At 68.0% G+C, this 57671-nt stretch carries 42 protein-coding genes and 1 pseudogene (2 of these 43 cut by a window edge); 27 read left to right on the forward strand and 16 right to left on the reverse strand.

The features are described from left to right. The 3 genes from AC07SQ_RS27655 to AC07SQ_RS27665 form a co-directional block, all read left to right on the forward strand. A protein-coding gene (locus AC07SQ_RS27655) for an ABC transporter permease (RefSeq protein ID WP_495273555.1) crosses the window boundary here: on the forward strand, window positions 1–523 show its end. 971 nt of this gene lie to the left of the window's left edge; 523 of the gene's 1494 nt are visible here — the last part of the coding sequence; its start codon lies off the left edge, out of view; the stop codon is at window positions 521–523. A 223-nt stretch (window positions 524–746) separates the two neighbouring features. Beyond that, the gene (gene xth, locus AC07SQ_RS27660) at window positions 747–1532 is read left to right on the forward strand and encodes an exodeoxyribonuclease III (protein WP_095744475.1); all 786 of its coding nucleotides are present in this window, start codon (window positions 747–749) and stop codon (window positions 1530–1532) included. A gap of 5 nt (window positions 1533–1537) precedes the next feature. Next, window positions 1538–2068, forward strand: a complete 531-nt coding sequence (locus AC07SQ_RS27665) for a hypothetical protein (protein WP_159277719.1) — start codon at window positions 1538–1540, stop codon at window positions 2066–2068. Between the two features lie 26 nt (window positions 2069–2094). On the opposite strand, the gene ntrC is transcribed toward AC07SQ_RS27665, so the two are convergent. From ntrC to AC07SQ_RS27725, 12 genes are all read right to left on the reverse strand, one after another. Next, a complete protein-coding gene (gene ntrC / locus AC07SQ_RS27670) occupies window positions 2095–3615 on the reverse strand; it encodes a nitrogen regulation protein NR(I) (RefSeq protein ID WP_062470913.1) in 1521 nt (506 codons plus the stop codon). 26 nt (window positions 3616–3641) lie between these two features. Further along, window positions 3642–4721 carry a nitrogen regulation protein NR(II) gene (gene glnL, locus AC07SQ_RS27675; protein ID WP_062470910.1) on the reverse strand — a complete coding sequence of 360 codons (1080 nt, stop codon included), beginning with the start codon at window positions 4719–4721 and terminating at the stop codon, window positions 3642–3644. Between the two features lie 14 nt (window positions 4722–4735). After that, a complete protein-coding gene (locus AC07SQ_RS27680) occupies window positions 4736–5263 on the reverse strand; it encodes a hypothetical protein (RefSeq protein WP_495273556.1) in 528 nt (175 codons plus the stop codon). A gap of 146 nt (window positions 5264–5409) precedes the next feature. Continuing rightward, window positions 5410–6825 carry a type I glutamate--ammonia ligase gene (glnA, locus tag AC07SQ_RS27685; protein ID WP_062470904.1) on the reverse strand — a complete coding sequence of 472 codons (1416 nt, stop codon included), beginning with the start codon at window positions 6823–6825 and terminating at the stop codon, window positions 5410–5412. Between the two features lie 147 nt (window positions 6826–6972). Beyond that, the gene (locus AC07SQ_RS27690) at window positions 6973–7773 is read right to left on the reverse strand and encodes a competence/damage-inducible protein A (RefSeq protein WP_495273557.1); all 801 of its coding nucleotides are present in this window, start codon (window positions 7771–7773) and stop codon (window positions 6973–6975) included. Continuing rightward, window positions 7770–8672 carry an EI24 domain-containing protein gene (locus tag AC07SQ_RS27695; protein ID WP_139703609.1) on the reverse strand — a complete coding sequence of 301 codons (903 nt, stop codon included), beginning with the start codon at window positions 8670–8672 and terminating at the stop codon, window positions 7770–7772. Before AC07SQ_RS27695 ends, AC07SQ_RS27690 begins: the two co-directional genes overlap by 4 nt. 56 nt (window positions 8673–8728) lie before the next feature. Then, on the reverse strand, window positions 8729–9703 hold the full coding sequence (locus AC07SQ_RS27700; protein WP_495273558.1) for a sterol desaturase family protein: 975 nt from the start codon (window positions 9701–9703) through the stop codon (window positions 8729–8731). Between the two features lie 16 nt (window positions 9704–9719). Next, window positions 9720–10550 (reverse strand): polysaccharide deacetylase family protein, encoded by an 831-nt coding sequence (locus AC07SQ_RS27705; RefSeq protein WP_495273559.1) that lies wholly within the window; start codon window positions 10548–10550, stop codon window positions 9720–9722. Beyond that, the gene (locus tag AC07SQ_RS27710) at window positions 10534–11547 is read right to left on the reverse strand and encodes a YncE family protein (protein ID WP_062470897.1); all 1014 of its coding nucleotides are present in this window, start codon (window positions 11545–11547) and stop codon (window positions 10534–10536) included. The genes AC07SQ_RS27705 and AC07SQ_RS27710 overlap by 17 nt, the downstream gene beginning before the upstream one ends. Before the next feature lie 105 nt (window positions 11548–11652). Beyond that, window positions 11653–12393 (reverse strand): pseudouridine synthase, encoded by a 741-nt coding sequence (locus AC07SQ_RS27715; RefSeq protein WP_307694364.1) that lies wholly within the window; start codon window positions 12391–12393, stop codon window positions 11653–11655. Between the two features lie 61 nt (window positions 12394–12454). Then, a complete protein-coding gene (ggt, locus tag AC07SQ_RS27720; RefSeq protein ID WP_070059809.1) occupies window positions 12455–14191 on the reverse strand; it encodes a gamma-glutamyltransferase in 1737 nt (578 codons plus the stop codon). A 61-nt stretch (window positions 14192–14252) separates the two neighbouring features. After that, window positions 14253–15848: a class I SAM-dependent methyltransferase gene (locus AC07SQ_RS27725; RefSeq protein WP_495273560.1), complete on the reverse strand. Its 1596-nt coding sequence runs from the start codon at window positions 15846–15848 to the stop codon at window positions 14253–14255. Window positions 15849–15993: 145 nt separating this feature from the next. On the opposite strand from AC07SQ_RS27725, the gene AC07SQ_RS27730 reads away from it, so the two are divergent. After that, a complete protein-coding gene (locus AC07SQ_RS27730) occupies window positions 15994–16200 on the forward strand; it encodes a hypothetical protein (protein WP_062470893.1) in 207 nt (68 codons plus the stop codon). A gap of 150 nt (window positions 16201–16350) precedes the next feature. On the opposite strand, the gene AC07SQ_RS27735 is transcribed toward AC07SQ_RS27730, so the two are convergent. Both AC07SQ_RS27735 and AC07SQ_RS27740 read right to left on the reverse strand, forming a co-directional pair. Continuing rightward, on the reverse strand, window positions 16351–16713 hold the full coding sequence (locus AC07SQ_RS27735; RefSeq protein WP_495273561.1) for a hypothetical protein: 363 nt from the start codon (window positions 16711–16713) through the stop codon (window positions 16351–16353). A 140-nt stretch (window positions 16714–16853) separates the two neighbouring features. After that, window positions 16854–17411 carry an ureidoglycolate lyase gene (locus AC07SQ_RS27740; RefSeq protein ID WP_495273599.1) on the reverse strand — a complete coding sequence of 186 codons (558 nt, stop codon included), beginning with the start codon at window positions 17409–17411 and terminating at the stop codon, window positions 16854–16856. 187 nt (window positions 17412–17598) lie between these two features. Between AC07SQ_RS27740 and AC07SQ_RS27745 the strand changes: the two genes are divergently transcribed. Beyond that, a complete protein-coding gene (locus tag AC07SQ_RS27745) occupies window positions 17599–18924 on the forward strand; it encodes an MFS transporter (protein ID WP_495260485.1) in 1326 nt (441 codons plus the stop codon). 73 nt (window positions 18925–18997) lie between these two features. Then, on the forward strand, window positions 18998–19705 hold the full coding sequence (locus tag AC07SQ_RS27750; RefSeq protein ID WP_495273562.1) for a FadR/GntR family transcriptional regulator: 708 nt from the start codon (window positions 18998–19000) through the stop codon (window positions 19703–19705). A gap of 4 nt (window positions 19706–19709) precedes the next feature. Here the strand turns inward: AC07SQ_RS27750 and AC07SQ_RS27755 are convergent, their stop codons facing one another. Together AC07SQ_RS27755 and AC07SQ_RS27760 are read right to left on the reverse strand one after the other, a co-directional pair. Continuing rightward, window positions 19710–20027 carry an antibiotic biosynthesis monooxygenase family protein gene (locus tag AC07SQ_RS27755; RefSeq protein WP_495273563.1) on the reverse strand — a complete coding sequence of 106 codons (318 nt, stop codon included), beginning with the start codon at window positions 20025–20027 and terminating at the stop codon, window positions 19710–19712. After that, a complete protein-coding gene (locus AC07SQ_RS27760; RefSeq protein WP_495273564.1) occupies window positions 20024–20977 on the reverse strand; it encodes an alpha/beta fold hydrolase in 954 nt (317 codons plus the stop codon). Before AC07SQ_RS27760 ends, AC07SQ_RS27755 begins: the two co-directional genes overlap by 4 nt. A 354-nt stretch (window positions 20978–21331) precedes the next feature. Between AC07SQ_RS27760 and AC07SQ_RS27765 the strand changes: the two genes are divergently transcribed. From AC07SQ_RS27765 to AC07SQ_RS27865, 21 genes and pseudogenes are all read left to right on the forward strand, one after another. Next, on the forward strand, window positions 21332–22165 hold the full coding sequence (locus AC07SQ_RS27765) for a DUF6502 family protein (protein ID WP_354347824.1): 834 nt from the start codon (window positions 21332–21334) through the stop codon (window positions 22163–22165). Continuing rightward, the gene (locus AC07SQ_RS27770) at window positions 22162–23508 is read left to right on the forward strand and encodes a DUF5666 domain-containing protein (protein ID WP_495273565.1); all 1347 of its coding nucleotides are present in this window, start codon (window positions 22162–22164) and stop codon (window positions 23506–23508) included. The genes AC07SQ_RS27765 and AC07SQ_RS27770 overlap by 4 nt, the downstream gene beginning before the upstream one ends. 378 nt (window positions 23509–23886) lie before the next feature. Beyond that, window positions 23887–24357, forward strand: coding sequence for a hypothetical protein (locus AC07SQ_RS27775; RefSeq protein WP_062470870.1), 471 nt, complete (start codon window positions 23887–23889; stop codon window positions 24355–24357). Between the two features lie 374 nt (window positions 24358–24731). Beyond that, complete coding sequence (locus tag AC07SQ_RS27780) at window positions 24732–26414, forward strand: sensor histidine kinase (protein ID WP_095950011.1); 1683 nt, start codon at window positions 24732–24734, stop codon at window positions 26412–26414. A gap of 37 nt (window positions 26415–26451) precedes the next feature. After that, the gene (locus tag AC07SQ_RS27785) at window positions 26452–27138 is read left to right on the forward strand and encodes a response regulator (RefSeq protein ID WP_095950012.1); all 687 of its coding nucleotides are present in this window, start codon (window positions 26452–26454) and stop codon (window positions 27136–27138) included. A gap of 856 nt (window positions 27139–27994) precedes the next feature. Continuing rightward, the gene (locus AC07SQ_RS27790) at window positions 27995–28768 is read left to right on the forward strand and encodes a LuxR C-terminal-related transcriptional regulator (RefSeq protein WP_095744458.1); all 774 of its coding nucleotides are present in this window, start codon (window positions 27995–27997) and stop codon (window positions 28766–28768) included. A 14-nt stretch (window positions 28769–28782) separates the two neighbouring features. Then, window positions 28783–29229, forward strand: a complete 447-nt coding sequence (locus AC07SQ_RS27795; RefSeq protein WP_495273566.1) for a hypothetical protein — start codon at window positions 28783–28785, stop codon at window positions 29227–29229. A gap of 496 nt (window positions 29230–29725) precedes the next feature. After that, window positions 29726–40720 (forward strand): peroxidase family protein, encoded by a 10995-nt coding sequence (locus tag AC07SQ_RS27800; protein ID WP_495273567.1) that lies wholly within the window; start codon window positions 29726–29728, stop codon window positions 40718–40720. Window positions 40721–40761: 41 nt separating this feature from the next. Continuing rightward, the gene (locus AC07SQ_RS27805; protein ID WP_143599160.1) at window positions 40762–41031 is read left to right on the forward strand and encodes a hypothetical protein; all 270 of its coding nucleotides are present in this window, start codon (window positions 40762–40764) and stop codon (window positions 41029–41031) included. Window positions 41032–41062: 31 nt separating this feature from the next. Next, window positions 41063–42745 (forward strand): type I secretion system permease/ATPase, encoded by a 1683-nt coding sequence (locus tag AC07SQ_RS27810; protein WP_495273568.1) that lies wholly within the window; start codon window positions 41063–41065, stop codon window positions 42743–42745. A 36-nt stretch (window positions 42746–42781) separates the two neighbouring features. Beyond that, window positions 42782–44119 (forward strand): HlyD family type I secretion periplasmic adaptor subunit, encoded by a 1338-nt coding sequence (locus AC07SQ_RS27815; RefSeq protein ID WP_070059823.1) that lies wholly within the window; start codon window positions 42782–42784, stop codon window positions 44117–44119. 34 nt (window positions 44120–44153) lie between these two features. Next, a complete protein-coding gene (locus AC07SQ_RS27820) occupies window positions 44154–45938 on the forward strand; it encodes a multicopper oxidase family protein (RefSeq protein WP_495273569.1) in 1785 nt (594 codons plus the stop codon). 29 nt (window positions 45939–45967) lie between these two features. Continuing rightward, the gene (locus AC07SQ_RS27825; protein ID WP_070059880.1) at window positions 45968–46621 is read left to right on the forward strand and encodes an SCO family protein; all 654 of its coding nucleotides are present in this window, start codon (window positions 45968–45970) and stop codon (window positions 46619–46621) included. An 86-nt stretch (window positions 46622–46707) separates the two neighbouring features. Continuing rightward, window positions 46708–48069, forward strand: coding sequence for a TolC family outer membrane protein (locus AC07SQ_RS27830; RefSeq protein ID WP_495273570.1), 1362 nt, complete (start codon window positions 46708–46710; stop codon window positions 48067–48069). Window positions 48070–48147: 78 nt separating this feature from the next. Continuing rightward, window positions 48148–48804, forward strand: a complete 657-nt coding sequence (locus tag AC07SQ_RS27835; RefSeq protein ID WP_495273571.1) for a winged helix-turn-helix domain-containing protein — start codon at window positions 48148–48150, stop codon at window positions 48802–48804. A gap of 216 nt (window positions 48805–49020) precedes the next feature. Beyond that, on the forward strand, window positions 49021–51732 hold the full coding sequence (locus tag AC07SQ_RS27840) for an FAD-dependent oxidoreductase (protein ID WP_495273572.1): 2712 nt from the start codon (window positions 49021–49023) through the stop codon (window positions 51730–51732). 14 nt (window positions 51733–51746) lie between these two features. Beyond that, a pseudogene (locus AC07SQ_RS27845) lies at window positions 51747–51901 on the forward strand (acyl-CoA dehydrogenase family protein); the annotation flags it as partial. Between the two features lie 245 nt (window positions 51902–52146). Beyond that, window positions 52147–53130: a Bug family tripartite tricarboxylate transporter substrate binding protein gene (locus AC07SQ_RS27850; RefSeq protein WP_495273573.1), complete on the forward strand. Its 984-nt coding sequence runs from the start codon at window positions 52147–52149 to the stop codon at window positions 53128–53130. A gap of 57 nt (window positions 53131–53187) precedes the next feature. After that, window positions 53188–55548 carry an arylsulfatase gene (locus AC07SQ_RS27855; RefSeq protein ID WP_495273574.1) on the forward strand — a complete coding sequence of 787 codons (2361 nt, stop codon included), beginning with the start codon at window positions 53188–53190 and terminating at the stop codon, window positions 55546–55548. Then, window positions 55545–56876: a DUF1254 domain-containing protein gene (locus AC07SQ_RS27860; protein WP_495273575.1), complete on the forward strand. Its 1332-nt coding sequence runs from the start codon at window positions 55545–55547 to the stop codon at window positions 56874–56876. Before AC07SQ_RS27855 ends, AC07SQ_RS27860 begins: the two co-directional genes overlap by 4 nt. Before the next feature lie 43 nt (window positions 56877–56919). Continuing rightward, window positions 56920–57671: the 5' portion of a Bug family tripartite tricarboxylate transporter substrate binding protein gene (locus AC07SQ_RS27865; RefSeq protein ID WP_495273576.1), read on the forward strand. Its footprint extends 244 nt past the window's final position; only the first 752 of its 996 coding nucleotides appear in the window; it begins with the start codon at window positions 56920–56922; its stop codon lies off the right edge, out of view.

The raw sequence follows: 57671 nt of genomic DNA on the forward strand, positions 1-57671 counted from the left end.
CGAAGGCCGCCTGCCGCGCGCGGCCATGCTGTTCCAGCGCCCGTTCCTGCTGAGCCTCTCGGTGTGGCGCAACGTGTGGGTGGGCCTGTGGCTGGCGGGCGTGCCGGCCGCCGAGCGCAGCGAGCGTTGCGGCCTGGCTCTGGCGCGCGTGGGCCTGCTCGAACATGCCGAGCGCTCGGCGCGCTCGCTGTCGGGCGGCCAGCAGCAGCGCCTGGGCCTGGCGCGCGCCTGGGCGCTGCAGCCCGACATCCTGTTCCTGGACGAGCCCACGGCCAGCCTGGACCCCGGCGCCAAGAACGAGATCGAGGCCCTCATCGAAGAGGTCGCCCATAGTGGCGTGACGATCGTGATGAGCACGCACAACCTCGGGCAGGCCAAGCGCCTGGCCACGCGCGTGGCCTACCTGCACGCCGGGCACATCGTGGTCGAGCGGCCCGTGGCGAGCTTCTTCGACTCGGGCGATCTGCCGCCCGAGGCCGCCCAGTTCCTGCAGGGCGAGCTGGGCTGGTACCTTCAGCCCTAGCGCCGGCGGGCTGGTCGGCGGTTCCGCGCCCCTCGCCTTCGCTTACACGGCATCCCGATCCAGCGAGGCAAAATACCGCGATGGAAATCACTGTCGCGGTCTCGCTGCCGACACGCCTTCCTTCCGGGTCTGGGCGCGGCCACTTCCTTCGCCTGCACAGAGACCTCACCGACCGGCTGCGAACGCACGACCGCCCCCCGATAACCGAATACGCAGAGCCCTCATGAAAATAGCCACCTGGAACGTCAACTCCCTCACCGCGCGCCTGCAGCATGTGCTCGACTGGCTCATCGCCAACCCGGTCGATGTGCTGTGCCTGCAGGAGCTCAAGATGACCGACGACAAGTTTCCGCTCGAGGTGCTGAAGTCGGCCGGCTACGAAGCGGCGGTGTTCGGGCAGAAGACCTACAACGGCGTCGCCATCCTCAGCCTGGCGCCGGTGCGCGACGTGGTGAAGAACATCGAGAACTTCGCCGACGAGCAGTCGCGCGTGATCGCCGCCACCATCGAGACGCCCTCGGGCCCCCTGCGCGTGATCAACGGCTACTTCGTGAACGGCCAGGAACCGGGCAGCGAGAAGTTCGCCTACAAGATGAAGTGGCTCGACGCGCTGCACGCCTACATCGCGCGTGAACTCGCTGCGCACCCGAACCTCGTGCTGCTGGGCGACTTCAACGTCACGCCCGAAGACCGCGACAGCTTCGACCCGGTGGGCCTGAAGGAAACGATCCACCACACGACCGAAGAGCGCGACCACTTCAAGGCGCTGCTCGGCCTGGGCCTGACGGACAGCTTCCGCATGTTCGAGCAGCCCGAAAAGAGCTTCTCGTGGTGGGACTACCGCATGCTGGGCTACCAGAAGAACCGCGGCCTGCGCATCGACCACATCCTCGTGAGCGAGCCGCTGCGGCCGCTGGTGAAGGGTTGCGTCATCGACCGCGTGCCACGCAAGTGGGAAAAGCCGAGCGACCACGCCCCGGTGGTGCTCGAACTCGGCGCGGGCGCCTGACGGCCATGACGACGCCGATCGCCGCACGCCTTGCCCGCTCCGCCGCGATCGCCGCCGCGGCGCTCGCGCTGGCCGCCTGCTCGGTGCTCAAGCCGGGCGGCGGATCGGAAAGCGGCACGGGCAGCACATCGCCCGGCGGCGCAACCGCCACCGAAGGCAGCCGCGACGTGCCGACCGTGCGGCTCATCACCGCGCAGACGCCCGCGATCCGCACCTACCGCAAGACCGGTGCACGCCACATCTACAAGGCGTATGCCAGCCGCATCTACAAGGGCAAGATCCCGCCGCTGGTGTACGCCGTGGTGGTGGTCGAGACGGAGATCGATGCGAACGGCAAGGTCACCAACGTCACCTTCAGCCGCGTGCCCAGCCATGCGCCCGAAGTGCCGCCGATGATCGCGGAGCTGGTCAAGGCGACCTCGCCCTTGCCGAGCCCCGGCAAGCTGGGCGGCCACACGTACGTCGACACCTGGCTCTGGGACAAGAGCGGCAATTTCCAGCTGGACTCGCTGACTTTGGGCCAACGCAGCCGGTAATACAAAAAGGCCCTGAGAGGGCCTTTTCATTCGATACCGAGTTCCTGGATTTTCCGGGTGATGGTGTTGCGCCCGATGCCCAGCTTCTGGGCCGCCTCGATGCGCCGGCCGCGCGTGTTGGCCAGCGCGGTGAGGATGAGCCGCGATTCGAAGCGGCGCGTGAGCACGTCCCACACGTCGGTGCGGCCTGCGGCCAGCAGCGCCTGAGCCTCGGCTTCGAGGCCACTCTCCCAGGCGCTGGGGCCCGTCGGTGCACCTGGCACCGCCTCGGGGGCCGCAACCACCGGTGCGGACGCGTCGCGCTCGACGGCCAACGGCGCTGCAGCCTGCACGGGCGCCGCCACCTCGGCCACCGCCACATGCACGTCCGCCCCGCTGCCCGCCATCACTTCGGGCGGCAGGTCTTTCGACTCGATCAGCTGCGCGGGCGCCATCACGGTCAGCCAGTGGCAGATGTTCTCGAGCTGGCGCACGTTGCCCGGGAAGTTGAAGGCCGCAAGCCTGGCCAGCGCCGCATCGGAGATGCGCTTGGGCTCGACGCCCAGCTGGCGCGCGCTCTGCTGCAAAAAGTGACGCGTGAGCGCGGGCACGTCTTCGCCGCGTTCGCGCAGCGCGGGCAGGCGCAGGCGGATCACGTTGAGGCGGTGGAACAGGTCTTCGCGGAAACCGCCGAGCTTCACGCGCTGCTCGAGGTCCTGATGCGTGGCGGCGATGACGCGCACATTGGCCTTGACCGAGTTGTGGCCGCCCACGCGGTAGAAGTGGCCGTCGCTGAGCACGCGCAACAGGCGCGTCTGCAGGTCGAAGGGCATGTCGCCGATTTCGTCGAGAAACAGCGTGCCGCCCTCGGCCTGCTCGAAGCGGCCGCGGCGCATGGTCTGCGCGCCGGTGAAGGCGCCGCGCTCGTGGCCGAAGAGTTCGCTCTCGAGCAGGTCCTTCGGAATGGCGGCGGTGTTGATCGCCACGAAGGGGCCGTTGGCGCGCGGCGAGTGCTTGTGCAGCGCGCGCGCCACGAGTTCCTTGCCCGAGCCCGATTCGCCGGTGATGAGCACCGTGACGTTGCTCTGCGACAGCCGGCCGATGGCACGGAACACGTCCTGCATCGCGGGCGCCTGGCCGAGCATTTCGGGGGCGGCGACCATGCGTTCTTCGGACACCTCTTCGCGCTGGCTTTCGTCGACGGCGCGGCGGATGAGTTCGACGGCGCGCGGCAGGTCGAAGGGCTTGGGCAGGTACTCGAAGGCGCCGCCCTGGAAGGCCGAGACCGCGCTGTCCAGGTCGGAGAACGCGGTCATGATGATGACCGGCAGGCCGGGGTGCTTGGCCTTGATCTTGTCGAGCAGGTCGAGCCCCGAGCCGCCCGGCATGCGGATGTCGCTCACCAGGACCTGCGGGCCCTGCTGCTCGTCGCCTTCGGCCTGTTCGAGCGCGGCCAGCACTTCGCGTGTGTTCGTGAAGCTGCGCGTGGGCAGGTCTTCGCGCAGCAGTGCCTTCTCGAGCACGAAGCGTATCGATTGGTCGTCATCAACTATCCAGATCGGCTTCATGCATCTCCTCTGTTGCCGGGGCTGCGCTAGGGCAGCGGAATCAATATCTTGAAATCGGTTCGGCCCGGGACGCTGTCGCACTCGATCACGCCGTGATGCTGTTGCACAAAAGTTTGCGCAAGCGTCAGTCCCAGCCCGGTCCCGCCTTCCCTGCCCGAAACGAGCGGATAGAAGATGCGGTCCTTGATCGTGTCCGGCACACCCGGTCCATTGTCGATGACATGCAATTCCAGTGCCAATCGATACCACTGCTTGTTGAAGATCACCTGGCGGGCCACGCGGGTCTTGAAAGTGATCTGCGCATCGCCCGCCGCGCGGCGCTCGGCCAGGGCCTGCGCCGCGTTGTGCGCGATGTTGAGCGTGGCCTGGATGAGCTGCTCGCGGTCGCCGCGGAACTCGGGAATGGAGACGTCGAAGTCGCGCTCGATGTGCAGGTCGCGCGGAAACTCCGCCAGGATCACCGAGCGCACGCGCTCGCACACCTCGTGGATGTTCACGTCGCCCACCACGTGCGGGCGCCGGTGCGGCGCCAGCAGCCGGTCGACCAGCGTCTGCAGCCGGTCGGCCTCGTGGATGATGACCTGGGTGTACTCGATGAGGTCGCGCGACTCGACCTCCATCTGGAGCAGCTGCGCTGCGCCGCGGATGCCGCCCAGCGGGTTCTTGATCTCGTGCGCGAGGTTGCGGATGAGCTCCTTGTTGGCCTGTGCCTGGTCGATGAGGCGCTCCTCGCGGTCCTGGCGCACCTGCTGCTCCAGCGGCGACATCTCGATGATGAGTTCGCCCTTCTTGTCGCCATGCGCGAGCGTGACCTGCACCGGCATCAGCTCGTGGTTCACGCGCCGCAAAAAGGCCTCGTAGCGCAGCGTGGCGAAGTCGTTGCTGCTGGCGCCGTCGAGCGCGGTGCGCAGCACCTGCGGCTCATGGAAACAGGCGCCGAACTGCGAGCCCTCGAGCGTGCGCCGCGAGGTACCCAGCGCGTCTTCGAGGCCCGCGTTGGCGAACAGCACCGAGCCGTCGCTGTTGACCACCGCGATCAGCGTGGACAAGAGGTCGAAGGCGCGAAAGCGCGGATTGGCGCCAGTCGCCTTCTTGCCGAACACCATGGACTGCGCGCCGCTTACTGCGCTTGCGGCTTGCCGGGCAGGCGGCCGATTTCGCGGCGGATGCCCGCGATGTCGCTCTCGTTGCGCGCGAGCTCGGCCTTCATCTCGGCCACGCGGTCCAGGTACTTCTGGTAGTTGCGGCCTTCGCTGCCCTGCTTCTCGGGCTCGCCGTTGTTGTATTCCTTCTTGAGCTCGGTCTGGCGGGCCTCGGCCTTGCGCAGCTCGGCCTCGAGCACCGAGCGCGCCTCGCCATCGCGGGCGCGCTGGTCGACGCCTTCGACACGCGGGCTGCCCGCCGGGGCGCGCGCGGCGGATGAACCGCCCGACGACGACGACGCGCTGCCACCACCGCCGCCCGAGGGCTTCGTGCCCTGCACGACGGTGACGTTGCCGCCTTCCATGATCTTGCAGCCCTTTTGCTGGGCCACGGTCGCGTTGTTGGTGTACTCGTTGCCGCAGCGCCAGACGCGCTCTTGCGCGAGCGCCGCCGTGGCGGTGGCGAACGAGGCGGCGGCCAGGAAAATCAGGGAGGCAGTCTTCATTTGGATCCGGAGAGGGCGCGACAAACGCGCATTTTGATGCAATTCGGGCCCGCTCACGACAGGGTGTTCCGCACCAAGGAAAAAGGACGGCCGGGGCCGTCCTTTTGTCTTACTTGCCCGCCGGGGCGGGCTCGTTGTGGCGCCTTTTACAGCGAGTAGTACATGTCGAATTCGACGGGGTGCGTCGCCATGCGGAAGCGCGTGACTTCCTGCATCTTGAGGTCGATGTACGCGTCGATGTACGAGTCGGTGAACACGCCGCCCTTGGTCAGGAACGCACGGTCCTTGTCCAGGTGCTCCAGGGCCTGGTCCAGGCTGTGGCAGACGGTCGGGATCAGCGCGTCCTCTTCCGGCGGCAGGTGGTACAGGTCCTTGCTGGCGGCTTCGCCCGGATGGATCTTGTTTTCCACGCCGTCCAGGCCGGCCATCAGCAGCGCGGCAAAGCCCAGGTACGGGTTCATCAGCGGATCGGGGAAGCGCGCTTCGACGCGGCGGCCCTTCGGGTTGGCCACGAACGGGATGCGGATCGAGGCCGAGCGGTTCTTGGCCGAGTAGGCCAGCTTCACCGGGGCTTCGAAGCCGGGCACCAGGCGCTTGTAGCTGTTGGTGCCGGGGTTCGTGATGGCGTTCAGGGCACGGGCGTGCTTGATGATGCCGCCGATGTAGTGCAGCGCGAAGTCCGACAGGCCTGCGTAGCCGTCGCCGGCGAACAGGTTCTTGCCGTCCTTCCAGACCGACTGGTGCACGTGCATGCCGGAGCCGTTGTCGCCGACGATGGGCTTGGGCATGAAGGTGGCGGTCTTGCCGTAGGCGTGGGCCACGTTGTGGATCACGTACTTCTGCAGCTGGACCCAGTCCGCGCGCTGCACCAGCGTGCTGAAGCGGGTGCCGATTTCGAGCTGGCCGGCGTTGGCCACTTCATGGTGATGCACTTCGACCGGGATGCCCAGCGATTCGAGCACCAGGCTCATTTCCGAGCGCATGTCCTGGAAGCTGTCGACCGGGGGCACCGGGAAGTAGCCGCCCTTGACTGCGGGACGGTGGCCGCTGTTGCCGTGCTCGAACTCCTTGTCGGTGTTCCACGAGGCTTCTTCGGACTCGATCTTCACGAAGCAGCCCGACATGTCGTTCTTCCAGCGCACGCCGTCGAACACGAAGAACTCGGGTTCCGGTCCGAAGTAGGCGGTGTCGCCCAGGCCGGAAGCCTTCATGTACGCCTCGGCGCGCTTGGCGAGCGAACGCGGGTCGCGCTCGTAGGCCTTGCCGTCGGCCGGGTCGATCACGTCGCAGGTCAGGATCAGCGTCGTTTCTTCGAAGAACGGGTCGATGTTGGCGGTGTTCGGGTCGGGCATGAGCTGCATGTCCGAGGCTTCGATGCCCTTCCAACCGGCGATGGACGAACCGTCGAACGCGTGGCCCGAGGTGAATTTGTCTTCATCGAAGTGCGACACGGGCACGGTCACGTGCTGCTCTTTGCCGCGGGTGTCGGTGAAGCGCAAGTCGACGAACTTGACCTCGTTTTCCTTGACGAGCTTGAGTACATCGGCGACGGTCTTTGCCATCAGTTTCTCCTGAGTTGGATGGTGGTTAGGAATACAGGGACGGGAGGATGCAGTTTCTGTGCCATTGTCACCCCGCCGGATGAGGCCCGGGTGACGGCCCAGGGGCTGCCGGAAAAGGAAAAAATCACCAAATTGGTGCAATGCAGATTAACGCACCAATTCAGGGCCAAGCTTCGCATCGAAAGTGTGCAGACCTTCGATGAGCTGGCCATAGGCGGCATCGAGCTTCGCAGGGTCGCCCTTGACGCCCAGCTCGATGTGGCGCCCGTACTGCGGGTGATCCACGCTGGGCAGGCTGAACACCTTGATGCCGGCGTGGGCCTGCTCGATGGCCTGCATCAGGGGCGTGAGGGTGGCTTCCATCGCACCGAAAACGATCACGGACTTCTCGGCGATGGCGTTGCGGGTGAACAGATCGGCATAGCGGCTGTCGAGCACCGACTCGATCATGGGCCAGGCCATGACCGGGAAGCCCGGCACGAAATGCACGTGCTCGACGCTGAACCCCGGGATCTTGTTGTACGGGTTGCGGATGATCGACGCGCCCTGCGGAAACACGCCCATGTTCAGGCGGTGGATGTTGTCGGGCCGGTCGGGCTCGTAGGGCACGCCCTGCTCCAGGGCCGTGTCCTGCATGCGCTCGCGGATCAGCGCCTCGGCCTCGGGGTGCAGCGCCAGCGGCACGCGCAGGGCCTGGGCGGCGCACTGGCGGGTGTGGTCGTCGGGCGTGGCGCCGATGCCGCCGGTCGAGAACACGATGTCGCCCGAGGCGAAGGCGCGCATGAGGGCCGCGGTGATCCGCGTGGGCTCGTCGCCCACGTACTCGGCCCAGCTCAGTTGCAGGCCGCGCGCGGCCAGCAGCTCGATGACCTTGGCCATGTGCTTGTCGGCCCGCTTGCCGGAAAGGATCTCGTCGCCGACGACGATGAGACCGAATGCGCGTGTCATGGAGAACTCCATTGAGAAAGAGCGGCCTTGTTGGCCTCGGTGGCTTCGGCCGCCTCGAGCGTCTGCTGTGCGTCGCCGCTGCCGGCCGCGGGCTGCTGCGCCGCGCGCTGGGCGCGCAGCTGGGTCAGGGCGTCGAGGCAGTAGTGCGCGAACCAGAGCGCGGAGAAGGCGAAGACCAGCGTGTAGATCCAGATGGCGATCGGCACCAGCACGAAGAAGGCGGCGGCGAACAAGAGGCCCGAGGCCCAGACGATGCTCGGCGCCGCGCCCAGGTAACCGCACAGCACGCCGATGCACAGCAGCGGCAACCGGTGGGCGCGCAGCAACGCGGCGCGTTCCTCGGGGCTGGCGTGCTCGGCCAGCGCGTCGAAGCTCATCACCCGGTAGGTCAGCCAGCCCCAGATCAGCGGCGGCAGGATCAGCACCAGCGGCGGAATGAGCCACAGCGGCATCGACACCACCAGCGCGATCAGCGCCAGGACGGTGGCGCCGAGCGAGCGCAGCACGCTGCCGAAGAAGGAGGCGCCCTTCTTCTGCTCCAGCGTGGGAAAGCGCCGTTCGGCCACGAGCTTGGTGAGCGCCGGCGCCATGAAGCCGGCCACGATGAGCAGCGACAGCACGACGATGAGCGGCGTGACGCCGAACACCACCACCAGCGGCGCCAGCGCGGCCGTGACGTCGCTGGAGAACAGGCGCCCGATCCAGGCCCAGAAGCTGGACAGCAGCGGCCAGGCGTCGAGGGCCTCGCGCGTCCAGGCGACGGCCGCGTCCCAGTAGAAGTAGCCGAGCCCCGCGGCCAGCAGCACCATGAGCGCCAGCGGCAGGAGCGACAGCACGATCACGCGCGGGAGCATGCAATAGGCCACCGCGCGCCAGAAGGAGTCGAGGAGCAGGCGCATGAGGTTCGAGGATAGCGCAAGGCCCCGGCCCGCTCGCTGCCGGGCCTGCGGGCGGATCAGGCGCGGCCGAACAGCCGCTTCAGCCCCAGCCACTGCTGCGACCAGAAGCCCTGGCCGTAGTCGCGCGGGCGGCCGTCGGCGCCGGGCTCGACCTGGTCGCGGATGCCGGTCGGGTCGTAGCGGTTCTCGAAGTTGGCGGTGCGAAAGAGCATGTCCCACCAGGGCAGCAGCACGCCGAAGTTGTGGCCGCCCAGCGTGCTCCGGCCGTGCGACTCGTGGCCCAGCCCGATGCTGTGGTGCAGCCGGTGAAAGCGCGGGCTGACCCACAGCCGCTCGCCGAGCGTGCCGAAGCTCAGCCGCAGGTTGGCGTGCTGCAGGCTTTCGCTGAGCTGGGTGAAGGCCACGACGGCGATGAACTGGCCCGGCGCCACGCCGATCAGCTGCGCCACGATGACGATGAGCGTGTCGTGGATCACGTCGTCCAGCAGGTGGTTGCGGTCGTCGCTCCACATCGTCATCTGGCGCTGCGAGTGGTGCAGCGAATGCAGGCTCCACCACCAGTTGAACTGGTGCTGGCCGCGGTGAATCCAGTAGCCGACGAAGTCGAGCACCACGAGGTAGATGGCAAAGGCCACCCACGGCACGTCGGTCACGCCGGGCCAGGCCTCGTCCAGGTGGAAGGTGCCCCACCCCGCCATGCGCAGGCTGCCGAGCAGGTCGTCGAACAGCGGCTGCAGCGTGAAGAACAGCGCCAGCCGGAACAGGCCCAGCCGGTGGATCAGCGTGTAGAGCACGTCGATGCGGATGGCGCGGCGGTCGGTCACGGGCTCGACCGCGCGCCAGCGCTGCAGCGGACCGATCACGGCCAGCAGCACGAGGATCTGGACCACCCCGACCAGCAGCCAGCCGGTGGCGTCGAAGGCATCCTCAGCCCAGCCGCCCAGGCCGATGGCGTACACCAGCGGCTGCACGGCGGTCTCGAAGAGCCAGCCTTGCATGGCGGAAAAAACGTCGGTCAACCAATCGATCACGGCGAAAACTCAGGGATCAAGGATGGGAGGCGATCCAGGCGCGGTAGTCCGGATGCTGGCGCAGGGTGCGAAAGCAGAAGCCCTTGGCCTTCAGGCCGACGATCAGCGGCTCCAGGTTGGCGGGCGCCCACGGGTCCTTGCGCGACCAGATGCCCAGGTGCGCCAGCAGGATGTCGCCGGGGCGGATGCCCGCAAGCGCCTGGGCCAGCAGTTTCTGGTTGCTGAAGCTTTCGCTCGGCAGCTCGTCGCCGAGGAAGCCGGCGGGCGACCAGCCCACGTGCGCGTAGCCGCAGTCTTTGGCGGCCGCCAGCAGCGCGGGCGAGGTCTTCCCGCCCGGCGCGCGGTACAGCGGCAGCGGCTTCTTGCCGGTGATGGCGGCCAGCCGGTCGGACGACTTGCGGATATCGGCGCAGTACTGGGCCGCGCTCCAGACCGACTCCTTGCCGGTCTGCGGGCCGGCCGACGGCTTGATGCGAAAGCTCGGCAGCGTGCCTTTGACGTCGCCGCGCCAGTAGGCGTGGTCGTAGGTGTGCGAGCCGAACTCGTGGCCTTCGGCCGCCCTCGCCTTCCACCACGGCGCCCAGTGGTCGTCCAGGCTGTCGCCGTCGGTCTGGGTGCGCTCGGCGGCGGCGAAGAAGGTGACGCGCACATCCTGGCGCTTGAGCACGTCGGCCACCAGCGGGGCGATGCCCATGTGGCCGGTGTCCAGCGTCAGGTAGACCGGCTTGTCGCAGGCGGCGGCTTCCTGGGCCCCGGCCGCCGGCACGGTGGCGCAGGCCAGCGCCGCGACGGCGAAGGCCACCCCGGCGGTGCGCAGGCCGCGCACGCGCTCAGATGCGCTTGGCATGGTCGAGGGTCCAGACGCCGTGCGGCGAGCGGCCGACGTTGATCTGCCGCACGACCTTCTGGCTCGCGAGATCGACCACCGTGAGCTTCTTGGCCCAGCGCGAGGTCACGTACAGCGTCTTGCCATCGGCCGACACGTCCATGCAGTCGGGGCCGCCGGGCACGTTGTAGGTGGCGACGACCTTCAGCGTGGTCAGGTCGATGCGGCTGATGGTGTTGGCGACCCGGTTGCTCACGAACACGGTCTTGCCGTCGCCGGCCGAGCGGAAGGCGTGGGCGCCCTTGCCGGTAGGGATCTTGCCGACCAGCTTGGGCTGGGCGCCGGCCACGTCGAACACCTGCACGCCGTCGCTGCCGGTGAGGCCCACGAGCAGCGTCTTGTCGTTGTGGGCGCCGAAGATGTCGGCCGGCATGGCGCCGGTGGCCATGCGCCAGCGGATGGTCTGCGTCGGCAGGTCGACCGCAATCAGCTCGTCGCTGTCCTGCATGGTGACGTAGGCCACCGTGCTGGTGTTGTCGATCCAGATGTGGCTGGGCGTCTTGCCGGTGGCGATGCGCTTGACCAGCTTCAGGTCCTTGCCGTCCCAGCGGTACACGTCGACGTGGTTCAGGCGGTTGGCCGCCGTGACGAACCACTTCATGTCGCGCGAGAACTGCAGCTGGTAGGGATCGATGATCCCGTACACCACGCGCTGCACCTCGGCCGTGCGCGGGTCCAGGAAGGTGAGCGAATCGCCCGCCGAATTGGCCACGATGACCGACTTCTCGTCGGGCGTCATGTAGATGTGGTGCGGCTCCTTGCCGGTGGGAATGCGCTGCTTCTCGGTCCAGTCGACCGGATTGATCACGCTCACGCTGGCGTCCAGCGAATTGAGCACAAAGACCGGTGGAGGGGCCGGCGGCGCCGCCGCGGCGGGGAGGGTCACCAGGGCTGTCAGGCACAGGCAGGACAGCAGGAAGGCCGCGATGCGGCCGTTCGGGCGGGCAGGGAGTCGCAAGGGAAGGTTCCGGGAGAGGGTTAACAATCTTAACGGTCGAACCCGACGAAAAGCTGACCGCGGGCGCCCCCTCACCCGCTGTTTAGCCCGGCGCCTTGACCTATGTCACGCGGCGCGAGGCACGGGCGCCCGCAGCTGGGCCACCTGCTCGGCCGTGAGCCAGCGCCATTGCCCCGGCGCGAGGTCGTCCGGCAGCGCCAGGCCGCCGATGCGCGAGCGGTGCAGCCCTTCGACCCGGTTGCCGACCGCGGCCAGCATGCGCTTGACCTGGTGGTACTTGCCTTCGGTGAGCGTGAGCCGCAGGTGCAGCGGGCTGTCGGATTCGCAGGCGGCCGCGCGCACGGGCTTCGGATCGTCGTCGAGCACCACGCCGGCCAGCAGCTTGGCGATCTGCGCCTCGTCGATCGGATGCTTGGCCGTCACCTCGTAGACCTTGGGCACGTGGTGCTTGGGCGAGCCCATCTTGTGGATGAACTGGCCGTCGTCGGTCAGGAGCAGCAGGCCGGTCGTGTCCTGGTCGAGCCGGCCGATGGCCTGCACGCCCTGCACCGCGCCCTTGTTGGGCCGCAGGCGCAGCGGCGACGGCAGCAGCGTGTAGATGCTCGGGTAGGTCGAGGGCTTCTGAGAGCACTCGGTGCCGGCCGGCTTGTGCAGCATCAGGTAGGCCTTCTCGTGGCAGGCCCACTCGGTGCCCTGCACGGTGAACAGCAGGCCTTCGGGGTCGAGGTCGGCGAAGGGGTCGGTCACGGCCGCGCCGGCAATGCTCACGTGGCCTTGCTGGACCAGGCCCGCGCACACGCGGCGGGTGCCGAAGCCCTGGGTATAGAGGATGTCTTGCAGGTGCATGAAAAATGAAAAAAGCGGTCGTGCCGACAGGGGCACGACCGCCTTCAAGTGTGCCGCAGGTTCAGTAGCCTGCCGCCAGGCCCGTGTTGCGGCGCGGGTCGTTGGCGCCGTAGAAGCGGTTCGCGCCCACCGGCTTGCCGCCCAGCGAGGGCGCGCCGACGATGATCGCCGCCAGGTGGTTGGCCGGCTGCGGCACGCCCAGGTTGTGGCCCATGTCGGTCAGGATCTTGCGGGTGTCGGGGCTGATCGCGAAGGTCTCGACGTTGGTCACGTCGGGCAGCCATTGCTGGTGGAAGCGCGGCGCATCGACGGCTTCCTGCACGTTCATGCCGTAGTCGACCACATTCAGGATGGTGTGCAGCACCGCCGTGATGATGCGGCTGCCGCCGGGCGTGCCGACCACGAACACCGGCTTGCCGTCCTTCGACACGATGGTCGGGCTCATCGAGCTCAGCGGGCGCTTGCCCGGGGCGATGGCGTTGGCCTCGCCCTGCACCAGGCCGTACATGTTGGGCACGCCGATCTTGGAGGTGAAGTCGTCCATCTCGTTGTTCAGCAGCACGCCGGTCTTGTCGGCCGTGACCTTGGCGCCGAACCAGTCGTTCAGCGTGTAGGTGACCGAAACGGCGTTGCCCCACTTGTCGGTGATCGAGTAGTGGGTGGTGTTGCTGCCTTCATGCGGCGCCACGCCGGGCTTGATGTCCTTGGAAACGCCGGCCTTCTTGGGGTCGATGGCGGCGCGGATCTTCGCGGCGTAGCCCTTGTCGAGCAGGCGGTCGAGCGGGTTCTTCACGAAGTCGGGGTCGCCCAGGTAGCTGTTGCGGTCCACGTAGGCGTGGCGCATGGCTTCGATCTGGTAGTGCACCGACTCCGCCGAACGGAAGCCCAGGTCCTTGAGCGGGTAGCCCTCCAGGATGTTGAGCATCTCGCAGATGATCACGCCACCCGAGCTCGGCGGGGGCGCCGACACCACGCGGTAGCCGCGGTAGTCGCACTCGACCGGCGCGAGTTCGCGCGTCTTGTACTGGTCGAGGTCGGCCTGCGTGATGATGCCCTTGCCGGCCTGGCTCGACGCCACGATCGCCTTGCCGACCCAGCCCTTGTAGAAGCCGTCGGTGCCCTTGGCGCTGATTTCCTTCAGCGTCTTGGCGAGGTCTTTCTGCACCAGCTTCTGGCCGACCGCGAAGGGCTCGCCCTTGTTCAGGAAGATGGCGCCGGAGACCGGATCTTTCTTGAAGTCGTTGGTGGCGGTGAGCAGCATGTCGATGTCGCCCTGCTCCAGCGCGAAGCCCTTGTCGGCCAGCTGGACCGAGGGGGCGATGAGGTCGGCGCGCTTCATCGTGCCGTACTTCTCGCGCGCGTACTCCATGCCCGACACCGAGCCCGGCACGCCCACGGCGAGGTGGCCGTGGGTGCTCAGGCCCTTGACGACGTTGCCGTCCTTGTCGAGGTACATGTTGGCCGTGGCGGCCAGCGGGGCCTTCTCGCGGAAGTCGAGGAAGGTCTTGCGGCCGTCAGCCAGCTGCACGGTCATGAAGCCGCCGCCGCCGAGGTTGCCGGCGGCCGGGTACACCACCGCCAGCGCATAGCCGACGGCCACGGCCGCATCGACCGCGTTGCCGCCGCGCTTGAGCACATCGACGCCGACCTTGCTGGCCAGGTGCTGCGCGCTCACGACCATGCCGTGTTCGGCCGCCACCGGCGCCTGCGACGCGGCCTGCGCGCCGCCGGCCGCCGCCAGGGTGAGCGCGGCCGCGACGGCGGCGCGCAGGGTGGGGGTCCACTTGAAGTGCTGCATGGAAAAGTCTCCTCTGTGCGTTGGATGAAGAATGAGGGAGGGGTGAATGGGTAGTGGCCCGTCAGGCCGTGAGCAGCGCCTTGCGCCGCAGGCTTTGCAGCGCCTGCGCGACCTGCTCCTGCGCGAAGGTGTGCAGCGCCGACGGGTCGGTGAGCGGCTGGTCGTCCTTGAGGAAGCGCAGGCGTTCGGCGCGCACCTCGTCGAGCAGGAAGGCCGCCAGTGCCTCGTGCGTGTGCGCCCCGTCGAGCAGCGGCAGCAGGCTGCGTTCGAGCACCGTGAGCGACACCGGCTCGTGCCACTGGTTGCAGAGCACGGCCGTCGCTTGCGACGCGGGCACGCCGGCCAGCGCGCGCCGCACCGGCGCCAGCGCCTGCGGCAACGCGGACACCGAAGCAGCCGCGGGCACCGGCGTGCGGCGGATGCGCAGCGCGCCGAGGATCAAGAGCTCCTCGAGCATGGCGAGCACGATGGGCTCGACGGCCGCGCGCGGCTCGCCGGTGAGCGTCACCACGGCGGCCAGCAAAGCCTCGGTCGACATCGAACACGGATAGCTCGCGTCGAGCGCCTGCGCCACCGCCTTGTGCGCGGGCAGCCGCAACGTGACCTTCAGGTCGCGCAGCGCGGTGCAGGGCTGCTCGCGGGTGTCGATCGTGAGGGCCTCGCCACCATCGACGCGGAAGACGCCGGCGAACTCCAGCGCGCGCAGGCGGGGAACTTCGAGGCGGTAGCGGATGTTCGCGGCATTGCCCTGCTTCACCAGCAGCGTCTGGCGGAAGGTGCGGTTGACGAGAAAGTCGAGGTACTGCTCCATCATCACCTGGCTGCCGCCGCACTCGCGCAGCAGCGGGTCGCGCACCTTCTCGCCGTAGTTCTGCACGAACATGGTCGAGGGCTCGGCGTCGCACAGGTAGGCCAGCCCGCGCGCTTCGGCACGCGCGACGAACTCCTTGAAATAGCAGGGCTCGTTGCAGGGCTCGAGGAACTCGTGCAGCAGGTAGTAGTTGCCGGAGTTGCGCACGATCGGCATCGTCTCTTCGAGCGTCTTGCGCAGCACGCTGTCGGGCCGGGCCGACTGCTCGAGGAACTCGAGCATGCCGCGCGCGTACGAGAGTTTTTCTTCGGGCGTGTCGCGCGGGCCGCCGCGCAGGATCATCGCGTCGCGCACGATCTCGCGCGCCTTCCAGCCCGGGTACACGTTGTAGCTCACGTACACCACGCCGCCCGGCGCCAGGTTCTCGGCACACACGCGCAGGATGGCGTCCTGCACCGGCCCCGGCACCCAGCTGTAGACGCCGTGGCAGACGATGTAGTCGAACAGGCCGAACGAGGCGTCGATGTCGGCGATGTTGAAGGCCTTGAGCTCGATGTTCGACAGCCCCGCCTGGTCGAGCGCCGCAGCGCCCTGGGCCACCTGCACGCGCGACAGGTCGACCCCGACCGCTTGGGCTTGCGGGTGACGCGCCGCGAACGGAATCAGGTTGCCGCCGGCGGCGCAGCCCAGCTCGAGCACGCGCGCCTTGTGCGGCGGCGGCGCCTCGAGTCCGAACAGGAAGGCCAGGGCTTCCAGGTGCTCCACGGCGGACTGGGGAAACGGGTGCGAGTCGTAGGGCACCGCATCGTAGTAACTGGTGAGCGTGGAAGTCAGAGAGTCCGGCACGAACGTCCTTTGGGGATCGGGAGGGGCTGCAGCAGTGCTCGCAGACTATAGCCCCGTGCCCTCGCAAAAAGAAGCCGGCGCGGGTCGAGCCGCCCTGCCCTGGCCGCGGACTTCGGTGCTTGCACGACCTCTTTAGAATGGCCCGATGAATTGGCGCATCACACTGTTTCCCCTGGCTTTGGTCATTGCCGGCTGCTCGACGCCGCCCAACCAGATCGTTCCCTTCCGCGACGGTGTGCTGCGTGCCATGACCTACACCCAGGCCTCGGACTACTGCAGCGCCAAGAGCCAGGAGCCGAAGTGGCTCGGCAAGGCACCGGCCGAATCCGGCGTGCTGTTCCAGTGCCAGTAGGCCACCTCATCACGCAGGGCTGACGCCCGGCCGCACCGCTCAGGCGTCGATGTCGATGAGCACCAACCCGCTCTCGCGGTCGCAGGTCTTGCGCAGGTAGCCCGGCGACTCGACCATTTCATGGCGAGGCGTGTTCTTCCGTTCAAGGCGTCATCGTGGGGAGTTCTGTCTGCAGTCCTCAGCGGTGCCCCGGCAGTCGTCCTGGCGCGAGGGCGCGCCGGGGTCGTCCACGCGGGGCTTGTCTTCGCCGGCCCGCTTCGCGTCCGCCGGTGGCTTTTTCACCATGCCGGGGTCGCGGTCGGGCGGCGCGGGCTTCACCAGCCGCGGATGGCCATGGGGCGGCGGCTTCACGAGGAGCTCGGGGTCGGGCCCAAGTTGCGCTTGCGGCTTGACCGGCGGTGGCGGCGGCTTGTCGGCCGACTGCGCGGCAGCCGGCCCGGCAACGAGCGCCGCGACGCCCAAGACCCCGATGGCGAGGCTTCCGGCAAACATCGATTTCGTTGGATTGCGCATGGCGTTCACCCATGGCCCGAAGGTTTCACCGAGGCGCTCCCGGCGGTGTAGGCCTCTTTCGCCAATGGCCGCAAGTCGGCGTCGCGGTGCCTGCGACGCTGGCGCAGCCGCCGGGCGATGGCCGCAGGGATGGCGCGCGCTCAGCCCGCCAGGCTGACGCGCACCACGCACGCCGTCGGCACCAGAATCTCGTCGCAGTTCGGCCCGGCCCCGCCGCGGTCGATCACCACGAAGCTGGCCGGCTGCTGCGTGACCACCAGCGGGTGGTGCCAGACCCCGCGCGCGTAGTTCACGCCCTGCCGCCCGTCGGTGACGAAGGCGCGGATGTCTTCCACGCGCACCGTGTCGCCCGCCGGCGCCACCACCACGAGAAAGCGGCTGCCGTCCATCGGCACGAAGGCCTGGCTGCCCAGCGGGTGGCGCTCCAGCATGCCGACCTGCAACGGCATCGCATAGGGCTGGGTCTCGAAGATGTTCACCAGCACGCGGCTGTCGCCGGGGCCCGGGTCCACGCGCGCCAGGTCGTGAAAGCGCGTGGTCATGCCCGCGTTGATCGGCATCGACCGGGCGTGCGCGCTCTCGATGACGTCACCGAACGCGGCGAACGCCTCGCGCGTCAGCGGCTGCGCAACGAGCGCAAGCGTCGCGGGCGTGCCCGGCGCCGGGGGCAGGAAAGTGGGGCTGGCAATCGTCAACAGAAACTCCTTGGCTTTTTTGGTCCAACTGGTATTACCAGTATCCTTGCGATGCATCCAGGCCGTCAATCTCCTGGCGTCAGGGAAATCGCTAGTGTCCAATGGCGCATGAGGCCTTAAGGTCTCGGTCGCGTTAAATCATACCGGTAATACCAGTTAATCAACCCCATCGACGCCTTCGAGGACCGCCATGTCAACCACCACCCTTCATGCGCCGCTGCAGCCGGCCACCACCTCTGCTGCAGCGGAGAACGCGCTCTACAAGAAAGTGGCATGGCGACTCATGCCGTTCCTGATGCTCTGCTACGTGGCCGCCTACCTGGACCGCGTGAACGTCGGCTTCGCCAAGCTGAACATGCTCAGCGACCTGCAGTTCAGCGAAGCCATGTACGGGCTGGGCGCGGGGCTGTTCTTCATCGGCTACTTCTTCTTCGAGGTGCCGAGCAACCTGCTGATGCACCGCATCGGCGCCAAGGCCACCATCTCGCGCATCATGATCACGTGGAGCCTGATCTCGGCCGCGATGATGTTCGTGACCACGCCCACGCAGTTCTACGTGCTGCGCTTCCTGCTCGGGGCGGCCGAGGCCGGCTTCTACCCGGGGATGATCCTGTACCTCACCTACTGGTTTCCCTCGCACCGCCGCGCCAAGATGGTGGCGGTGTTCATGTGCGCGATTCCGGTGTCGGGCGTGCTGGGCGGGCCGCTGTCGGGGCTGATCATGGACGCCATGCACGGCATGGGCGGGCTGCGCGGCTGGCAGTGGCTGTTCCTCATCGAGGCGCTGCCTTCGCTGGTGATCGGCCTGCTGGTCATCGTGTACCTCGACAACAGCATCCAGGCCGCACGCTGGCTCACCGCCGAAGAAAAGGCCGTGCTCGCACGCAACATCGCCGCCGAGAACGCCACCAAGGGCGGCACCAGCCACATGACGCTGCGCGCGCTGTTCGCCGACCGCCGCATCGTGAAGATGGCGCTGATCTGCTTTTGCACGGTGATGGGCCAGTACGGCCTGACCTTCTGGCTGCCCACGCTGGTGCGCCAGTCGGGCGTGTCGGGCGCGTTCAACATCGGGCTGCTCACGGCGATTCCGTTTGCCGTGGCCATCGTCTCGATGCTGCTGGTGAGCCGCAGCTCCGATCGCATGCGCGAGCGCCGCTGGCACCTGATCGTGCCCTTCTGCTGCGGCGCGCTGGGCCTCACGCTGAGCGCGATCTTCAGCAACAACGTGTACCTCTCGCTGGCCGCATTGGCCCTGGCCGCGGGCGGCAGCCTGGCGACCTCGCCGCTGTTCTGGAGCCTGCCGACGGCCATCCTGTCGAGCGCGGGCGCAGCAGCCGGCATTGCGCTCATCAACTCCTTCGCCAACCTGGCGGGCTTCGTGAGCCCGTACATGATCGGCCTGATCAAGGACGCCACGAAGAGCACCGACATCGCGTTGTTCGTGCTGGCCGGCGTGCTGCTGTTCGGCGCCTTCCTCACCTGGACGGTGCCGGCCAAGCTGGTCAACAAGTAGGGAAGGCCCGGGGTGCGGCCACAGTAAGATTTCCAGCTCCCGCCACTGCCGCACTTCGCACCGAAAACCGCCCATGCTCGCCTCCCCCGCCGTCGCCGCCACCGCCGCCCGCCTGATCCAGCAGCGGATCGCGGACGGCACCTACGCGGCCGGCGGGCTGCTGCCTTCGCAGCGCGACCTGGCCGAGCAGCTCGGCATCAGCCGCACCTCGCTGCGCGAGGCGCTGTCGACGCTGCAGGGCACGGGCCTCGTCATTCCGCGCCCCGGCAAGGGCATGTACGTGGCCGAAGACGGCGGACAACAAGCGCCGCCCGCCTCCCCGGCCTGGAAGTTCGCCACCTCGCATTCGCTGCAGGACGTGTACCAGCTGCGCTTCGCGGTCGAGAACTTCACCGCGCGGCTGGCCTGCCTGGTCATCGAGGCGGACGACCTGGCGGCGCTGCGTGCCAATGCACAGGCCATGCGCGCGTGCATCGACGCCGGCGACTTCACGCAGGCCACGCAGCTCGACTTCGACTTCCACATGCAGATCATCGGCATCGCAGGCAACCAGGCCATCGCCGAGATCCTGCGCAACAGCGCCGAGGTGATGCAGGAGAGCCAGCGCCTTCCCTTCTACAAGCGCGGCGCGCGCCATGCCACCTACGACGAGCACATGGCGATCATCGAAGCGCTCGCGCAAGGCAACCCGGCGCTGGCGCAGCAGGCGATGACGCAGCACATCGTGCAGGCCGCGCAGCGCGCGGGCGTGCACTTTCCGACGGGCCTCGAGGCAGCCTGACGCTTCAGGTCCACGTGTCGACGACGATGCGCAGCACCTCGACGCGCTCGGGCAGTTCGATCAGAAACTCCGCATCGCGCGGCAGGTGCTGCACCCCATTCGGGTCGCCACCGGTGAACGCGCTCATCGCGGCCACGTCGGGCCAGTAGGAGGTCGTGACGAACTCGGTCTCGGTGGCGCGGTCTTCCCGGAACAGCTGCACCGCGAGCGCCGTCTTGCGCAACGGCGGAATGCCTTCAGCCAGCAGGTAGCGTTCGTAGGCCTCTGCGCGATCGGGCGTGACGCGGCCGCGCCAGATGCGCGCGATGGTGGCGACGCTCATACCGGCACGCCTTCGATCGTCCGGGTGGATGCAGACGCCGGCACCGGCAGGTGCCGCCCCAGGAAATCGCGCAGCGGCGGCAGCACCTCGGCCAGGTGCGTCTCGAGCAGCCAGTGGCCCCCGTCGTCGAACGCGTGGAACTGGGCGTCGGGCAAGTCGCGCAGGTAGGCACGGCCGGCCTCGATCGGCATGTAGCCGTCCTGCGGCCCCCACAGGATCAGCGTGGGCGGGCGGTACGTGCGCAGGTAGTCCTGGTAGCGCGGGAACCACCGCAGGTTCTCCTTCAGCCCCTTCATGAGACCGAGCGCAATGCCGCGCCGCACGGGCGTGTCCATCAACGGCCAGTGAAGGCGCCAGAGATCGGGCGCGAGCCGCGGGGCCACGCGCGAGGACACCTCGCCGATGAACTCGTCGCGAAAGCCTTCTTCGCTCACGGTGCGCTCCAGCACCGCGAGATGGGCCTCGCTCGGGTCGTTCCAGTACGCCCGGATCGCCGCGTATTTCGGCCCCAGCGTGTCTTCGTAGATGTCGCCGTTCTGGACGATCAGCGCCGTCACCCGCCCGGCCCGCCGCATCGCATGGCGCAGGCCGATCTGCGAACCGTAGTCGTGCAGGTACAGCGCGTAACGACGCAGCGCGAGCGCGGCGGTGAAGCGGTCGAGGAAGTACGCGTAGCCATCGAAATCGAACACGAAGTTCTCCTCGGGCGTGCCGCTGTAGCCGAAGCCCGGGAAATCGGGCGCCACCACGCGCCAGCGGTCCGCCAGCGCCGGCATCAGCGCGCGGTACTGGAACGAAGAACACGGATAGCCGTGCAGCAACAACAGCACCGGGGCACCCACCGGACCGGCCGCGCGATAGAAGACCTCGACGCCGTCGATCTGCACCGTGCGGTGCGTGACGGCGGTCGTGCCGGCCGCGTCGTTCTTTCGGGGGTTCGCATTGGCCATCTCGGCTCCTTGAGACATGCAAAGAAACAGAGGTGTCTTTGTCGCCTCCGGCGCGGGGCCCGCATGTGGGAAAGGGCCGACCCTGAGTGTCGTCCAGGCCGCGCGCGCCCTGCGGCGGGCACGCTGCAGGGAGAGATAGGCAACCTGGCCATCCCGTCGGCCGATCGGCCTTGGCAGCACCGGCCGGACGGTCGCCCCGCGCCTGAACATGAAACTTTGGCTCACTGGCCGTCAAACCGCAGTCCAAAGCTTTCACTGCAGCGCGGTGCGCAGGACAATGGGGCGTTGATGGTGGTCGGGGCGCCGCCTCCGATCCTGTCGGCATCGCACTTTCAGGACTACACACGTCGCGTCATGGAACAACGGCTGGAATGGGCCCTCGCGGCCTGCTCACGCATCCTTCGACCCGTGGTGAAGCTCGCCCTCGCGATGGGGGTCAAGCACCCCCACCTGGAGGAGTTGCTGCGCGACCTGCTGATCGAGGAAGCGCAGCACTCCTGGCGCAGCCAGGGCGTTCCCAAGCCCAACCTGAGCCAGTTGTCCGTCACCACCGGCCTGAACCGCAAGGCCGTGACCGCCAAGGTCCGCTCCACCGTCGACCCCCTGCCCCACACCGAACTGTCGGCCGCGGCCAAGACCTTCACGCTGTGGCTGCAGATGCTGACCGAAGACGCTTCGTTCCGGCGCCTGCCCGTCACCTCGGGCCACACGGCGCCCTCGTTCGAAGCGGTCGCCCGCCTGAGCAGCCGCGGCAACGTGCACCACCGCACCATCCTCGACGAGCTGATCCGGTTGAACATGGTGACCGAGAACGAAGGCATGGCCGAACTCACCGCCGACGGCTTCGTGCCCGTGCAGGACCTGCAATCGATGCTGGCCTTCCTGGGCGACAACGGCCGGGACCACCTGCTGGCGGCCGTCGCCAACACGCTGGGCGAACAGCCCCGCATGCTTGAACGCGCGGTGTACGCGCGCGGGCTGTCGCTGAACGATTGCGAACAGATCCACCGCCTGGTGCGCGACCGCTGGTCCGCCCTGCACCACGAGCTCGCGCAGGAAATGGCACAGGCGGTCAGCCGCGCGCCGGCCCGCGCCAATGGACGAATCCGTGTCGGCATCTACACGTACTACGAGGACGAGGGCACGCCGCCTCCGCCCACGTCCTCTGAAAGCGAGCGCCCCTCATGAGCACGATCCAAACACCCCGCCGCCTCCTGCTGGGCCTGTTCTGCGCCGGCCTCATGGCCCTGTTGATGTCCTGCGGAGGCGGCGGTGGTGCCTCGACCGGGAACCTGGGCCTGGGCACCGGCACCGCGATCGGCGGTGACAGCCCCGGCGGCGCGGGCACGGGCACAGGCGGGGATGGGACCGGGTCCGGCTCGGGCAACGCCGGCACGGGCGGCTCCGGCGACACCGCCAGCAACGGCAACACCGACGGCTCCGGTGTCGGCTCGGGCGGCACCGGCGTGACCGCGGACGCCGCCGGCATCGGCGCCGCGGACGGCCTGGGCAGCATCATCCTGAACGGCCTGCGCTACACCACGGACACGGCCACCATCACCGTCGAGGACGCCACCGAACTCCAGATCGGCATGAGCGCGCGGGTCGCCGGCAAGGTCGACCCCGACTTCACCCGCGGCATCGCGACGCAGGTCGTGTCGGCGGCCGAACTGCGCGGCGCCGTCTCGCGCATCGACGTGGGTGCCGGCAGCTTCGTCGTCATGGGCATCAACGTGACCATCGATGCGGCCACGGTCTGGGCCGACGCGAACGGGCTTGCCAACGTGGCCGACGGCAGCCTGATCCAGGTGTGGGGCCTGCCCGGTGCGCCGGGAACGCTGCGCGCCACCCGCGTGCAGACCGCACCCACGCTGACCGCCCCGCTGGTGACGGGCGCCATCCAGAACCTCAATGTGACGAACCAGACCTTCACGCTCGGCCAACTGACGGTCAGCTATGGCGGCGCCAGCTTCGCGGGCATCGACGCCTCGTCGCTGGCCAACGGGGTCATCGTGCGCGCCCGCGGCACGGCCGCGCCGGTCGGCAACGCGTTCACGGCGACCCAGGTGCAGGGGTGGTACGCGATACCGACGAGCAACGGCATCGCACTGCAGCTCGCGGGGGACATCACCGACTTCGTCTCGCGCGGCGCCTTCAAGGTGCTGGGCACGCCGGTGGACGCCACCAATGCGCAGATCACGGGCGGCCCCGTCGGTTCGCTCGGCAACGGCGTGAAGGTCGAGGTCGACGGCTTCATGTCCGGCGGGGTGCTGGTCGTCAAGAAGCTGCGCATCCGCCATGTGCCGGGCACGGGCGGGCCGGCCTCGTTCACGCTCATCGGCGCCATCGGCGGCTACCAGTCCCCTGCCAACTTCAGGGTGCAGGGCCAGCCGGTGGACGCCAGCGGACCGGGTACCACCTTCGAGAACGGTACCGCCGCGAACCTGGCCAACGGCCAGCGCGTGACCGTCGTGGGAGACCGGGTGGTCGACGGCGTTCTCATCGCGCAGCGGGTGACATTCAACCCCTGACCTGAAGCGGCGGCGCAGCGCCCCGCCGCCCGGTCGCATCGCCCGCCCCTTCTGGCCGCAGGCGAAGCCGGGCTTTCGCACACATCCAGCTCGATATCGCCGCATCGCGGCGGGCCTGCGCGCACGCGGGCCGGATAGCACCTTCGGCCATCTATCTCCAAACCCGTGGCGAAAGTACGAAAAAGGGACTAAAGTGAAAAAATCACATTTCTTACATTGGTGGCTTCCGTGTCTGTTCCCGCGAGTTCAGTGCGACCGTTGCTCCCCGTTGGCATCGCAGGCCCACGCCTGACGGATGCCTCCCTGTGCGGGGCTGCGCATCGGGTGCCTGTTCGCCGTCGGGCCAGCCGGCACCGCTGACATTGCGAGGAGTACCGCATGCCGCTCGTCCTTCTTCTTCGGCTCATGAACAAGCGTTTTCCGGTCATGCTCACGGCGGACGCGGACATCCGGCATGCCTCGGTGCTGGTCGCCACCGGACTCATCGAAGCCGAGTTCCATGTCGACAACTTCGGCTACCAGCGGTACGAAAGCGCCCAGGTCTTTGCCATCACGGACGAGGGGCACGCGGAGATCGCCACGCTCTGCGGCAATGGCGCCTCGGTGCACGAAGAACGCCCCCAATGGAGCGTCATGCCGCTCGATTACCTGCGCAGGATCGGCAACTCGACCTTTCCCCTGCACACCGAGGACCCGTCGGAGATCAACTCCGTGGCGGTTCTTGAAGCCGCCGGCATGGTGGAGGCCACCCTCCCCCCGATCTGCCGCGCCCGGCAGAAACTGCGCCAGGCCACCGTCCTGCGGGTCACGCCCCTGGGACGGACGGCGCTGGTGCCACGGCGGGGCTGAATCCGGGTTCGGATCGCACGGCGCGCCCGCCCTGGCGCGTCGGGGATCGGTGCGTCCGGCGCGCACGAACACCACCCCTCGCGTCCCCCTTGCCCCACACCTCCATGAATCGGGTACCCGTTTGCCGTGCGGCAGCCCCCGGCCGAGGGAAAGCGCCTCGTACAGCGATGAAAAAAGCCTGCCCACGACACAATTGAAACCAAGCGCAACAGACGTCACAGATCGCCCACAAGGTTCCTTTCGAGTACCAAAGAAGTAATGTGAAACCTTCACATACACCGCGTTATTGGCCCGAAGAAATGAACGCCAGGCTGTTACCACCGAACGTCGGCCCCTGCCGTGCATGAAACAGTTCATGCGAAGGATGTCTTGCCATGCGCGCCCCCGTCTCCGCCCCGAGCCTCGACAGCAGCCTGTCGACGGATGCGCTCATGGCCGCCCGCATGCGGCTGGTGCTGTCGATCTCGGCGGTGCTGGCCATGGCGGTCGATGCGGGGCCCACGCGGCAACCGGTGGCCAGCGCGGTCTGGCTGGCCTTTTGCGGATACCTCCTGCACAGCGTGCTGGTGCACGCCTGCACGCAGGGGGGCTGGCGCCATGTCCAGGGCAAGGCGGTCCACTGGTCCGACGTGATGTGGTTCACGCTGATCGTCTTCGTGACGGGCGGCGTGCACAGCCTGTTCTTCCTGTTCTATTTCTTCGCCATCCTGACCTCCTCGTTCCGCTGGGGCTTCGAGGAAGGCGCCCGCGTGACGATCGTCTCGGTCGCGTCGTTCGCCGCCTGCGGGCTCGGCACGAGCACGGGCGACGACGCGCCGCAGCTGCTGATGCGCACGACCTTCCTGCTGGCGCTGGGACACATGATCGTGCACTGGGGCGGCTCCAAGCTCATCCTGCAGCGGCGCCTGGCCCTGCTGGGTGACATCAGCCAGCTGTCGAACCCGCGCTTCGGCGCGGGCCGCACCATCGCCCGCACGATGGAAAAGACGCTGGCCTTCTTCAAGGCCAGCCATTGCATCCTCATGACGCGGGACACCGCCACCGGCAACTGGACCCTGCGCACGCTGCGCAAGGACGACAGCTGCGAGCACGTCGGCGTCGAGACGCTCGGCGGCATCGCCGAGTCGCCGCTGATGGCGCTCGAACACCCGCACACCGTGCTGAGCAACCGCCTGCCCTGGCCCCTGAACCACTTCTTTGCGCGCAGCCACATGCACGGCCCCGGCGCGATCGGCTGGCGCCCCGAGGGCCGCGACGGCGCCAAGCGCAGTGCCGCGGTGGCCGCCATGCTCGAGGCCCGCGCGTTCATCAGCGCCGCGCTGCCGCTGCGCCTGGGCGAGGGGCGCGTGTTCATCTCCTCGCGCAACGGCCACTTCAGCAAGTCCGACGCGCTGTTCCTCGCGCACCTCATGGAACAGATCTTCCCGGTCATCGAGACCATCGAGGTGCTCGACCGCATGGCCTCGGAAGCGGCCGCGACCGAGCGCCTGAAGATCTCGCTGGACCTGCACGACACCGCCGTGCAGCCCTACATCGGGTTGCGCATGGGCCTGTGCGCCCTGCGCAAGAAGGCCGCCGCGGACAACCCGCTGCTCGAGGACCTGGACAAGCTCGCCGAGGTGGCGAGCGGCGTGATCGCCGACCTGCGGCGCTTCGCGGGCGCGGTCAAGGCCGGCCCGGAAAGTTCGTGCGGCCTCGTGCTGCACCAGCTGTACAGCCAGGCCGCCCGCATCCAGGGGCTCTACGGCATCGAGATTTCGGTGAACGTCGAAGGCCACGTGCGCCTTGACGACCGCATGACCGCGGAGGTCCTGCAGATGGTGGGCGAAGGCCTGAACAACATCTGCAAGCACACGCAGGCCCGCCGCGGCAGCGTGCGCATCGGCTGCCGCAATGGCTGCCTGCACCTGCGCATCGAGAACGAAGGCGACGAAGAGAACTTCGCGCCCTTCCGGCCACGCTCCCTCAGCGACCGCGCAGCGGCGCTCGGAGGCCGCGCGCAGGTCAGCCGGTGCCGGGGCGGCGGCACCGAGGTGCTGATCGAAATCCCCATCTGAGCCCCAAAAAGCACGACAACAGTCCGAGGAGCCCCTCATGCAAACCGAAGCCCATCCCATCGGCGTCCTGCTGGTGGACGATCACCAGACCATGCTGTGGGGCCTGTCCCGGCTGATCGACGGCGAACAGCCGCGCATGAAGGTCGTCGCCACCGCCAGCTGCTGCGAAGAAGCCGTGGCGCACACGCAGAGCCTGGCCCCCGACGTCATCGTGCTCGACCTCGACCTGGACGGCCATTGCGCCCTCGACATCCTGCCGCAACTGCTGTCGAACGAAGTCTCGCGCGTGGTCGTGCTGACCGGCGAACGCGAGCAGCGCACGCTGGACCTGGCGGTGCTGCGCGGCGCGCGCGGCGTGATGCGCAAGGACGCCTCGGCCGAGCAGGTGCTCGATGCGATCGAGCGCGTGCACCACGGCGAGCTCTGCGTCGACGCCCCGACCATGGGCCGCGTGCTCTCGGAACTCACCTCGGTGAAGAAGCCGCCGAAAGCCGACCCCGAGTCCGTCAGGCAGGCCAGCCTGACCCAGAAGGAGCGCGACATCGTCCGCACCGTGGTGCACGGCAGCGGCGCCTCCAACAAGACGCTGGCCGGGCAGGCCTTCGTCACCGAGCACACGCTGCGCAACCATCTCACCTCGATCTACCAGAAGCTCGGCGTGACGAACCGGCTCGAGCTCTACATCTACGCCGTCAAGCACCACCTCGACGCCATGGCGCACTGACAGCGCCCTGCCCGCCCCGTCCTTCGGGGCGCCCACTGCGGGCCGCTCAGCGTCGGCGGCCCCTCCGGGACCCGCCATTTCCCCGCTTTTCCGATCCCCGCCTGCTGCGATCAGCTGACGTGCGGGAGCGCACCGCACTGGCAGAGAAGGAAAAGATTCGGCACCGTATTTCGTGCCACTTCAAAGAAATTGAATTTCAATTGAATTGAAAAATCATGATCAAGCGAGAGAATAAGCTCCAAAAATAAAAATCGGATAGCAGACAATTTGGTTAATAGAAGATTTCATTCAATTCAAATATCACCGGAATTTCAATAATCAAATTATTTCCTCGGTTTCAATTGGTTTTTTGAATATTTTATTTCACCAAACACCAAATACCCAATCAGAAATGAATTTCATATTTGATTAATTTCATTATTTTCAAAATTTCCTCGCATAAATAAACCCATTCCACTTTTCAATCAGCATTGCTCACTTGGCGAACAATGCGTCGTTTTCACGATCAGCCTCAAAAACATAGAAATTAGGTATATCGAACGTCATGGTTCAGGTAGTTCCATTTTGAAACACTCATGTCTTTCCACAAACAGGAGCAAAAGACCCGCGCAACCGTCCCGTCAAGTTCATAGGATTGCACAAGCCTCGGGCTGAATTGAATTTCAATTAAAACTCACAAAAAACATTCAATTCGGCACTTGCCTTTCATTTTTCTATTGAAAATGTATGAAACCCCAACCTGCTTTGCCGCCGATGGGGAAAGTGGCCCCGGAGCGCTCGATGGACGACCTTTGCGTCTCTCCGCCCACGCTCGCAACGACCGGCCTGCGTCGCTCACGCCAACCGGGGCAGGCACATGCTTGATCACCGGCTCATCAGCTCTGGCGAGAAGGCCTCCGTCGGCGTCTGCGCGCCCGCCGCGAGGCTGTGGCCGGACTTCCTGATCGGCCAGGAGAAATCGCCGGTGCGCGTGCTGCTCGTCGACGACGACGAGTACATGCGCCGGGTGATCGCCCAGGAGCTGCTGTCGGACCTGCGCATCCAGCTCGAAGGCCAGGCCGACAGCGTTCGCGAGGGACGCCGGCTGCTGACCACGCACACCTTCGACGTGCTGATGCTCGAGCTGCAGCTGGGCGACGAGATGGGCTTCGAGCTGATCACCGAGGCACGCCGCCTGCACCGCAGCAGCGAGGTCATCGTGATCTCCTCGCTCGAGGACGATGCCCACGTGCTGCGCGCCTTCGAACTGGGTGCCATGGGGTACCTCCTGAAGAACGCCTGGTTGCAAAGCTTCGCCGATGCCGTGCTGCACGTGGTGAACGGCGGGGCGGCGATCACGCCCCGACTCACGCGGCGCCTGCTGCACCGCCTGGACTACCACCCCCGCGAGCCGGTCGCCGACAAGGCGCCGTCGCCGCCGAGGCCGCCGTCGCGCGACATGACACTGACGCCGCGAGAGAGCGAGGTCCTGCGTTGCGTGGCCTCGGGTTACGTTTCCGCGGAGATCGGCGCCAAGCTCGGCATCACCGGCCAGACCGTCAATGTGCACATCAAGAGCATCTACAAGAAGCTGCATGTGCATTCGCGCGCCCAGGCGGTGAACTTCGCCGTTCATACGGGCCTGATCTGAAGGGCAACGACCCCATGACCCCGATCGATTGCCCCTTCGCCGCCGGATCGCGCCCTCGCCGCGCGCTCGACAGGCGGCCCTTCGTTCAGGCCATGCTTGTCGCGGCCTGGGCCACGCAGGTCATGTGCGCCGACCTGGCGATCGCGACGGAAGCGACGTCGGCCGCCGTTGCGGCGCACGAGAACCCGGATGGCGGCGTTGCGGACGGCGAAGTCGCAAGCGACGCGGCCGTGGTGACGGCCTCTCCCGACAATCCGGCGGCCACAACAGGTGATCCTGATCGTCCCGGCTCCGCCGTCTACAGCCCCTTCGCGAGCCCGCCACACGGCAATGAACGCCCTCCCGCTTTCGCTGCGGCGTCCCAAAAAAGCAATGGCGGTCATGCGGAAATGGCGCTGATCGCCCTGATTTCGGCCGGTGTCGCCGCGGTCGCTGTTTTTTTTTGGCTCTGGCGCGCGTAGTCAGGTTCTCGTCAGTTAATTTGTATGTGAGAAAGTTGCATTCCTGAAGATGGCCTCTCATAATTAGCACCTTCGTTTTCGAAGACAACCAATCGACCACCGGTTGCCGTCCGCTTACAAGCGGCAACGACTTTCGGCGCGCCGACCTAGATTCTTTTTGACAGGATCCATGGTGGGGGTATCGCATGAACAAGTGTCGAATCAAGGTCCGCATGAAATGCGGGCTTCATCTCCATGCCGGCATCGCGCCTGACCGGCATCGCGCAATGGATATTTGCTGCACCGCCCCGCTGCGGTGCCTGAGCGGCCGACGACGACCCTAGCCGCTCCCCAGGCGTGACCGCCACCGGGTCACGCGCTGCATCACTTCCTCGAAAAACCCGCGGCTGGCAATTCCAGGCGCGCGGTCACTCCTGAGCCACGCTACATGAGCCTTTTCGCCATGTAGGCGGGACCGGGGCTGCATTGAAAGTCGTTCGTCTTGAGGAGAATAGAAATGGCCACGCTGATCAGGTCCGATCTCGAATTCATTCTTCAACAAATTCTCATTGCGGAAGCACAAGCAGCGGGCGCGGACCCCGCCAGCCTGGTCCCGAACGCCTTTGCGCCCTTCGGCCTCAGGACGGTCGATGGGTCGTACAACAACCTGATGCCGGGCCAGAGCGACTACGGCTCCGCAGACAACCCGTTTCCGCAGCTGGTGCCGCAGACCTACAGCAACGAGCAGGACGACGCCTTCGCAGGGATCACCAACACGGACTACGGCAGCGCCGGGAACGTGGTCGATGCCGACCCGCGGCTGATCAGCAACCTGGTCGCCGACATGACCAGCAACAACCCCGCGGCGGTGAGCGCCTTCGTGGCCGCGGGCCTCGGAACGCTCGACGCAGCCGGCGTCCTGTACGACCTCCAGGGCGTCGTCATTCCCCCCGGCACGCTGCTGGAGATTCCGAACACCACGCCCGACGAAGGCCTCTCGGCGCCCTTCAATTCATGGTTCACCTTCTTCGGCCAGTTCTTCGACCACGGACTCGACCTGGTCAACAAGAGCAGCACCGAGATGATCTTCATGCCGCTGCAGCCGGACGATCCGCTGTTCAGTACGGCCCCCGGCGCCCCCAATTTCATGATCCTGTCGCGCGCCACGCGCGATGCGAACGGCGACCAGACCAACCAGACCACGCCCTTCGTCGACCAGAACCAGACCTACACCTCGCATCCCTCGCACCAGGTGTTCCTGCGCGAGTACGTGCTCGACGCCAACGGCCGTCCGGTGGCCACGGGCAGCCTGCTCGATGGCGCCGACGGCGGCCTTGCCAACTGGGCCCAGGTCAAGGCGCAGGCGCTGATGCTCGGCATCCAGCTCGACGACGCCGACGTGCTGGACCTGCCCCTCTTGGCGACGGACCAGTTCGGCAAGTTCATCCCCGATCCCGTGACCGGCTTCGCGCAGATCGTGCTGCGAGCCGCCGACGTCGGCGGGCCGCTGGACCCGGACGGCAACGGGCTCGCCTCGGGCACGCCCGGCGCGCCCCTCGATGCCAGCGTGGGCGTTCGCACCGGCCATGCTTTCCTGAACGACATCGCGCATGCCGCGGCGCCCGTGTTCGTGGGCGGCGTGCTGGCGCCCGACAGCGACTCGGCCGTCGGCCTCTCGGAACCCGGCACCTATGACAACGAGCTGCTGGACCGTCACTTCATCACCGGCGACGGCCGCGGCAACGAGAACATCGCCCTGACCTCCGTCCACCACGTCTTCCACTCCGAGCACAACCGGCAGGCCGAAGAGATCAAGGCCACCGTCCTGGCCACCGGCGACGCTGCGTTCATCGCCTCATGGCAGCTGCCCGACGGCTCATGGAACGGCGAGCGCATCTTCCAGGCCGCGCGCTTCGCAACGGAGATGCAGTACCAGCACCTGGTGTTCGAAGAGTTCGCGCGCAAGATGCAGCCGGCCGTCGACGAGTTCCTGGCCGAAACCAACTACCAGACGACGATCAATCCGGCGATCGTCGCCGAGTTCGCACACGCGGTGTTCCGCGTCGGCCACACGATGCTGACCGAGACCGTGGACCGGCTGGACCCCAATTTCCTGTCGAGCGATCTCGCGCTGGTCGATGCCTTCCTCAACCCGATCGGGTTCAACAACGACGGCGCACTGACGCCGGAGCAGGCGGCCGGCGCCATCGTGCGCGGCATGACCCGGCAGGTGGGCAATGAGATCGACGAGTTCGTCACCGACGCGGTGCGCAACCAGCTCCTGGGCCTGCCGCTGGACCTCGCCGCCATCAACATCGCGCGCGGCCGGGACACCGGCATTCCCACGCTCAACGAAGCGCGCCGGGAGTTCTACACCTCGACCGCGGACCCGCAGCTCAAGCCCTATACGAGCTGGGTCGACCTCACGCAGCATCTCAAGCACGAGGCCTCCGTCATCAACTTCATTGCGGCGTACGGCACGCATGGCGCGCTGACCGCCGCGGACGTCGACACGATGGCCGAGAAGCGGGCCGTGGCGGCCGCACTCGTCTTCGGCGGCACCGTGGTTCTCAACGCCGGTACGGCCGCGGAGCGCAGCTTCGTTGCAGACGAAGCAGACAGGCTCGCCTTCCTGAACAGCACGGGCATCTACGCGATGGTCGGCGGTGTCACCACCACGGGCGTGGACGACATCGACCTGTGGATCGGCGGCCTGGCCGAAGAGCAGATGCCCTTCGGCGGCCTGCTGGGTTCGACCTTCAACTTCGTCTTCGAGTCGCAGATGGAGGCGCTGCAGAACGGCGACCGCTTCTATTACCTCTCCCGTCTGGCCGGCCTCAACTTCCTCACCGAACTGGAGAACAACACCTTCGCCAAGCTGGTGATGCTCAACACCGACGCGACGCACCTGCCGGCCGACATCTTCTCGACCCCGGGCCTGATCCTCGAAGTCGACCCGCTGCGCCAGTTCACCGGCATCGGCGTGGACGGCCACGGCGACCCGACCGAGGGCGGCACCGAACTCACCCCGCTGGTGATCCGTGACGATCCCACGACCGCGGGCGTGGAGACCACCTACCTGCGCTACACGGGCGACGAACACGTCGTGCTCGGCGGCACCGCCGGCAACGACACCCTGATCGCCAGCATCGGCGACGACACCATCTACGGCGACGGCGGCAACGACCGCATCGAGTCCGGCGACGGCAACGACCAGGTCGAGGGCGGCGCGGGCGACGACATCATCACGGACCGCGGCGGCGACGACGTGCTCAAGGGCAACGAGGGCAACGACGTCATCCACGGCGGCAACGGCGCGAACCTCATCATCGGCGGGGACGGCAGCGACTTCATCATCACCGGCGAGGACGTTTCCGAAGTCTTTGCCGGCCAGGGCAACGACTTCGTCCTGGGCAGCAAGGGCAACCTGCCGACATTCGGCAACGAGGGCCACGACTGGATCGAGCTGGGAACCCAGGACGGCACCACGGGCGACAGCTTCGACCCGCTCGTGCAAGACAGCGTCATCGGCAACGACGTCCTGATCTCCGGCGGCGGTTTCGACGAGCTGATCGGCGAAGGCGGTGACGACATCTTCACCGGCTCCGACGGCGAAGACCACTTCGACGGCGGCTCCGGCTTCGACTGGGCCAGCTACAAGTTCGACAAGTACGGCGTGACCGCCGACATGATCGTCAACGACTTCGTGGTGCCCCCGGTGGTCAACTCGAACGCCGCGATGATGGACCGCTTCGCCTTCACCGAAGGCCTGTCGGGATCGGCTTTCGCCGACTTCCTGCGCGGCGACGACGCCGACGCCGTCGAGATCCTGCAGGCCGGCTGGACCGGCAGCGTGCTCACCAACATCGCGCTGATCGACGGCCTGCAAGGCCTGCTGCCCGCGGGCATGACCTCGTTCGGCGAGGGCAACATCATCCTGGGCGGCGACGGCAGCGACCTCATCGAGGGCCGCGGCGGCAACGACATCATCGATGGCGACGCCTGGCTCAACGTGCGCATCGCCGTCTCGGGCGTGCCCGGCCTCACCAGCGTCGACAGCCTGAAGGAGCTGGTGCCGCGCATGCTCTCGGGCGAGATCAACCCGGGCCAGCTCAGCATCGTGCGCGAGATCCTGATGTCCGACAGCGCCGACTACGACACCGCGATGTTCTCCGGGCTGCGCGCCAACTACACCGTCACCACCGGTGCCGACGGCCGCACCACCGTCACCGACAACGTCGGCACCGACGGCACCGACATCCTGCGCAACATCGAGCGGCTGCAGTTCTCCGACACCGTCCAGCTGCTGTCCGGCAGCAACAACGCACCGGGCGGCTCGGTCACGATCAGCGACGACACGCCGCAGATCAACCAGCTCCTGAGCGTGTCGGCCGCCCTCACCGATGCGGACAATCCTGGCGGCACCGTCACCGGGCCGATCAGCTACACGTGGCAGTACGAGGCCGACCCGGTGCGCGCGCCGGGCGTGTTCCGCGACATCATCGACCTGGGCGGCGGCCAGCCCGCCACGGTGAACGGCACGACCTTCCGGGTCACCGCACCCTTCGACGGCCTGGCCATCCGGGTGCGGGCCGTGTACCGCGATGCCGACGGCGTGCTGGAAACCGTGTACTCCACGCCCACCGCGGCGGTCACCGGCGTGGCGGCCGTCGTGCCGCCGGCGCCGCCGCCCTCCTCCGCGCTGGTCGACAGCGCGGGCGTGCGCTTCCTGCAGTCCGACCTGCAGTTCATCCTGGAGCAGATCAAGATCTCGGAGCGGCACGCGAGCGGCGAGGCGCTGACTGACATCCTGGACAACGCGCGCGCACCGCTGGGCCTGCGCACGGTGGACGGCTCCTACAACAACCTGGTGCAGGGCCAGTCCGGCTTTGGCGCGGCGGACCAGGTGTTCCCGCGCCTGGTCGATCCGGTGTTCCGCAACGACCAGGACGGTGACAGCATCAACCTCGGCCCGGGGGGCACGCTCACCAACACGGACTACGGCCCCAGTGGCAATGTGGTGGACGCCGACCCGCGCATCATCAGCAACCTGATCGTCGACATGACGAGCAACAACCCGGCGGCGGTGAGCGCATTCGTCGACGCGGGCCTGGGCACGCTGGTGGACGGTGTCCTGTACGACCTGGACGGCGTGGCGATTCCCGTCGGCACCCTGCTGGTCATTCCGAACACCGCACCGGACGAAGGCCTGTCGGCGCCGTTCAACGCCTTCATGACCTTCTTCGGCCAGTTCTTCGACCACGGCCTGGACCTCGTGGCCAAGGGCGGCAACGGCACCATCTTCGTCCCGCTGCAGCCCGACGATCCGCTCTATGTGTCGGGCAGCAACAGCAACTTCCTGGTGCTGACGCGCGCCACCCAGGTTGCCGGACCCGGCGCCGACGGCGTCATGGGCACCGCGGACGACACCACGCACGAGGCCACGAACCTCACGACGCCGTTCATCGACCAGAACCAGACCTACACCTCGCACCCCTCGCACCAGGTCTTCCTGCGCGCCTATGAGTTCAACGCCGAAGGCAAGCCGGTCGCCACCGGGCGGCTGATCACCAACCGCGACCTCGGTGCCGACGGCCTCTTCGGCACGGCCGACGACATCGAGCTGGGCGGCATGGCCACCTGGGCGGTGGTCAAGGCGCAGGCGCGCGACCTGCTGGGCATCGCGCTGGACAATGCCGACGCGCTCAACCTGCCGCTGCTGGCAGCCGACGAGTACGGCAACTTCATTCCCGACCCGGTGACCGGCTTCGCGCAGATCGTGCTGCAGGCCGGCGGCACGCTGGCCTCGGGCTCGCCGGGCGCGCCGATCGATGCAAGCCTGGCCGTGCGCACGGGCCACGTGTTCCTGGCCGACATCGCCCACACCGCCAACCCGGTGAACAGCCAAGGCGTCGCGCTGACGGCCGATGCCGACGACCAGATCGGCGGCACACCGGCCGCGGGCTTCTACGACGACGAACTGCTCGATGCGCACTACATCGCCGGCGACGGCCGGGTCAACGAGAACATCGCGCTGACCAGCATTCACCATGTGTTCCACGCCGAGCACAACCGGCTGGTCGAACACACCAAGGCGGTGATCATGGCGTCGGGCGACGCGGCCTTCATTGCCGAATGGCACCTGCCCGACGGTTCGTGGGACGGCGAGCGCCTGTTCCAGGCGGCCCGCTTCGGCACCGAGATGCAGTACCAGCACCTGGTGTTCGAGGAGTTCGCGCGCAAGGTGCAGCCGCAGATCGACATCTTCTTTGCCGCCACCCAGGTCTACGACACCGAGATCGATCCGTCGATCGTCGCCGAGTTCGCCCACACGGTGTACCGCTTCGGCCACTCGATGCTGACGGAGACGGTGGACCGCTTCGACGTCGACTTCAACGTGATCGGCGGCACGGCCGACCCCACGCAGCAGCTCGGGCTGATCGAGGCCTTCCTCAATCCGCTCGCGTTCGCCGCCAGCGGCATCACGGCGGATGAAGCGGCCGGCGCGCTCGCGCGCGGCCTCACGCGGCAACAGGGCAACGAGATCGACGAGTTCGTGACCGAGGCCCTGCGCAACAACCTGCTCGGCCTGCCGCTCGACCTGGCGACGATCAACATCGTGCGCGGGCGCGACACCGGCGTGCCGACACTCAACGCCGCGCGGCGCGACTTCTACGGCGTGACCGGCGACAGCCAGCTCAAGCCCTACGCGAACTGGGTCGACTTCATGCAGCACATCAAGCATGAGGCCTCAGTGGTCAACTTCATTGCGGCCTACGGCGTGCACGCCAGCCTGGCCGCCGCCGACACCCTGATCGAGAAGCGCGCGGCGGCGGTGGCGCTGGTCTATGGCGGCATCGGTGCGCCGGAGGACCGGCTCGACTTCCTGTACGGACGCAATGCCTACGCGGACGAAGCCGGCATCACGACCACCGGCGTCGACGACATCGACCTGTGGATCGGCGGCCTGGCCGAAAAGCAGATGCCGTTCGGCGGCCTGCTGGGCTCGACCTTCAATTTCGTCTTCGAGGAGCAGATGGAGAAGCTGCAGGACGGCGACCGCTTCTACTACCTGGAGCGCACGCAGGGCCTGAACTTCCTCACCGAGCTGGAGAACAACTCCTTCGCCCGGCTGGTGATGGCCAACACCGATGTCGAGCACCTGCCCGGCGACATCTTCACGACGCCGGGGTTCACGCTGGAGGTGGACCCGTCCCGGCAGTTCACGGGCCTGGGGCTCGACGGGCGCGACGATCCGACGGCCGAAGGCAGCTTGACGCCGCTGGTGCTGCGCAACAACCCCGGCACCGAAGCGGCCGATCCGAACTACCTGCAGTACAGCGGCGAGGACCACGTCGTTCTGGGCGGTACCGCAGGCAACGACACCATCATTTCCAGCATCGGCGACGACACGCTGTGGGGCGACGCCGGCAATGACCGGCTCGAAGGCGGGGACGGCAACGACTTCGTCTTCGGCGGGGCCGGCGACGACATCATGACGGACCTGGGTGGCGACGACAACATGCAGGGCGGCGACGGCAACGACGCCATCCACGGCGGCAACGGCATCAACCTGATCCTGGGCGGCCACGGCAACGACTTCATCGTCACCGGCGAAGACCCGTCCGAGGCGTTCGGCGGCACGGGCAACGACTTCATCCTCGGCGCCCGCGGCAACGAGTTCGTGTTCGGCAACGAAGGCGACGACTGGATCGAGAAAGGCATGGCCGACGGCAGCGCCGGCGAGAACTTCGACGCCTTCGCCCGCGACCAGGTGGTGGGCCACGACGTCTTCATCGGCAACTCGATCTCCGACCGGATGGACGGCGAAGGCGGCGACGACATCATGTTCGGCAACGGCGGCCAGGTGGACCGCTACGAAGGCGGCTCCGGCTTCGACTGGGCCGGGTTCAAGGACGACGCCTTCGGCGTCACGGCCGACCTGTTCCTTCGCGCCTTCGACGAGACGCCCGTGCCGATCTCGAACGCGACCGTGCTGGCGCGGTTCACTTCGGTCGAGGGCATGTCGGGCTCGGCGCATGCCGACGTCCTGCGCGGCGACGACAACGATGCGGCCGCGATGGCGCTGTCGGGCACCACCGGCAGCGTGCTGACCCACATCGAACTCATCGATGGCCTGCAGGGGCTCCTGGACCAGGTGCTCGGTGTCGGCATGGAGATGGACGGACCGGTGACTTCGTTCGCCGGCAACATCATCCTGGGCGGCGGCGGCAGCGACCTGCTGGAGGGCCGCGGCGGCAACGACATCATCGACGGCGATGCCTGGCTGAACGTGCGCATCAGCGTGCGGGAGAACGCCGACGGAACGGGCGCCGAGATCGCGAGCTATGACACCATGACCGACCTCGAGCTGCAGGGGCGCGTCTTCGACGGCACCTACAACCCGGGTCAACTCACCATTGCCCGCGAGATCCTGATGTCGGATGCGCCGGACTTCGACACGGCCGTCTTCTCGGACGTCTTCGGCAACTACGAGATCACCTTCCTCGAAAACGATGTCTGGCGCATCAGCCATGTCGTGGACGGCGTGGCCGGCGCCGACGGCATCGACGTGGTGCGCAACATCGAGCGCCTGCAGTTCTCCGATGGCGCGGCGTTCATTGCGGAAGAAGGCTTCAACCTCGATCCCGAAGGCCAGCTGACCCTCAGCGACACCACGCCCACCCTGGGCGCGACCCTCACCGTGTCGGCACTGGGCGTGACCGATCCGGACAACGTCAGCGCGACCAACCCCGACGGTGCGATCACCGGCCCCATCGCCTACTTCTGGCAGGCCGAGGTCCGCCCCGGCATCTTCGAGGACATCCTGATCGAGAACGCCGGCGGCGAGGTGGCCCGGGCCACGGGCACGAGCTTCACGCCGCGGACCTTCGAGCTCGGCCTGGCGCTGCGCGTGCGGGCGGTCTACAAGGATGCCAACGACGTGCTGGAGAACGTGTACTCCGCCACGACCGCGCCGCTGGCCCTCAACGCCGCGGCCACCGGGCAGCCGACGATCAGCGACACCACGCCGACCGAAGGCCAGCTGCTGACGGCATCGACCCTCGGCATCAGCGACGTGGACGGGCTGACGGGCGCCGTCTTCAGCTACCAGTGGGAACAGGCCGTCAACACGGGCGTCGGCGGCGGCGCCGCCGGGTTCACGCCCATCGCGGGCGCCACCCTGGCGACCTTCACGCCGGGCGCCGACCAGGTCAACCGCGAACTGCGCCTGACGGTGAGCTTCACGGACGATGCGGGCGCGCTCGAGACGGTGCGCTCCGCGGCCACCGTGGTCACGGGCGACTTCATCGCGGCCAACAACGCCGCCCAGGTCCTCACGGGCACTGAAGGCCAGGACGTGATCTTCGGCGGCGGCGGCGCGGACGCCATCAACGGCCTCGGCCAGGACGACCTCATCGACGGCGGCGCGGGCAGCGACAGCATCGCCGGCGGCGCCGGCAACGACACCATCAACTACACGATGGGCGAAGGCACGGACACCGTCGACGGCGGCGCGGGGCTGGACACCCTGAACGTCATCGGAACGGCCGCGGCCGACGCGCTCGCGGTGAGCTACAACGGCACCGCGCTCACGGTGGTGGCCGGCGGCACGGTGAGCAATGTCGAATCGGTCACGACCGATCTGCTGGCCGGCGTCGACACGCTGACCTACACGAGCGCCGCGGCCATCTCGGTGAACCTCACGGCCGGAACGGCCTCGGGCTTCACCTCGATCGCCGGCATCGAGAACGTGACGACAGGCGGCGGCGCCGACGTGCTCGTGGGCAATGCGCTGGCCAACGTGCTCAACGGCGGCGGCGGCGACGACCGCTTCGTCGCGACGGTGAACGACGGCAACGACAGCTACACCGGCGGCGGCGGCACCGATACGCTGGACCTGTCCGCGGTTTCCGCGGGCGTGACGATCACCCCGACGACCGCCACGGGCGCGCAGACGGGCACCGATGCGCTGTCTTCCATCGAGAACTTCATCGGCAGCCAGGGCGCTGACAGCATCGTCGTCAACGGCGGCGCGAACGTGATCGACGGCCAGGGCGGCAACGACGTCATCGACGCCGGCGGCGGCAACGACACCGTGACGGGTGGCGAGGGCAACGACACGCTCACCGGCGGCGCCGGCAACGACACGGTCGACGGCGGCGCGGGAGACGACCTCTTCCACTACCTCGTCGGCGACGGCGCCGACACGATCAACGGCGGCGCGGGTACCAACGACCGGCTGAACATCGCCGGCACGGCGCTGGGCCAGACGCTCGCGGTGGTGCTGACGGGAACGGCGATCGCGTCCCTGGCGGGCGGCACCGTCACCGGCATCGAGGCGGTCACGGCCGACCTCCAGGGCGGCGTCGACACCCTGAGCTACGGTGCCACGACCACGGCCGTCACCGTGAACCTGGCCACCGGCACGGCCACGGGCTTCGAATCGGTGGCGAACATCGAGAACGTGACCGGTGGCGCCGGCAACGACACGCTGACCGGCAACACCGGTGCCAACGCACTGAACGGCGGTGGCGGCGACGACCGCTTCGTCGCGACGATCGGCGACGGCAACGACAGCTATGTCGGCGGGGCCGGCGTGGACACCTACGACCTGTCGGCCACCACGGCCGGCGCGACGGTGACGGTCAACCTCGCCACGAGCGCGCAGATCGGCTCCGACACGCTCAACACGATGGAGAACATCATCGGCAGCCAGGGCAACGACATCATCGTCGTCAATGGCGGCGCGAACTTCATCGACGGCCAGGGCGGCAACGACACCATCAGTGCCGGCGCCGGCGACGACATCGTGCTGGGTGGCTCGGGCAACGACACCATCAACGGCCAGGCGGGCGACGACAGGCTCACGGGCGGGCTGGACAGCGACACGGTGGACGGCGATGCGGGCGCAGACACCTTCATCGCCACGGTGGGCGACGGCAACGACAGCTACGCCGGCGGCATCGGCAACGACACCTACGACCTGTCCGCCACCTCGGCCGGTGCGACGGTCACGCCGACCTCCGCCACCAGCGCCGAGACCGGCACCGACACGCTGAGCTCGGTGGAGAACGTGATCGGCAGCCAGGGCAACGACAACATCAGCTTCGCGCCCGTGGCCCTCCTGAATTCCGCGAACGTGGTGGATGGCGGTGGCGGCAACGACACCCTCAGCACCGGAGCGGGCGCGGACCGGCTGACCGGCGGCACGGGCAACGACACCATGGACGGCGGAACGGGAGACGACGTCTTCGTGTTCGCGCCGGGGTTCGGCAACGACACGATCCTCGGCTTCGATGCCAGCGGGAACCTGCTCAACGGGCAGGACCGGCTGAACATCTCCGCGATGGGGATCAACGCCGGCAACTTTGCCGCCAACGTGTCCATCACCGACCTGGGCGCCGACACGCTGGTCGAGTTCGACGGCCTGGAAAGCATCCTGCTGATGGGCGTGAACGGGGTGGGAACGAACACCATCACGCAGGCCGACTTCGTGCTGTCGACATGAGCACCGCCAACCTTTCAACGACCTTGACCACGGAGAACGACATGGACGAGAAAAACAACGCAAGCCCGCAGCAGGCCCCTCGTTCCATCTCCGACCCGCGCGAGGTGGCGACGTTGATCATGTCGCGCATCGGCATGGTCAACGCGAAGAAGGACGAGCTGAGCGTCGCCATCCAGGGCCTGTGCGACGCGACCCAGCAGCTGTCGCGCGCCTACTCGGCGCAGATGGTGACCATCGACCGGCTGGTGCGGCGGGTGAAGTCGCTGGAAGCCGCGGCGCAGGCCGCGGCCCAGGACCCGCAGGTCAACTGAGCAACGCCCCACAGAACCACAGGAGACGCACATGAAAACCCTGTGGATGGAACTGCGACCGCTGCTGCTGTACATCGCGGCGTTCTCCTTCTTCATCAACCTGCTGTTCCTGGTGCCCGCGTTCTTCACCCTGCAGGTGTTCGACCGGGTCATCTCGACCAGCAGCCATGAAACGCTGCTGGTGCTGCTCGCCGGGACCGGCGTGGCGCTGCTGATCCTGCTGCTGCTGGACTACGTGCGGACGCGGCTGCAGAACGTGGTGGGGATCATGGTGGACGAGCGACTGTCTCCGCCGGTGGTCTGCGCCATCGTGGAGCGCGCCGCCCGCACGCCGACCGGCATGCGCACGGAAGGCATCCGCGATGTGGCCGCGCTGCGCGCCGTGTTTTCCGCCAACGGGCTGATCGCGGTGTTCGACGCGCCGTGGGTGTTCGTGTACGTGTTCGTGATCTGGATGTTCCACCCCGCGCTCGGCCTGGGCGCGGCGTTCTCCGCGGTCCTCATGCTGGGCCTGGCCTGGCTCAACGACCGCATCAGCCGCAAGTCGCTGGAGAACCTGCAGAACGAAGGACGCCGCGCGGCGCAATACGTCGAGAGTTCGCTGCGCAACGCCGAAGTGCTGCAGGCCCTGGGAATGACCAAGCGCCTGCTGGTGCGCTGGAGGGCCTTGCAGGACCAGATCGCCGCCATGCAGACCAGCGCCAGCCGCAGCACCGTGGCGTTCACCGCCGGGACCAAGGCCGCGCGCCAGGCCATCCAGATTCTCATGCTGGCCCTGGGCGCGTACCTGGTGCTGAGCCAGCAGGCTTCCGCCGGCGTGATGATCGCCACCAGCATCCTGCTGGGCCGCGCGGTGCAGCCGGTGGAGCAGCTCGTGGGCAGCTGGCGCACGCTGATCGAAGCGCGGGCGGCCTACGGGCGCCTGCAGGAACTGTCGAAGGACTTCGAGCGCACCGAGCCGCATGTCGCCATGCCGCGCCCCGAAGGACGCCTGAGCGCGGAGAACATCTCGTACCGCGCGGCCGGCTCGGAGACCCTGGTGCTCTCGAACATCGTCTTCGCGCTGGCGCCGGGCGAGGCCCTGGCCATCGTCGGCCCGAGCGCGGCCGGCAAGTCGACCCTCGCGCGCGTGCTCACGGGCGTGTGGCGCCCCAGCAGCGGCAAGGTCCGCCTGGACGGTGCCGACGTGTCGTACTGGCCGCGCGAAGAGCTGGGCCCCTACATCGGCTACGTGCCCCAGGACGTCGAGCTCTTCGACGGCAGCGTGGCGGACAACATCGCGCGCCTGGACAAGGTGGACTCCGAAGCGGTGGTTGCCGCCGCCGTGCGCGCCAATGCGCACGACATGATCCTGACCCTCCCGAAAGGCTACGACACGCCGGTGGGCGAACACGGCTCGCGGTTGTCTCCGGGCCAGCGCCAGCGCATCGCGCTCGCCCGCGCGCTGTACGGCAACCCGCAGCTGGTGATCCTGGACGAGCCGAACTCCAACCTCGACGGCGCGGGAGAAGTCGCACTCGCCCAGGCGATGAGCGGCCTGCGCCAGGCGGGCGTGACCTCGGTCGTCGTCACCCACCGCCCGTCGCTGATCGCCCACGTCGACAAGATCCTGGTGCTCGCCGCGGGCCGCATCCAGCAGTTCGGCCCGGCGAGCGAGGTGATGCGCGACATGCAGCGCCAGGCCCAGGCGATCGTGGACCAGAAGGCCGCCTGAGCGCCGCGCCGCCGTTGCGAACAAGGACCCTGCACCATGAGCACCGCCACACTCCCGATGCCTCCCGTTGCCGCCCCACGCAGCAGCCGGGAACATGCACGACGCCTCGCGCGAAGCGGATGCTGGGTCATCCTCGGCGCGATCCTGCCCCTGGGCCTGTGGATGGGCCTCGCCCCGCTCTCGATGGCGGTGGTGGCCCCCGCGTTCGTCAAGGTGGACCTCAACCGCCGTCCGGTGCAGCACCTGGAAGGCGGCACCGTGCGCGAAGTCATGGTGCGCGACGGCCAGCATGTGAACGCCGGCGATCCGATCCTGGTCCTGGGCGACGTGCGCGTGGACGCCGACCGCAACCGCCTGAGCTATCGCGTCCATCTGGAGCGTGCCATGCTGGTGCGCCTGGAGGCCGAGCAGTCCGTCGCCAAGACGCTCGCCTTCCCCGAAGACCTGCTGCGCGCGGCCCGGCAGGACGATCGCATCGGCCAGGCCCTGCTCAAGGAGACGGCGCTGTTCCAGGCCCAGCGCCATTCGCTGGACAGCGCGGCCTCGCTCATGAGAACGCAGCGCGATCGCGTGCAGCAGGAAATCGTTGCCGTGCATGCGCAGATCGCGCAGGCGCAGAACTCGCTCGTCCTGCAGCGGCAGGACCTGGAGGCCAACCGCGGCCTGATCCAGGAAGGCTTCATTTCGTCGAGCCGGATCTCCCAGCTCGAATCGGTGGTGATGGAGTACGCGGCCAAGCTCGAAGAGCGGCGCACGGAACTGGCGCGCGCCGCCCAGCGCCTGGTGGAGATCGACCTGAAGATCCAGTCGATCCGCAACGACTACGTGAAGGCCGCGAGCGACCAGCTCAAGGCCACCACCCAGCGCCTGGGCGAGATCGAGCAGGAGCAGCGCAAGTCGAACGACGCGGCGCAGCGGCAGGTCGTCGTGGCCCCGGCCAGCGGCGAAGTGATCGACCTGAAGTTCACCTCGCCCGGCGCGGTGGTCGGGCCCGGAGAGGCGATCGCGGACATCGTGCCCAGCGACGCCCAGCTGATGATCGAGGCGCGCATCCGTCCGGAAGACATCAGCAACGTGCACCTCAACCAGCGCGCGCGGGTGAAGTTCACCGCCTTCAAGTACCGCAACACCTCGATGGTCACGGGCAAGGTGACCTATGTCGCCGGCGACCGGCTGATCGAGCGCCAGACCAACCTGCCCTACTACAGCGTGATGATCCTGGCCGACGCCGAGTCGCTCAGGGCCATCGGCGACTTCAAGCTCCAGGCGGGCATGCCCGCCGAGGTCTACATCGCGGGCGTCTCGCAGACCGCGCTGCAGTACGTCATCGAGCCCATCACCTCCACCATCCGCCGATCGGGACGGCAGATGTAGCGGGGCTGTTCTCTGTCAACGAGGGGAATACATCATGCGCAAGGATTCCAATCACCACGACCCCGTGACGCCTGTCGCCCACAGCAAGAGACGCACGTTCCTGAAGGCCTCGCTGGCAGCCACGGCGGCCCCCCTGGTCCTGACCTCGGGCAAGACCCGCGCACAACCCACGCCCCTGCCGCCCAGCCCGCCGACGACACCGTGGGTCGAGGACCTGCCCAACCAGGTCACGCCGCTGACACCGCTGGCCACGCTGACCCCGGCCCCGACGATCAACGCGAACATCGCGGGCGGCGAGTGCGGTCGTGCACCGCACCAGCGCTACGCGGAACTGACCGTGCCCGGCAAGGCCGGCACGCCGCTGCTGTACCAGCTGACGGCCAAGGAGAACCTGGCCTGGCTGTTCAACGGCAACAACCCCTACTACCCCCCGCAGCCCATCTGGGGCTACGAAGGCAACACGCCGGGGGTGATCACGCCGGGCCCCACGATCCACGCGCGCTACGGGCAGTCGGTCATCTGCCGCATCCGCAACCAGCTGCCGCAGAACCACACGGGATTCGGCTCGCCCGAGATCAGCACGCACCTGCACAACATGCACACGCCGTCGGAGAGCGACGGCTACGCGAGCGACTTCTACAGCGCCGTCCAGGGCGGCGTGACGCTGACCGCGCCGGGGACCTTCAACGACCACTTCTACCCCAACCTCTACGCCGGCTTCGACGAGTTCGGCGGCCTCGGCGATTCGCGCGAAGCCCTAGGCTCGCTCTTCTATCACGACCACACGGAAGGCGTGACGGCACCGAACGTGCTCAAGGGCATGTTCGGGCGCTACATGGTCTTCGACGCGCTCGACACCGGCGACGAGACCACGGGGCTGCGGCTGCCCAGCGGCGCGTACGACTACCCCCTGAGCTTCTCGGACAAGCGGTTCGACTCGGGCGGCCGGCTGACCTTCGACGAGCTCAACCCCGAGGGCGTGCTGGGCGACAAGATCGTGGTCAACGGCAAGATCGAGCCGGTGCTGCGCGTGGCACGCCGCAAGTACCGGCTGCGGCTGCTGAACGTCGGGCCGTCGCGCTTCTACGAGTTCGTGCTGCAGAACACGGGCGGCACCATCGTGTACCCGTACACGCAGATCGCCAGCGACGGCAACCTGCTGCCGGCACCGATCGTGAACCAGCTGAGGGTGCGGATCGCCCCGGCCGAGCGCGCGGACATCGTGGTGGACTTCTCGCGATTCCCGCTGAACACCACGCTCTACCTCGTCAACCAGCTCACGCAGGTCGACACCCGCAAACCCGGCGTGGTGCAGTCGCCGGGCACGCGCGTGCTCAAGTTCATCGTCGATCGCCAGCCCCCGACGCCCGACCTGAGCGTGGTGCCGAGCGTGCTGCGCCCGCTGCGCGACCTGCCCAGTGCCAGCGAACTCGCGGCCCTGCCGGTTCGCACCTGGGTGTTCGCGCGCAACAGCGGCATGTGGAACGTCAACGGGCTGTTCTTCGATTCGCTCACGGCCAGAGCCAGGATCACCAGGGGCACCGCCGAGATCTGGGAGTTCATCAATCCCGACAACGGCTGGCAGCACCCGATCCACGTGCACTTCGAAGAAGGCCGGATTCTCAGCAAGAGCGTCAACGGCGTGAGCCTGACCATTCCCGTGAACGAGCGCGGACGCAAGGACGTCTTCGTCGTCGGCGAACTCATGACCGTGAGGGTGCTTGTGCGCTTTCGCGATTTCTCGGGCAAGTACCTGATGCACTGCCACAACCTCACCCACGAGGACCACGCAATGATGGTTCGCTTCGACATCGTGTGAAGAACGCCGATGACTTCCAGGAGATTCTCATGAACCACCGCAGACACTTGATCGCCGGACTGGGCGTCGCGTCCTTGTACGCGTTCGGCCTGCCCGCCTCCGCCGAGGCGCCGGCAACGGCTGCACGCCCGGGGCGTCGCATGCCGAACGTCGAACTGAAGACCCACACCGGGGCGAAGGTGAACTTCTACGACGACCTGGTCCGGGGAAAGATCGTCGCCATCAACATGATGTACGCGGACTGCGAAGGCATCTGTCCGCTCATGACCAACAACCTCCTGCGCGTGCAGGAGCGCCTGGCCTCTCGGGTGGGCCGGGACATCTTCATGTACTCGATCACGATCCGCCCGGAGATCGACACCGTGGAGCACCTGGCCGACTACGCCGAGATGCACAGCGTGAACCCGGGCTGGCTTTTCCTGACCGGGAGCCGGAGCAATATCGACCTCGTGCGCTTTGCCCTGGGCTTCTACGACCCGGACCCGAAGGTCGACAAGGAGATCAATCGCCACACCGGCATGGTGCGCATCGGCAACGACGTCTACGACCGCTGGTCGATGGCGCCGGCGCTGGCGGCGCCCGAGCAGATCGTGGCCGCCATCCTGCATGTCGATCGCAGCCCGGCCGCGGTTCGCCGCGCGGGTGGCGCCATCTTGCAGGCCGACCCTCGGAGCACGGTCTGAACCAGCGCCTGCGCCGACCCCCACCCGGTGGACAGGGCTCACGGGCCCCCGCCACCGGGAAGCGTCTCGTCCCGGCATGGGGCGCCGTGCTCGCAGCGAGCTTCGCGTGGCCCGTCCATGGCCAGAGCCTGGTCGAGATCTACACGTCGGCGCGCGGCTACGACGCCACCTACCAGGGCGCGCGAGCCCAGTACGAGGCCACGCTGGCGCGGGCGGCGCAGTCCAGGGCCGGCATCCTGCCCACCGTCGGCCTGTCGGCCGGCGCCTCGCACACCCGGCAGGACCTCTCGACGGAAGGCAGTGCGACAACGCGCGGGTTCAACACCCAGAGTGTCGGCATCAACGCCACGCAGCCGCTGTACCGCCCCGCCAACTGGGCCGCCTACGAGCAGGGCCAGCGGCAGGCCGAGGTGGCGCAGATGGTGCTCACCATCGCCGAGCAGGACCTCATCGTGCGCGTGAGCCAGGCCTACTTTGACGTGCTCGCCAGCCAGGACAGCCTGGCCCTGGTGCGCGCGCAGAAGGTGGCCGTGGCCGAGCAGCTGGCCTCGGCCAAGCGCAACTTCGAGGTCGGCACCACCACCATCACCGACGCGCGCGAAGCGCAGGCCCGCTACGACCTGGTGATCGCGCAGGAGATCGCCGCCGAGAACGACCTGCAGGTGAAGAAGATCGTGCTCGACCAGCTCGTCGGCAGCACCGGCAGCGTGCCCGTGCCGCTGGCGGCGCCCGTGGTGCTGCCTCCGCTCGCGCCCGCCGACATCGAGGTCTGGACCTCGCACGCGGATGCCGGGCACCCTGCGATCCAGCAGGCCCGCCTGAGCCTGGACGTGGCCGGGCTCGAGGTGCAGAAGGCGCAGGCCGGCCACCTGCCCACGCTCGATGCGACCCTGGGCTACAACGTCACGAACAACCCCCAGGGCACCAACACCACGCCGGGCCGCTCGCGGGTCAAGGCCCTCACCGTGGGCGTCTCCCTCAACCTGCCCTTGTTTGCCGGCTACGCGATCGAGAACCGCGTCAGGGAAACGCTGGCGCTCGAAGACCAATCGCGCTCGCTGCTCGAGGCCACGCGCCGCGGCGTCGCGCAGGCCACCCGCGCCACCTACCTGGGGCTGGTGTCGGCCGCCGGCCAGGTGAAGGCGCTCGAAGCCGCCGAGGTCTCCAGCCAGATCGCGCTGGAGGCCAATCGCATGGGCTACCAGGTGGGCGTGCGCATCAACATCGACGTGCTCAACGCGCAGAGCCAGCTCTTCCAGACCAAGCGCGACCTGGCGGTGGCGCGCTATTCGGTGCTGCTCGGCAATCTCAAGCTGCGGCAGGCCAACGGCACGCTGGTGCCCGAGGACCTGAACGCCATCGATGCCGCGCTTGCAACCCACGGCCGCACCCCGGTCGACAGCGCGGCGCCCGTCTCCGTGTCCAGGAGAACGCCGGCTCGCCAATGACGAGGCATGCCATGGCACGTACCGACAGCACCAGCGACTGCTCGCGGCCATGACGGCGCTGAACATGCAGGTGACGCCATGCGACTGCTTCTGCTTCAGGATCGCGCGCGGATCGACGACGGCCTGTTCACGCACTTGCGCAAGAACGGGTTCCTGATCGACAGCGTCGAGCGGCTCGGCGACATCGACGTGCTGGAGAACGAGTCCTACGACGTGCTGCTCGTCAGCTCGCAGTTGCCCGACGGATCGGGACTCGACTGGGTCCGGTTGTTGCGGGTGCAGCACATCACCACGCCGGTCCTGATGCTGATGGTGGGAGCGCCCGGCCCGACCGCGCAGGCCGAGGTCCTCGACGCGGGCGCGGACGACTTCGTGGTGATGCCGTGCCGCCCCGAGCTGGTGGCCGAGCGGGTGCGGGCACTGCGTTGCCGGGCCGCGGGCCTGGCAACGCCGCGCGTGCGGTGCGGCGACGTCGAGTTCGACCTGGGCAGCCGGACGACGGTCCGCTGCGGCATGCCTGTCGCGCTGACCGAGCGGGAATGGAACCTGGTGGAGGCGCTCGCGCTGCGCTTCGATCACACGGTCCCCAAGGCCCAGGTGGAATTGCTGGTGCAGGGGATTCACGGCGCCCCCACGAGCAACGCCCTGGAAGTGCACCTGTCCAACGTGCGGCGCAAGCTCGGGCGGCAGATCATCCGGACGATTCGCGGGGTCGGCTACCGCCTGAACACCTGAGCCCGTCGTCTTCAGACTCGTAAGCGTGCCGCACACAAGATAGCAACCTTAAGACGTGCGACTGGCCAGAATCGCACCACTCGCAGAGCCCCATCACTCACCGATGGCGCCACCACTGTCGCAGCGTCCCCCCGGGGCATGAATGGCGACACCTTCTCACGCAGGTACCACCGAACCATGTTCAAGCCCTCTCCCGCTCTCGTTTTCGCCAATTTCATGCAGCTGCCGACCATCGTGCCGAAAGCGGTGTGGCGCGCGCTGCGCGTGGTGAGCATCGCCTCGGCCCTGGCCCTGGCCGTCATGCTGGCGCTGCGGCCCGCCACCGCGATGCCCTTGTTCTGGGGGCTGATCGTGCCGTCGCTCCCGCTCGTGTTCATGCTGGCACCCGGGCTGTGGCGCAACGTCTGCCCGCTGGCCGCCATCAACCAGATCCCCCGCAGGCTCGGCATCACGCGCGCACTCACGAGCCGCCGCCTGTCGCAGGGTGCGGCATTTCCGATCGGCATCGGCCTGCTGATCTGCGCGGTCGTCGCGCGCAAGCTGCTGTTCAACGGCAACGGCATGGCCACCGCCGGCCTGCTGGCGGCAGCCATGGGGGCGGCGCTCATCGGCGGCCTGCTGTTCAAGGGCAAGAGCGGCTGGTGCAGCAGCATCTGCCCCCTGCTGCCGGTGCAGCGGCTGTACGGCCAGACGCCGTTCATCCGCATCGCCAACACGCACTGCGAACCGTGCGTGGGCTGCGCCAAGAACTGCTACGACCTCAACCCCGGCGCCGCGTACCTGGCCGACCAGTACGACCCGAACCCGGCCTACCGCAACTTCCGCAGCTTCTTCGCGGGCGTCTTTCCGGGCCTGATCCTCGGCTACTACCTCGTGCCTTCGCCCGCCGAGATCGGCCCGGTCTCCACGGTCATGCAGATGCTGGTCTACATGGCGGCCAGCCTGACGCTCTTCAACCTGATCGAACTGCTGGGCAGCAAGACGCGCAACCTGTCGCCGGTGCTCTTCGCGGCGGCCGCGTTCTCGCTGTACTACTGGTTCACCGCCCCGCTGGTCGTCAGCACCTTGAGCAGCCTGAGCGGCATGGCCATCGCCCCCGAAGTCGTCGCCACGCTGCGCGGCCTGACGATCATCGCGAGCCTGACGTGGATCGCGCGGTCGCTGCATGTCGAGCGCCTGTTCCTTCGCCGTGAACTGCGCAAGGGTGTCCGGGACGGCTCCCGGCTGGCGCCGATCGTCATCGAGACGATGCGGCTGCACCGCGGCCCGAACGACGCCGCGCGCAAGGCGCCGGTTGCAGCCCCGCCGGAGAACGAGGCCGCTGCGGCCGCGCCGGCGGATGCGTCCCCGCAGCCTGCCGAACTCTGCATCGACCCCACCGGCACGAAGACCCCCATCCGCAAGGGCCAGACCCTGCTCGAAGCGCTCGAGGACTGCGGCGCCCCCATCAACGCCGGCTGTCGTTCCGGCGTGTGCGGCGCCGACCCGATCGCCGTCGTGGCGGGCGGCGAGCGGCTCGCCCCCATCGGCAGCGACGAGCGGGCGACGCTGGCCCGGCTCGGCTGCGCCGACGGCACGCGCCTGGCCTGCATGGCGCGCATCCGCAATGCCGGGCCCATCCGCATCGACCTGAAGCGGGAGGCGACCCCAGCGGCGCGAGAGACACGCAAGCCCGAAGTCGTGCCCTTCGATGCGTCGATCCGCCGCGTCGTGATCGTGGGCAACGGCGTGGCCGGCCTGACCGCGGCCGACCATGTGCGGCGCCGCCACCCCGACTGCGAGATCCATCTCATCGGCCGCGAGAACCACAACGCCTACAACCGGATGGCCATTGCCAAGCTGATCAGCATGCCGACGGGTGTCCAGGGCCTGCACCTGCTCCCCGAGCAGTGGTATGCCGAACACCGTGTCACCGCGTGGCTCAACACGCACGTGTCGGGCGTCGACACGCAGCGTCGCGAGCTCACGCTGGCGACCCGCGAGACGCTGGGCTACGACAGGCTCATCCTGTGCTCGGGCAGTTCGGCATGGGTCCCGCCGCTCGACGGCTACGGCATCGAGGGCAGCTTTGTCCTGCGCGATGCCGACGACGCGATGGCGATCCGCGACTACATGCAGCGCTTCCACGGCACCTGCGCGGTCGTGCTGGGCGCCGGCTTGCTCGGCCTGGAAGCGGCGCAGGCGCTGGCGCAGCTCGGGGCGCAGGTCCATGTGCTGTCGAACAGCGGCCAGATCCTGGACCGGCAGATCGACACCCCGGCCAGCGCCTTGCTGGAAGCGCACCTGGCAACCCAGGGCATCCATGTCATGACCGGTGCCGACGCCGCGCGGCTGGAGCCGGGCAGCGAGGGCCGCGTGGCGCGGCTCGTGCTGAAGGACGGACGCCAGCTCCCCGCCGACGTGGTCGTGGTGTGCACCGGCGTGCGCGCCAACGTCGACATCGCGCAGTCGGCCGGCCTGGCGCTCGGCCGCGGCATCATCGTCGACGCACAGATGCGCACCAGTGCCGCCCATGTCTACGCCGCGGGCGATGTGGCCGAGTTCGAGGGCCACTCGATCCCCCTGTGGGCCGTGGCTGCCGAGCAGGGAGAAATTGCGGCCGTCAATGCGCTGGGCGGCAAGCGCGTCTATCGCGGCCATGTGCCCGTGACCGCGCTGAAGGTCTCGGGCATCGACGTCCGCTCCGCGGGCTCCGTGCACGCCGCGCGGCCCGGCGAATTCGAGTTGACGCAGTCCGAGCCTGCGCAGGGCATCTATCGCAAGCTGGTGGTCGCCGAGGGCCGGCTTGTCGGCGCGGTGCTGGTCGGATCGCCGGACGAGGCGGACGAGGTCATTCCCGCCGTGCGCGAGCACGCGCCGGTCTCCACGATGACCGCCTTGCTGGAGCGTGGGGACTGGCAGCAGCATTCGGTGGCATTGGCGGCCTAGCCCTACACGCAGCAGGCAAGGTCCTGGACGAATGCCTGCAGCTCTTCGGCGACTGCGGCTGCATGGTCGAGTACCCGATCGCATGCATGCCGACGCGCGCGTGCAGCGCATCTACGGCGGCACGAGCGAGATCATGAAGGACCTGATCGCGCGCAAGCTGGGCGCATGAAAGCACCCCGTCGAGGGTGCACGCGACCACGGAACGACAGCGCGCCCTCGCCGGTCGACATGCAGCCCGCATCCGGCTGAGCCAGAGGGTATTCCCCGAGCCGGTGTCGGCGAATCTGTCGGCTGGTTGACGGAATCGATGGCCGCTGTTTCCTAGCATGGAGACGCAGTCCCACCCCCTGTAGCAACGGGGGACGCGCCCAGAGGCGCGGGGCCTGCGCGACCCATTCCCAAGGAGACACTTCCGTGAACAGGACATTGCTGCGGCCGGCACTCACCGCGCTGGCCCTTCTCGCCCTCGCCGGCGCGGCCACGGCGCAAGACGGCGCCGGCTACCCAAGCAAGACGGTGACCATCGTCGTGCCCACGCCGCCCGCCGGCGGCACCGACCTCATCGCGCGGCTGTTCGCCGACGTGCTGGGCAAGGCCTTCAAGCGGAGCGTGATCGTCGACAACCGCGCCGGCGCCAACGGCATCCTGGGCGTCGACTTCGTCGCCAAGGGGCCGGCCGACGGCACGCGCGTGCTGTTCACCTACGCCGCCACGATGGTGATCAACCCGGCGCTCTACAAGAAGCTGCCCTACGAGCCGCTCAAGGACTTCGCGCCCGTCGCGCAGGTGGGCCGCGGCGGCAACCTGCTGCTGGTGCGCAAGGACCTTCCGCCGAACACGCTCAAGGACTTCGTCACCCATGCCAAGGCCCACCCCGACAAGCTGAACTACTGCTCGTGGGGCAACGGCTCGGGCGGCCACCTCACGATGGAAAGCCTGAAGAAGCAGGCCGGCATCTCGCTGCTGCACGTGCCCTACAAGGGCAGCAGCCCCTGCGTGCAGGACCTCATGGGCGGCCAGGTGGACGCCGGCTTCGCCGACATCTCCTCCACCATCGAGGTGGTGAAGGCCGGCCGGGTCAAGGCCCTGGCCTACAGCGGCCCCGACCGCCTGCCGATGCTGCCCGACGTGCCCACGATGACGCAGGCCGGGTTCCCGTTCAAGAACTACACCTGGTACGGCTTCTTCGTGCCGGCCAAGACGCCGCCCGCCATCGTCAAGCGCCTGAACGAAGAGATCTACCGCGCCCTGCAGGACCCGGCCGTGACCCAGCGCCTGCGCGAACTCAACTTCACCGACCTGCCGCGCCCCACGCCCGAGCAGTTCAAGGAAGTCCTGCGCCAGGACCTGCAGGACTGGAGCGCCCTGGTCAAGTCCATCGGCGTCACGCTGGACTGACGCCCGATCCACCACGACGCCGGGGCCCTGCCCCCGCGCGTCCCGGAGAACATCCCCATGACACAAGAAAAATCCAACCCGTCCGCCACGCTCGGCGGCTTCAACACCCTACCCGGCCAGGGCAGCCACCTGCCCTTCGATGCGCCGCCCAGCGCCAGCATCGCGGGGCGCAAGCTGTCGGAGTCCACGCACGAGCGGCGCAAGGCGGTGCCGCACCTGCGCGACGACGCACCGAACGTGCTGATCGTGATGCTCGACGACGCCGGCTTCGCGCACCCCGACACCTTCGGCGGCGAGATCCACACGCCCACGCTGACGCGGCTGGCCGGCAGCGGCATCACCTACAACGCCTTCCACAACTGCGGCGTGTGCTCACCCACGCGCGCCTCGCTGCTGACGGGGCGCAACGCGCACCGCGTGGGCTACGGCCACATCTCCGAATACGCCACCGACTGGGACGGCTACGTGGGCGTCATTCCCAAGAGCGCCGGCACGATGGCCGAGGTGCTCGGGGCCTGGGGCTACAACACGGCCGCGTTCGGCAAGTGGCACAACACGCCGGCCAACCTGACCACGCAGATGGGCCCCTTCGACCGCTGGCCCACCGGCCACGGCTTCAACCACTTCTACGGCTTCCTGGGCGGCGAGAGCTCGCAGTACGAGCCGCGTCTGGTCGAGAACACCACGCTCATCGAGCCGCCGCGCGACGAGGGCTACCACCTGAGCGAGGACATGGCCGACAAGGCCTGCGGCTGGCTGCGCCGCCACCGCGCCATCACGCCCGACAAGCCCTTCCTGATGTACTGGGCGCCCGGCGCGGTGCACGGCCCGCACCACGTCTTCAAGGAATGGACCGACAAGTACAAGGGCAAGTTCGACGACGGCTGGGACGCCTACCGCGAACGCGCCTTCGCGCGCCAGAAGAAGATGGGCTGGATCCCCGAGACCGCCGAGCTCACGCCCCGGCCCGAGACGCTCGCCAGCTGGGACAGCATTCCCGAGGCCGAGCGCCCGTTCCAGCGCCGGCTGATGGAGGTCTACGCCGGCTTCCTGGAGCACACCGATGCGCAGATCGGCAAGGTCGTCGACGAGCTGGAGCAGCTCGGGCTGCGCGACAACACGCTGGTGTTCTTCGTGTTCAGCGACAACGGCGGCAGCGCCGAAGGACAGAACGGCACCGTGGTCGAGCTGCTGGCGCAGAACCGCATCTCCACCAAGATCTCGCAGCACCTCGAACTGCTGGAAGGCCTGGGCGGCCTCGACGCACTGGGTGGCCGCAAGACCGACAACATGTACCACGCCGGCTGGGCCTGGGCCGGCTCCACGCCGTTCCAGAGCACCAAGCTGATCGCCGCGCACTTCGGCGGCACGCGCACGCCGCTGGTCGTGTCGTGGCCGCGCGGCATCCGGCCCGACACCACGCCGCGCTCGCAGTTCCACCACGTCAACGACATCGCGCCCACGCTCTACGACATCCTGGGCATCACGCCGCCGGTCGAGCTCAACGGCGTGCGACAGGATTCGCTGGACGGCATCTCGATGGCCTACACCTTCGCCCATCCACAGGCCGAGGGCCGCAAGGGCGTGCAGTACTTCGAGGTGGCGGGCAGCCGCATGGTGCACCACGACGGCTGGACCGCGGGCGTGTTCGGCCCGCGCATTCCCTGGGTCGCGGGCGCCGCGCCCGGGCTGGCCACCTGGGACCCGGACAACGACGTCTGGGAGCTGTACCACGTCGCGAAGGACTACGCCCAGGCGCACGACCTGGCGCAGGCGCAGCCGGCCAAGCTGGCGCAGATGAAGGAGATGTTCGCCGTGCAGGCGGGCATCAACCACGTCTATCCACTGGGCGCGATCTACCACCTGACACTGAAGCCGCAGCACCGCATCGCGCCCCGGCATACCTCGTGGCACTTCAGCGGCGACATCACGCGCATTCCGGAGAACTGCGCGCCCAACATCAAGACACGCAGCCACACGGCCACCGTCGACGCCACGCTGGGCGAGCGCGCGAGCGGCGTGCTGTTCGCGCTGGGTGGCTTCAACGGCGGCATCTGCCTGTACCTGGACGACGGCCACCTGGCCTACGAATACAACATGCTCGGCATGTACCGCTTCAAGGCACGCTCGCCCGCGCGCATCGCCGCCGGACGCCACGCGATCGACGTCGAGTTCACGATGAGCGACGGCACGGCGCCCCAGCGGCCCGCGCGCGCCGTGCTGCGCGTCGATGGCGTGCAGGTGGCGGCGTGCGACATCGGCGTCACGGTGACGGCCATCTTCTCGGCCTGCGAGACCTTCGACGTCGGCTGCGACCTGGGCTCGCCGGTGGCGGCCGAGTACTTCGACCGTGCGCCGTTCGGCTTCGACGGGCGCATCCACGACGTCTGGCTGCGCTATGCGGAGGCCCAGTCGTGAGCACGTTCATCACTGAAGCAGACGCCTACGCCATCGGCATCGAGGCCTACACCTATGCCTATCCGATGGTGGTGATGGAGCTGACGCGCCGCGTGGCCACCAACGTCGCGCAGCCCGACGGCGCGCGCGTGCGCGGGCCGATGAACCGCTTCGTGCACGTGCCCACCTACCCCGACGCCGGCTTCAAGGACGTGGTGCGTCCCAACGCCGACACGCTGTACTCCAACATCTGGTACGACGTCGGCGACGAGCCGCTGGTGCTGACGCTGCCAGACATGGGCGAGCGCTACCACGTCATTCCGTTCTACGACCTGTGGACCGACGTGTTCGCCACGCTGGGCACGCGCACCAACGGCAACGGCGGCGGCCACTTCGCGCTCGTCGGCCCACGCTGGAAAGGCACGCTGCCCGAGGGCGTGCGCGCCATCGTGAGCCCCACGGACGTGGGTTGGATCGTCGGGCGCATCCAGACCAACGGCGCGGCCGACTACGCCCACGTGCACACGCTGCAGGCCGGCTTCGAGGCCGTGCCGCTGTCGGCGTGGGGCCAGCCCCATGACCCACCCGCCGGCCACGTCGATGCAGCGGTGGACATGCGCCCGCCCGTCGAGCAGGTGGCCGCGCTCGGTGCTGGCGCCTTCTTCGCGCTCTTCGCCGAACTGCTCCAGCGCAACCCGCCGCATGCCACCGACGGTGCGCTGCTGCTGCGCATGGAGCGCATCGGCCTGGTCCCCGGCCGCGGCTTCGCACTGGCCGAAGCCCCCGAGGCCGTGCAACGCGCCCTGACGCGCGCCGCGCCCGATGCCTACCGGCGCATGCTCGAGCGCGCGCCGGCGATGCGCATGGTGCGCAACGGCTGGAGCCTCGGCAGCAACGTGGGCGTCTACGGCAACGACTACCTGGCGCGCGCCTTCGTCGCCTACGCCGGCCTGGGCGCCCTGCCGCGCGAAGAGGCGATGTACCCGCGCTCGGTCTGCGACAGCGAGGGCCAGCCGCTGTCGGGCACTTCGCGCTATGTGCTGCACTTCGACGCGCACGAGTTGCCGCCGGCCGATGCGTTCTGGTCGCTGACGCTGTACGGTCCCGACCAGTTCTTCGTCGACAACGCGCTCAACCGCTACGCCATCGGCGACCGCGACGCGCTCGCCTTCAACGCCGACGGTTCGCTGGACCTGTACATCCAGCACGCGTCGCCGGGCCCGGCCAAGGCCCCGAACTGGCTGCCCGCGCCCGCCGGCCCTTTCAGCATGAACCTGCGCCTGTACGTGCCGCAGGCACCGGTGCTCGACGGGCGCTGGGCACCGCCCGCGCTGAAGCGCCTGCCCTGACCGAACCGACCGCATCGTCTCCCACCCGAAAGGCACTCACTTCATGAACCGTTTCAGCTTCCGCGCGCTGCGCGCGCCCGGCCTGTGCATCGTCGGGCTCCACCTGGCGGCCGGTGCCGCCCTGGCGCAGGCCGACTACCCGAGCAAGCCGATCCGCATCATCGTCCAGTACCAGGCCGGCGGCTCGGCCGACGCGCTCGCGCGGCTGGTGGGCGACGGGCTCGCCAAGCGGCTGAAGCAGCCCGTGCTGGTGGAGAACCGCAGCGGCGCGGGCGGCATCATCGGCACCGACTACGTGGCCAAGAGCCCGCCCGACGGCTACACCGTGCTGCTGTCGGTGCCGGGCCCGATCGCCGCGAACCTGGCGCTGTACAAGAAGCTGCCCTACGACCCGCGCACCGACCTGCGCCACGTGTCGGACATCGCGAGCACGCGCACCATCATGGTCGTGCACCCCTCGGTGCCGGCGCAGGATTTCAAAAGCCTCGTCGAGGCCGTGCGCAAGGCGCCCGGCAAGTACGCAATGGGCTCCTGGGGCCCCGGCGTGCAGCCGCACCAGATGCAGGTCTTCATGGACAAGACCTACGGCACCCAGACCTTGCACGTGGCCTACAAGGGCGAAAGCCCGATGGCGGTCGACCTGCTCAGCGGCGTGATCCAGATGACCGTGGGTTCCATCAGCACCTTCCAGCCCTACGTCGCGGCCGGCAAGCTGCGCGCCATCGCCGTGCCCGGCGCGCAGCGCGCCAAGGCCGCGCCCACGGTACCGACCTTCGCCGAGCAGGGCTACAAGGA

It is taken from the genome of Variovorax sp. GW821-FHT06D12, assembly GCF_059419205.1.

Coding starts and splice junctions, on each gene's coding strand:
- xth (WP_095744475.1), top strand. CDS start 747: ATGAAAATAGCCACCTGGAACGTCAACTCCCTCACCGCGCGCCTGCAG.
- AC07SQ_RS27665 (WP_159277719.1), top strand. CDS start 1,538: ATGACGACGCCGATCGCCGCACGCCTTGCCCGCTCCGCCGCGATCGCC.
- ntrC (WP_062470913.1), bottom strand. CDS start 3,615: ATGAAGCCGATCTGGATAGTTGATGACGACCAATCGATACGCTTCGTG.
- glnL (WP_062470910.1), bottom strand. CDS start 4,721: ATGGTGTTCGGCAAGAAGGCGACTGGCGCCAATCCGCGCTTTCGCGCC.
- AC07SQ_RS27680 (WP_495273556.1), bottom strand. CDS start 5,263: ATGAAGACTGCCTCCCTGATTTTCCTGGCCGCCGCCTCGTTCGCCACC.
- glnA (WP_062470904.1), bottom strand. CDS start 6,825: ATGGCAAAGACCGTCGCCGATGTACTCAAGCTCGTCAAGGAAAACGAG.
- AC07SQ_RS27690 (WP_495273557.1), bottom strand. CDS start 7,773: ATGACACGCGCATTCGGTCTCATCGTCGTCGGCGACGAGATCCTTTCC.
- AC07SQ_RS27695 (WP_139703609.1), bottom strand. CDS start 8,672: ATGCGCCTGCTCCTCGACTCCTTCTGGCGCGCGGTGGCCTATTGCATG.
- AC07SQ_RS27705 (WP_495273559.1), bottom strand. CDS start 10,550: ATGCCAAGCGCATCTGAGCGCGTGCGCGGCCTGCGCACCGCCGGGGTG.
- AC07SQ_RS27715 (WP_307694364.1), bottom strand. CDS start 12,393: ATGCACCTGCAAGACATCCTCTATACCCAGGGCTTCGGCACCCGCCGC.
- ggt (WP_070059809.1), bottom strand. CDS start 14,191: ATGCAGCACTTCAAGTGGACCCCCACCCTGCGCGCCGCCGTCGCGGCC.
- AC07SQ_RS27730 (WP_062470893.1), top strand. CDS start 15,994: ATGAATTGGCGCATCACACTGTTTCCCCTGGCTTTGGTCATTGCCGGC.
- AC07SQ_RS27735 (WP_495273561.1), bottom strand. CDS start 16,713: ATGCGCAATCCAACGAAATCGATGTTTGCCGGAAGCCTCGCCATCGGG.
- AC07SQ_RS27745 (WP_495260485.1), top strand. CDS start 17,599: ATGTCAACCACCACCCTTCATGCGCCGCTGCAGCCGGCCACCACCTCT.
- AC07SQ_RS27750 (WP_495273562.1), top strand. CDS start 18,998: ATGCTCGCCTCCCCCGCCGTCGCCGCCACCGCCGCCCGCCTGATCCAG.
- AC07SQ_RS27755 (WP_495273563.1), bottom strand. CDS start 20,027: ATGAGCGTCGCCACCATCGCGCGCATCTGGCGCGGCCGCGTCACGCCC.
- AC07SQ_RS27760 (WP_495273564.1), bottom strand. CDS start 20,977: ATGGCCAATGCGAACCCCCGAAAGAACGACGCGGCCGGCACGACCGCC.
- AC07SQ_RS27765 (WP_354347824.1), top strand. CDS start 21,332: ATGGAACAACGGCTGGAATGGGCCCTCGCGGCCTGCTCACGCATCCTT.
- AC07SQ_RS27770 (WP_495273565.1), top strand. CDS start 22,162: ATGAGCACGATCCAAACACCCCGCCGCCTCCTGCTGGGCCTGTTCTGC.
- AC07SQ_RS27775 (WP_062470870.1), top strand. CDS start 23,887: ATGCCGCTCGTCCTTCTTCTTCGGCTCATGAACAAGCGTTTTCCGGTC.
- AC07SQ_RS27780 (WP_095950011.1), top strand. CDS start 24,732: ATGCGCGCCCCCGTCTCCGCCCCGAGCCTCGACAGCAGCCTGTCGACG.
- AC07SQ_RS27785 (WP_095950012.1), top strand. CDS start 26,452: ATGCAAACCGAAGCCCATCCCATCGGCGTCCTGCTGGTGGACGATCAC.
- AC07SQ_RS27790 (WP_095744458.1), top strand. CDS start 27,995: ATGCTTGATCACCGGCTCATCAGCTCTGGCGAGAAGGCCTCCGTCGGC.
- AC07SQ_RS27795 (WP_495273566.1), top strand. CDS start 28,783: ATGACCCCGATCGATTGCCCCTTCGCCGCCGGATCGCGCCCTCGCCGC.
- AC07SQ_RS27800 (WP_495273567.1), top strand. CDS start 29,726: ATGGCCACGCTGATCAGGTCCGATCTCGAATTCATTCTTCAACAAATT.
- AC07SQ_RS27805 (WP_143599160.1), top strand. CDS start 40,762: ATGGACGAGAAAAACAACGCAAGCCCGCAGCAGGCCCCTCGTTCCATC.
- AC07SQ_RS27810 (WP_495273568.1), top strand. CDS start 41,063: ATGAAAACCCTGTGGATGGAACTGCGACCGCTGCTGCTGTACATCGCG.
- AC07SQ_RS27815 (WP_070059823.1), top strand. CDS start 42,782: ATGAGCACCGCCACACTCCCGATGCCTCCCGTTGCCGCCCCACGCAGC.
- AC07SQ_RS27820 (WP_495273569.1), top strand. CDS start 44,154: ATGCGCAAGGATTCCAATCACCACGACCCCGTGACGCCTGTCGCCCAC.
- AC07SQ_RS27825 (WP_070059880.1), top strand. CDS start 45,968: ATGAACCACCGCAGACACTTGATCGCCGGACTGGGCGTCGCGTCCTTG.
- AC07SQ_RS27835 (WP_495273571.1), top strand. CDS start 48,148: ATGCGACTGCTTCTGCTTCAGGATCGCGCGCGGATCGACGACGGCCTG.
- AC07SQ_RS27840 (WP_495273572.1), top strand. CDS start 49,021: ATGCAGCTGCCGACCATCGTGCCGAAAGCGGTGTGGCGCGCGCTGCGC.
- AC07SQ_RS27855 (WP_495273574.1), top strand. CDS start 53,188: ATGACACAAGAAAAATCCAACCCGTCCGCCACGCTCGGCGGCTTCAAC.